This is a genomic window from Methanobacterium petrolearium (assembly GCF_017873625.1).
GTDB lineage: Archaea > Methanobacteriota > Methanobacteria > Methanobacteriales > Methanobacteriaceae > Methanobacterium > Methanobacterium petrolearium.
The window spans coordinates 173,014-225,785 of sequence record NZ_JAGGKL010000004.1 but is presented as its reverse complement, the minus strand read 5'-3'; the positions used below and the strand labels follow the sequence as shown (position 1 = coordinate 225,785).

The window sequence follows — 52,772 nt, the reverse complement described above, 5'->3', positions numbered from 1 at the left end:
TCTCAGCTAACTTATCACCAAGTTCCTTGACACGCTCATACTGCTTATTCATGAAATAGTTCTCAAAAGACTTCATAATACTCTTATAAACATAATACCATATAAATATATGTATTTGCCAAATTAAACAGTTTAAACCATGAATTCAATCCAATAAAAAATTTAAATATCCAAAGATCTAACAGATAATCGAAATTCTCTATTGTTAGAATTATATTAATCCTGGGATTATAATATTTTTCTCATTGATATCAGATTGGGATTGGAATTTATATTCATACAAAAGGAGAATGATCCTTTTAGTGATTCTTCACTTTACAACAGGATGGATAACAACCAGATCCATAACTGTTAAGAAGGGTTAATTAACTTAAAAATAATATTAAAGAAAAAAAGAAAAGATTAGGCTGCTTTAACAGCCATTTCTATATCTGATGCTTTAACAGTTTTTCGTCCTGCGTGTTTAGCTAGTTTAACAGCTTCTGAAGCGATAGATTCGCCTTTTTCTTCTAATACTTTAGCTAATGCGTCTCTTGCATCGTCACTTACTCTTGGAGCACCAGCATTTTTAATGATCCTTCCTACTGGAGCAATTGGCAATTCAGCCATGTTAATCACCTCATTGATTTATAGGGACCACATTATATTTAAGTTTGTCGATCTTTTGCTTATGGATTACCCTTAACCTTAAAGATGTTCACTTTGAAAACCATAATTGGCAATGGGTAAGTTCAACATTCAGTTACAAGTGTCTATGATCATAAGTTCCTTATACTTAAAACCAGCATCCAATGGGGTGTTGTAAAACCACTCCACATATAAATAGTTTGCCGTATAAATGTTAAACAGAAAATATAAGAAAATTAACACAAGTAGGGATGATTTTGATGGTTATGAAAGTTTCAAGCACAGCATTTGATGATGGACAGCCTATACCTCCCAAATATAGTTGTGAAGGTTCAAATATTTCCCCTCCCCTCAATTGGAATCTTTCCCGGTTATTAATACCTGATGAGGGTAGTATGGCCATTATATGTGATGATCCTGACGCACCAGGGGGCACCTGGATCCACTGGGTGATTTTTAATCTGCCCCCTGAAACCAGCAGCTTACCAGAGATGGTGATGCCCCGGGAACAACTTGAAAATGGTGCAAAGCAGGGTGCTAACAGCTGGGGAAATATCGGATACAGTGGACCCTGCCCACCAAGTGGAACTCACCGCTATTACTTCAAAGTCTATGTCTTAGATACTAAACTGGACCTTCCTGCAGGAACTACCAAAGGAGAACTTTTAAAAGCCATGGAAAACCATGTACTTGATGAAGGTCAGTTAAGGGGGACTTACACCCGGAAATGACATTGGGCATTAGTTTCATATCTTTTTTAGCATACTCTTGGTTTTTTTCACCTAATGATTTTTTTATATATAACTGGGGAACTACTCTTGAAAATTCAAAAACAGGAATTGATATCATTAATCACTAGAATAAGAAGGGATATAGGTCATAAAGATGTTGAAGTTGGTATATCTAACCTATTTTTTGAAAAAAAAACCAGAAATCTTCTAATCATAACTCCGGATCGTCCTGAAAAATCAGTGATAATCGGCAAGGGAGGTTGGGTAGTGGGCAGACTCCGTGAAGAATTGGGAGTTGATTCCATCCATGTTGAAGCCTATTCTGATTTTATAGTTCCATTGTACCGAATGAAACTTGCCCTGGTTAAATTAAAAGAGATTATTACAGAATACAACTACCCTGAGAACATGCCCCTTCTTAGTTTAGCTAATCTCCTTGAAGATCGTATAAACAATCCTTACAATGTTGAATCTCTTTTGCAGAAGTTCAATTATACTGAACTGACTACTGATGAATTTCATGGTGAAAAAGTTAATAAAAAGAGTGAAAACAATCTTGAGATAGAAGAAACAGGTTCTGAGATGGAAAGCGACATTCTTGAAATTAAACAAGATAAACTTAGAACTGTGGTGGCATTATCAGGAGGTGTGGACAGCAGCGCGTCCCTGATAATTGCCAAAATATTGGGATTCAATCCCCTGGCTGTCACTGTAAACCCGGGGGATATCATTCTTCCTAGTTATTTTCAGGAGAGTGCAGAAAAACTCGCCGGAAAACTTGGGGTAGAACACATCTATCTGGATGTGAATATGCAGGAACTCATTGATGGTTCCCTGGAGGGACGATTCCACCCCTGTGGAAGATGTTCTGGGATTATTGAACAAACCATAATGGGATTTGCTAGGGAAAACAGAATTCCTTTTATTATATATGGAGATCTTCTATCTACCGGAGCAAATTCTTTCCAGAAGGAAGGTGAAGTTTTGAGAATTAACCTCCCTGCGGTGTTATCTTTTAAAAAAGGCGATGTTAAAGACATAACTAACAAATGGGGGGTTAAAAAAAGGCATAGCTATGGATGTCCCTTGTTGGGGGTGGTACATAAAAAACAGCCTCACATGAGACGTTTTTCCATCCAGAGGGTTCTAAGAGAAACTAGGGCAGGAGTACTGGAGCCAGGTGAGGCCTTAGATCAGATTACTGGCATGCTATAATATCGTACTGATTTAGAAACTTTTTTTTAATGAGTTACTTGATAAGTTCCAGTATACCATATATTATCAGGAATAATCCTGCAAGGTATCCTACCAGTTGGGGGTAAATAAGCATTAAAACCCCTAAAATAATAGCGATTATAGAGATTATTTCACGTGTAGTGTCTTCTTTCATGCTATCCTTTTTGTAAAATAATGTATATAAACATTTTTAAATATTATCAAAAATTTGATTAATCAGGCTTAAACTTGTCAAATTTTCCCTAAACTTTTTTTAAAGAATATATAGGGATTACTTTGTAGAGATGTAATAGATTAAAAAATAAACCACAAACCATGTACAACAAATTTGATCATCTATGACGTTATTAATCCTGAGAAAATGATAGGAAAACCTTATCTTTTTTGAAAAAAGATCAGAAAATTTATATAACGTGTAAAAATGATCTTATTCATCACAAAATTAAATTTCATACAAATTTTCTTGATGGGGAGGAGAGTGTTACAATCAAACGAAACACAGCAGTTATTACAATATTGATATTTAGCTTAGTAATGGTTCTTGGCATGAGCGTAGTAAGCGCAACTGAAGAAAATAATTCAATAAACACAACTAATAACAGCCAAACTTTAATAGAAGGCACATCTGATAATCAAACACCAACTGATAACCAGACGGATCCAACAACAGACACTGAAACTAAATATGCTGCTGCTGGAAGTGTGACATTCACCCAAGATCAGATAATTGAAGCAAGCAGTTGGGTTCAGGAATACATAGAAACCAACCAAGAACTTCCTGCTTATGTGACTATAAATGGCATAGATGTGAACATGCCTTCATTCCTGGAACTTTTAACCACTGTAACTCAGAGAATCTACAACAAAGACACCAGAAATGTTGAATATATAAAATGCAACGCTCCTACATCACCCAAAGATAACCAACAAATTGGCGCCATCTCTCAGTCCACCTACATTTCAATCGCAGGGAGGGTGCAGAGATACATGGATCGTCACTTTAAAGCTCCTAACTATTCTTCTTATAGTTCTCTGGGAAGTTATTTCGGGTATCAGAATCTCATTTACACCTACAGCAAAATCTTGAACACTTATAATAGTACGGGATCATTACCTGTCAACATAAAAGTGATGCCCTGGAATCTTATTGTTAATTTTGCTGGTAGTTTCACTATTGATGAGACTGTTGAGGCTGCTGGTTGGGTTCAGGAATATGTGGAAACCAATCAAAAGCTCCCGAGTGGTGTGCTTATTAGTGGAATTAATCTTAGAGGGGAATCGTTTACCACTACCCTTAACATGCCAACGTTTCTTAAACTTTTAACTACTGTGACCCAAAAAATTTATAATAAGGACACTACAGCCACGGGTATCACTGGAGATTATAAAACTGCCAGTTCACCTAGGGACAATCAAAAAATGGGTACCTTATCTTTAGCTTCTTATGTTTCTGTTGCAGGTAAAGTGCAGAGATACATGGATCGTTACTTTAAAGCTCCTAACTATTCTTCTTACAGTTCTCTGGGAAGTTATTTCGGATATCAGAATCTCATTTACACCTACAGCAAAATCTTGAACACTTATAATAGTACGGGTTCGTTACCTGCGGATGTGAGGGTAGTGCCGTGGAGTTATGTTGTTAATTTTGCTGGTAGTTTCACTATTGATGAGACTGTTGAGGCTGCTGGTTGGGTTCAGGAATATGTGGAAACCAATCAAGATCTCCCGAGTGGTGTGCTTATTAGTGGAACTAATCTTAGAGGGGAATCGTTTACCACTACCCTTAACATGCCCACGTTTCTTAAACTTTTAACTACTGTGACCCAGAAAATTTATAATAAGGACACTACAGCTACGAGTATCACTGGTAATTATAAAACTGCCAGTTCACCTAGGGACAATCAAAAAAGGGGTACCTTATCTTTAGTTTCTTATGTTTCTGTTGCAGGTAAAGTGCAGAGATACATGGATCGCTACTTAAAAGCCCCTAACTATTCCTCTTATTCTACCCTGGGAAAATACTTCGGATATCATAATCTCATTTACACCTACAGCAAAATCCTGAACACTTATAATAGTACGGGTTCGTTGCCTGCGGGTGTGAGGGTAGTGCCGTGGAGTTATGTTGTTAATTTTGTTGGTAGTTTCACTATTGATGAGACTGTTGAGGCTGCTGGTTGGGTTCAGGAATATGTGGAAACCAATCAAGATCTCCCGAGTGGTGTGCTTATTAGTGGAACTAATCTTAGAGGGGAATCGTTTACCACTACCCTTAACATGCCAACGTTTCTTAAACTTTTAACTACTGTGACTCAGAAAATTTATAATAAGGACATTACAGCTACGAGTATCACTGGTAATTATAAAACTGCCAGTTCACCTAGGGACAATCAAAAAACTGGTACTCTATCTTTAGTTTCTTATGTTTCTGTTGCAGGTAAAGTGCAGAGATACATGGATCGTTACTTAAAAGCCCCTAACTATTCCTCTTATTCTACCCTGGGAAAATACTTCGGATATCATAATCTCATTTACACCTACAGCAAAATCCTGAACTCTTACAATAGTACGGGATCATTACCTGTCAACATAAAAGTGATGCCCTGGAATATTATTGTTAATTTTGCTGGAACTTTCACTATTGATGAGACTGTTGAGGCTGCTGGTTGGGTTCAGGAATATGTGGAAATTAATCAAGATCTCCCGAGTGGTGTGCTTATTAGTGGAACTAATCTTAGAGGGGAATCGTTTACCACTACCCTTAACATGCCAACGTTTCTTAAACTTTTAACTACTGTGACTCAGAAAATTTATAATAAGGACACTACAGCTACGAGTATCACTGGTAATTATAAAACTGCTAGCTCACCTAAAGAGTTAATTCATTGGGGTAACATGCCTCTGGCTACCTACGTTTCTGTTGCAGGTAGGGTGCAGAGATACATGGATCGCTACTTAGTAGCTCCTAACTACTCTTCTTACAGTGGTTTGGGAAGTTATTTCGGGTATCAGAATCTAATTTACACCTACAGCAAAATCCTGAACACTTACAATAGCACGGGATCATTACCTACTACTTTTGCAGTAGTTCCTTGGAATAAATTCACCATTGACCAGGTGGCTGATGCTGCAACTTACGTGAAGAACTATGTGAATAATAATCATAAACTTCCCAGTTCTGTAACGATTAACGGTGTTAAAGTGGGAATGTCTTCATTCTTACTGATATTAACTACAGCTGTGAACGATATCAATAATAACGCGGCAGGATCTGTTTATTATTACAATTACTGTTCATCTGCTTCTTCATTTGACAGTCAAAGTAGTGGGTCAATAAATTTAGATAAATATTCAGACATTGCTGGAAGGGTTCAAAGGTACATGGAACGTTACTGGAAAGCACCAAAATATTCGTCCTACAGCAACCTAGGAAAATACTTCGGATATTATAACATGGTTTACACATTCTCCAGAGTAATGGACTATTATGATCAGCACGATACTCTGCCAAGTTCGGTAGGTGTGGGACCATGGTGGGGAACTGTCACATCTTTAGGAAGCACGAGTTATGGTAAAGTTGTGAAGATAGGGCCATTTGGAAATAGAGATTCCTCAGTTAAAATAGCCTACATCATCGGGGTGCATCCATTAGAATCAACTACACACCAGGCATTTTTAAGGGCAATCAAAAAATATGATACCTCTCTGGATTACTGTTACTATGTTTACCAAGTTACAGTGACTAAATATGCGAGTAACTACGAAAGAGGACGTATGAATGGTCAATTACTTGCTAAATATCTTGTGGTGCCAAATATTAAGAAAAATAAATTTAAATTAGCTGTAGATGTTCATAACAACATAGGGAGCTGGTCTAAAAACAAATTCATATTCAGTCCAGTCTCAGGCACAACATCACAAACAATTGCCTGGAAGATCAAAAATAAGATATCATGGTTATCTTACTATACTCCACCATATTCCACCAGTCCACAGTATGTAACCATTCCATTAATCAGAGGTGGAATTCCAGCGGTAATCGTTGAACTATACTATTATTCATCCTATGGGACACAATGTAATCAGATGAATCAATTTGTGTTGGTGGTTGATTCCTTAACTTATTAACTACCATAAGGTTAATAATCATGTTTTGTAAGAGATATTGATCAAAAAAAAGTAGATGTGGTAAAATGGTAAAAACCAGAACGTGTCCTGCGTGTAATTCAAAAAAATATAAGTTGTTCATTCCAGATTCAGGGACATGGAAATGTGAAAACTGTGGTTATCAAGGTTCCATAGTAGTAGAAGATGGTAATCTGGAAAAACAGGTTAAAGAAGCAAAAAAGATGGCTAAACTCCAGAGAAAACTTATCAGAGGAAGTTAATCACAGAACATTAAAATATGGGATAATCACTGTATAATGCGAGGGTTTGGTTTTATTCATCTTTCAAATCTTTTTATAATTGAAATCAGGATTATCTTTTTCATGATTTAAAAAATATTTCAAGACATGGAAAGTTAAACTTGGATCATGCTTCTGCTTCCAACGCCTGCTCTAATACAATCCCCTGCAAATTTTTCCATCAGAATCTTTTCATCCAACTCCCCACAACAATGACAGATCATGATTTTCCTGACACCTAATCGTTCCATAGGCTTTATTATCTTTGCTGTTTCTGAGGAGTTGTGAAGGCAAAAACCACCCAAAAGAAAATTAATATCTTTATCCATCAATTTTCGAGCTTTTTTCATTATTTCAAGGGCTTTTGTAGGTATACGGGACACTGCCATGAACATTCCATTTTCACCATCTAAAACCAGTGCCTGGGTATTGTTATGGCTTATAACTGAAATCCCAGGATAAATTTCCTGGTAATTCCTGATCTGGAACACATCGTTTTTCTTATTTTCCAGTTTCCTTTTAAATCCTGTATTTGGCACATATACACTGGCACTGGAATTGATCCTTAACAGTTCCCTCAAACCACCAGTATGATCACGGTGGGTGTGAGAGATGATTATCGCATTAATATCATGGGGATCTAATCCCATTTTCTCCATATTATCCATGAGTATCTGAGAATCTGCACCAGTATCAAATAACACGGATTTATCATGTGTTTTAATAAAGGAAGAAAAGCCCCATGATGGGGTTAGATCCTCTCTTTTTTGATTGTTATCATAAACCACAGACAATTTTAACATTTTAACCCCTCCTCTCTGTTTCCTACTCCCATTTAGTTACCATAATTTTACTAAATGCTCATGAAATTTATATTTTTTCTTATTTTTGTATTACTCTGAGACTTGGATAAAATACAAGATAAGAATATAATGAAACTTTAATTGGGTATTAATGCAAAAATAAAGAAAAAGATATTCTAGGAGGGATTATCAACGAATTCCCTCAAGTTATCAATCACTTCCTGCACCATGGAGGGTGCAGGACCACCAATCACTTTTCGACTTCCAATGATTTCTTGGGGGTCAAGTGCCTTTTTCACAATTGATTCATCTATGCCTAGGGTTTTACCAGTCAATTCCTGTGAAATATCATCCAGAAACTGGGCATCAACATCTTCAGCTTTCATACCTTTATCCAGGGCAGTGCTTACAGTTCTTCCCACTATCTGGTGGGCGGTTCTGAAGGGTAATCCTCCCTCTTTAACCATAAGGTCTGCCAGTTCAGTGGCTGCTGAGAAGTTGGCTCGGGCCAGTTCTTCACCCCGCTCATCCTTAAACTCTGCCGAGGCTAACATCTCCCGGGTGATCCTCAGTGCAGAGTGCAATGTGTCAGTAGCTTTCCATAGGTGTGGTGTGACTTCCTGCAGGTCCCGGTTGTAGCTCTGGGGTAATGATTTGATGATGGTAAGAATGGTAACTAATTCACCGTTTAACACGGCAGTTTTTCCCCGAACAATCTCTGCAACATCAGGATTCTTTTTTTGGGGCATTATGGATGATGTTGATGAGAATTCATCTGCCAATTCCACCATACGGAATTCATAAGTACTCCAGATAATGAGCTCCTCTGAAATCTTGGATAGGGTGGTTCCCAGAAGAGTAAGGGCGAAAACAGTTTCAGCTATAAAATCCCGGCTGCTAACCCCGTCAATGGAGTTTTCCATGGGACCGGAAAATCCAAGTAGTTTAGCAGTTTGCTCCCTGTTAATGGGGAAACTGGTGGTGGTGAGTGCAGCTGAACCCAAAGGACATAGGTTCATCCGATGATAAGCATCATAAAGCCTTCCATAATCCCTTTTAAGTGCTTGAGCGTAAGAAATAAGGTGATGGGCAAAAGTGGTGGGCTGAGCATGTTGCAAGTGAGTGTAGCCTACCATTATGCTATCCAAATGATTCTGAGCCATCTGGATGGTAATCTTAATAAAAAGCAGTAGTTCCTTTTCTATTTCTTCAATTTCTTCTTTCAATGCTATTCTAAGGTCGGTTGCCACCTGGTCGTTACGTGACTTGGCAGTGTGCATGAAACCGGCTTCAGGTCCGATTTTACTGGTCACATAGTTTTCCACAGCCATGTGAATATCTTCAACAGCAGAATCCAGTTTCAGAGCGGTGATACCTTCCTTTTCAAGTTCATCCAGGGCTTTGAGGATCTTTTTCCCAATATCACTGGGGATGATTCCCTGCTCAATGAGCATGGTGGTGTGTGCCTGGTTGCAACGAACATCTGCCTGGAAGATACGACGGTCAAATTCCAGGGATGATGTGAAATCAGCAACTTCACCCTTCATCTGCCCTTTAAGTCTTCCAGAGCGGAGATTCAAAAAAACACACCTTTTATTTTAAATTGATCTTTTATTTATTTTACATTAACTTGCATCATTATTTTTTGTCGTTTTTATTCTTCCACTGGGTGTAACCACATTTTCCACAGGCGTAACGGTCGCCATGATCTGCCATGAAAACACCGTGGGAGCATCGCACACATTCAGGGTTTTTGCGGACGATTTTGTTATCTTTGACTTCGTATAATTCGAATTTTTTCATTATTCCATCTCTCCTAACTAATTCGGATGATTACCATTATTCTTCTGATTCTTCTTCTTTAACTGGTTCTTTATTCTTTTCCAGAACGTGCTGTTTTTCTATTTGAACCAGTTTTTCTTCAGAATCATATAACTTAGCATAACCATTGGCTTTGCCTTCACCAAAGCTGGGTTTTACATTATCAACCACTAATAAGTTTTTGTCCACATCTAACTGTGCAACGAGTCGATTTTTAATTTCCAGTACTTTTGGAGTGGATTCTCCCTGGTAAATGCAGTCAAAGTGTATTTCAGTTCGGTTTAAAACGGGATTTTCAACCTGTTCTTTAATGTCTATCTCCATGATATTCTCTCCTTATTGTTCCTCTAATTTATCTTTAAACTTTTTAACCTTATTTATAACCTTATCAACTTCACAAACCACTAAACCCTCACCAGGCTGTCCATAAAGAACAAGAGATCCGGTTGGGGCTGTTAAGATGCAGGGGATAACTGCCAGGTCTTCTTCACCGTCCACCAGGATTAAAACATGAAAACCGGATTTAACCAGTTTGAATGCTTTTTTGATAGTCTCTTGCAACTCGTCGGTTATAGCTCCCGGGGGGTTTTTCACATTTAAAGTTACATTATCATAGACCATATCATAGGATGCGGGGTTTCTTTCTACAATATTGTCAATGATTCCCAGGTGGGGGATTAATCCTGCTTTCTGCAGATTATGGGTGGTTACATCACCCACGGAAATTAACAAGTCATCAGCATATTTTGATTTTAGAAAATCCTCCACATCATCCAAAGAGGGATAGAGATCTCCTAATGGTTTTTTCAAGTCTGATCGTAATTTTTTTTTTAGTATTAGCACTAGCGAACCCTCAGTGCATATTCTCCAGGTAACGTGATCTGTAGTTCCTGGGCAATGGGTGAGTTTTCAGGATCCACAATAATTAAAAAACCACTCCAGTTTTTGGAAGTGGCCATATTACAGACAGCACATCTGTCTTCTTCCATGAGTCGGTGACACCGTGTGCATGCTTTGGTGACCATTTATTTTTTCTCCTTTTTACCTTTCTTTCCCTTTTTACTTTTTTTCTCTTTTTCTTTTTCTATCCATTCTAAACGTCCAAGGTTGGGTTGTCTCATGGTGAGGCCGATTTTGGTTTCTTTGGAAGATTTACCCTTCAGGCTAAGGGCCACGATTCTGGCACGTACTCGGTTACCTTCTTCTAATGTTTTCTTGGATTCTTTTCCAATTAACGCCCCTCTTTTTCCATCATAGTTTATGTAATCATCAGTTACCTGAGACACGTGTACTAATCCGTCCATGGGTCCGATTCGTATAAAGGCTCCGAATTCGGTTACTTCAATAACTTCTCCTTCCACGATTTCGTGTAATTCTGGTTTGAAAAACAGGGCTGTAAATACTACCTCATGGTAGGCGGCTCCGTCACCCATTATGACTTTACCCACCCCTATTTTTTCTATGTCTTTTACAGTGACCATTAATCCCATTTTTTTGTCAATTTTGCCAACGTAGGATTCATTTATTATCTCGCTGGCCACCTCTTTCAGAGGTTCATCAAACCGGTTGGGTGGGATTCTTACTGTGTCATCTATTTTGGATATTAAATACAAATAAATCCCTCAATTATAGTTTTTTTAGTATTTATCTAATGAGTTAAATCATTGAACATAACTTTTTTTATTATTTATTCCTGGTACAATTCCATGGAGTGAACTATGGCTTTTTTAGCCTTGGTAGCATTTTCCCATCCAAGAATTTCAGTTTCTTTTCCTTCCAGTCTTTTGTACTCTGCAAAGAAGTGAGCTACCTCATCCAGGAAAGCTTGAGGCACATCATTGATGTCTTGCACATCTTTATAGTGTGGATCTTCCACTGGAACAGCCAGGATCTTGTCATCCTGGTCCCCTCCATCTATCATGCGCATCATGCCTATGGGACGGGCATCAATTACGCATCCTGGGAAGGTGGCCTGGTCCATGATGACTAGAATATCCATGGGATCACCATCATCGTAAAGAGTCTGTGGTATTATACCATATTCAGCAGGGTAATGGAATGGGGAATAAAGCACCCTATCCAGGGCAAATGCTTCCATATCCTTATCATATTCATACTTGTTTCGAGATCCTTTAGGTATTTCAATAACTGCATATACCACTTCAGGAGCTGATGGCCCGGTTTTTACGTCCTTCCAGAGATTCATATTCAAGTTCCTCCACACAAGATAGATAATAATTTACGAAATTTAATGAATAGTATTATGATTTTAATGATTTATTTATTTTTCACATGCTTTGTTTGAAATTATATGATTAAAGTGATTTAATGAGGATTTAAGATAAACGTGTTTATTTGGTGATTATCAAGATTTATATTAAATCTTAAGATGTCCATCCACAGCTAAATATCGTCTTTGGCGTAAATAAACCACGGTGATTTCTTTTTCTCTTGCCCTGTTTCTTAACTGTCTATCGTTGGTGCATAAAACCTTGGATATGCGGAGCAGGGCATCATCCACACTTTCCCCCTTCATGAGATCCATTTTTTTGGTTTCGAAGGGTGGAACCTTTGCTATTTTAAGGGCTATGGAGGCCGCTGTTCTATTTTTGCCTTTACTTCTTTTTTTTATTTTTTCCAGTTCATATAGGACTGGTGAAGGCACACAAAGATGGTAAGATGGCAGGGTGCGTTCCAGTTCCTCTACCAGATCCAGTGGGAACTGGGCTGCCATCATAAAAAATTTGCGTCTATAACTGCCTGTTTAGCGTATGATTCCATAACCAATCAATCTCCACCTGGCACCCACTCTTCTGGAAAGAGCAACTCTCTGACCAGATTCAGCGCATACTGGTAGCTTAAGTTTCACTTCAGCTTCTTTTTTACGTGCGCTGGTGACCACTCCAATGGTGGTAGCGGTGCCAATGTTAATCATGAGGGGTTCAGACGATTTTATAGGATTTACTTTCTTCTCTTCTTTAGTACCCACCACTCGATCCAGTAAGTGGGTTTTCATGGTGAACTGGTGCATTATGTCGGGTAGGGATCCTGGTTTCCCGGCTACGGATCCAGAAAGAGAATCTGCTTTGGTAAGTGCAGGGTCCAGTTTGGTGGCAACTCCAATGAGTCCTCCAGGACCTACTTCATCCACAGCTTCCCCACCACCATTTAATCCAGTAACCTTTGAGTAAAGGCTCATCCATTTTAATTTACCTTTATCTTTCACCTGTATTCCTGGTTTGATTTCAATCTCATCACCCAGATGCAGTTTTCCCTGGATAAGTGATCCTCCTATAACTCCTCCCTGGATCTTTTCAGGACTGCAACCAGGTCGGTTAATGTCAAAGGAACGGGCCACGTGCATACGGGGTGCCTTCCTAAGTGAACGTCGGGGTGTTCTTATTATGTGTTGAATGCTTTCAATGAGAATATCTATGTTAGCTCCCTGTTGAGCTGATACTGGTATAATTGGAGCGTCTTCAGCACAGGTTCCCTTCACGAATTCTTTGATCTCCTGGTAACTTTCCAGGGCCCTCTCCTTGGATACAATGTCGATCTTGTTTTGAACCACAATAACTTCCTTAACACCTATAACATCCAGTGCCATTAAATGTTCTTTGGTTTGTGGTTGGGGGCAGGATTCATTGGCCGCTATAACCAACACTGCACCGTCCATAATGGCTGCTCCAGAGAGCATGGTTGCCATGAGGGTTTCGTGTCCTGGTGAGTCCACAAAAGAAACTTTACGGAGAGTCTGTGTTTCACTACCACAGTGTTCACACACCAAGGCAGTGGTGTAGCACTGGGGTTCGGGACATTGCATACATCTCCTGAAGGTTATATCAGCATAACCTAAACGGATAGAAATACCTCTCTTTGTTTCCTCACTATGGGTGTCGGTCCATATACCTGACAAGGCCTTGGTGAGGGTGGTTTTACCATGGTCAACATGCCCCACTAGCCCAATGTTTACTTCAGACTGTACTTTCACTGGTCACACCTATCATCTTTACTCATCGCTGTTTAGAAGATCTTCTACGGATTTGGAACCTTTCTTTACTACTACTGTGTTAATCTGGACTATATCATCAGATATTGTGTTTCCACGGACGGTTTTTCTCCTTCTTTCTCCTTTTCGTTTTGGTTGGAATCCAACTCCCTTCGAAAGGAGGCTTTTTATCCTTCTGGATCCTTCAACGTCTTTTTTCATGGGAAAACCGTTTTTATCGCTTCCTCCAGTAATGCAAAGGGTGTATCCTGCAAGACCCACTGGTGAAGCATCGAATTCGTCGCCGATTTTTAGTCCGATTAATTTTTTAGACTCAGCAGCTTCCACTTCCAGCTGATGGCTGTTTTCATCTTGGGAAATAATTAATTTAAATGCCAATCTATCTCCTCCATCTTATTTTTGGTGTTTTATTTTCATATTATTTATCGTTTTCCATCTAATTAATGATGATTCAATATATTATAGCTGTATTCTGGATTTATTAGTAAATTCCCCAGTTCGATTCATCTTTCCTTTTGATATCCACAGTTTCCAACAGTATTTCTGTTTCATCATCACTGAGATCAGTTTTCATCTCGTTTTCAAGGACTTTATAATGGTTTTCGGGAATGTCCACGTATAACACATCACCCTCATCTAAATTGCGGCCGAAAACTCCATCTTTTATGGCCATGGCCACTTTTTGTCCCTTGGATATTGAGGGTAGGTTATCTCCTTTATCCTGCATACTTTCAACCACACCTACTCGTAGGCCATCCTGGTTCATGAGACTGTAACCCTTTTTGATACTACCACCCAGGACTTCAATCCCAGCTATGGCAGGTTTACTCTGTCTGAAAACCAGTTTTGGTATGATACGTATTTTACCAGGTTTTATTATTGCAGCAAACCATTCCTTTTTCCTGCGTTTTTGAGCAGCCTGAACCCATTCTTGGTAATCTTCGGTTAACTGATAAATTACATCAGCAGAGAATATTTTAAGTTCAGTGTTTTGGATTTCCTTGTCTGCCGAAGGCAGTATCTTAACATTAAAGGCGATAATAACCCCTGAAAGTTCATCTTCCTGTCTAACTATGGATGCATTTATTACATCTCTCCGGGAAACATCACCAATGTCTGCGGCACGAATGGGCACTTCCATCTCCTGAAGCATGTTCACCAGTGCTTCCAAGGATCCTAAAGTGTCTGCTTTAACTATGACTCCTAATTCATCAGCATCGACTTTTATATCCTCAATTTCGTGCAGTATGTCTTCTTTAACTTCTGCCAGATCTTCCCTTGCCACTCTAAGTGGAGAGCCAGACATGACATTATCAATGTTAGGGGCCACGATCTTAATACCAGCAGCTGCCACCACCTCATCCACCTTTTTGAAACGTTTTTTAGCTTCTCTAATCTCTTCTAAAGCTTTTGGCTTTAAAAGTGACCGTATTTTGGTGGTAATTACGTCATCAGGGGTTGTAAGGACAATAGTATCCTTGTGGCCTATAATACCATCATATATGACTGCGTCGATGGTAGTTCCCAGTCCAACTTCTTCTTTAACTTCCAAAATTGTTCCTTTAGCTGGGGCGTCGGTTTCTATCTGCAACTGTTCTTTAAGGTACTGTTGAGCCAGTCCAAGTAGCATGGTTAACAGTTCTGCTATACCCTCTCCGCTTTTGGCACTGATGGGGATGATACTTACCTGTCTGGCAAAGTTTTCCACCCGGTCAAAGCGTTCAGACTCGAAACCTTCCTGGTGCAGTATTCCCACTAACTCATAGACCTGGGTATCCAGGGCACTCTGCACATTAGGAGGTTGTTGTTGGTAAGTCTGGGAAAATGATGATCCCTCGTGTGTCTGCCAACCGTATATTCTATCAATCTTATTGGCAGCCACTACAAATGGAGTTTTATACATTTTAAGGATGTTAAGTGCTTCGTAAGTTTGGGGTTTAAATCCCTCATTAACATCCACAATAAGGATTGCCAGATCTGCCAGGGCACCTCCCCTCTTACGAAGGGTGGTGAATGCCTCATGACCAGGGGTGTCTATGAAGAACAAGCCGGGAAGGGTTTCTTTAATCTCTAATTTGTCCAGGAAAGCCCCACAAATGTTTTCAATGACTTCCATGGGGATTTCAGTGGCACCTATATGTTGAGTTATTCCACCAGCTTCCTTCTGGGCTATGGCACTGCCTCTGATGAAGTCTAGGAGTGTTGTTTTCCCATGGTCCACATGACCCAGAACAGATACGATAGGTGATCTAATTTTCAAGGTTATCCTCCGGCCTTAAAAAGTGTAAGGGAATAAAATTTGGAATTCCCTATTTGTTTAATGAAATTTCTTCTTTTCTTCCCTGAATTTATCTTATAAGATTTCCAGGGAGTTATGGTTCTTCATATACCAGTTCCCGGTCTGGAAGTTGGTACTGGCAGATTTCTTCGTCCTGGAAAAATAGTGCAATTTCCCTTTCTGCAGAGGCAGGTGAATCTGAGGCATGTACAATGTTTCGTCCTGTTTGCAGGGCAAAATCACCACGAATAGTGCCTAAATCTGCTTCCTGGGGGTTGGTAGCTCCCACCATTTTTCTGATGAGACTGATGCATTCATCCCCTTCAATTACCATGGCCAAAACTGGTCCAGAGGTAATGTATTCTACTAGATCACCGAAGAAAGGTTTTTCTTGATGTTCTGCGTAGTGTTCCTCTGCCTGCTGGCGGGGAATTACCATCATTTTTGCTGCCAGGATCTGAAGTCCTCTTTCTTCAAAGCGGGTTAAAATCTTCCCGGTTAGTTTTCTCAGGACTGCATCAGGTTTTAACATCACAAAACTTTTTTGCATCATTTTTTAACCCACTTAACCTTCCTGGGAACTCTGCCGAGTTTAATACGATTTTTTTCACATTTACTGCTGCAGAAATGATACACCGTGCCGTCTTTTTTGACGTACATCTTGCCGGTGCCATCCTCTATTTTTTCTCCGCAGAATGAACATGTTCTCATGGTTTGTCACCTTCAATTTAGGGTGTACGGATTTCTTTGGCTTCCCTGATGGTGTCCAACAACATCAGAATGTCGCCTTCCCTTATGGCGCCCATAACATTACGGGTTAATATCCTACCCTTATCTCTTCCTTCTAATATCCTGCATTTAACTTGCATGACCTCTCCGGTCATACCGGTTCTTTTCAGAACCTCGATAACTTCTGCAGGAGTTGCTTCTGCCATTTAATCACCTTTAAAAGTGAGAAGGATGTTTCCTTCTGTAAGTGTTAATTATTTCTTGAGCTCTTCTACTTTCTCTACCACGTCTTTGATGAGATCTTCTGCTTCACCAGCATCAATTATGCAGGCAGACGCGGTTCCCACGTTTAGACCGGCTGCTTCTCCCAGTTCATCTTTAGTGGGTATGTAAACGTAGGGTATTTCCTTTTCTTCAGCAAGAACAGGCATATGAGCGATAATTTCAGCAGGGTCAACATCCTCAGCCAGCAATACCAGTATTGCTTCTCCTCTTTCCACGGCTTTGGTTACCTCGTTGGAACCTTTTCCTACTTTACCTGTGTCTCTTGCGATTTCTAGGGCCTCGTAAGCTTTGTCAGCTAACTCTTTAGGCACATCAAATTTAACATACATTGCTTTTGCCATTTATTTACCTCCTTTTTCATCTGGTTTTTAACCATCCATCGGCAAATCCTAATTTTAGACTCCACTATTCACTTATGCGTACGTGAAGTTCTGATCCCGATGATAGACCAAAAATTCTAATTTTAAACTTAAAAAAATATTTTAGAATTCTAAAATTAGATGTAACAAAATTAGTTAATTACAGTATATATACTTAACTTCCTTAAATTGGTGTACGTAAACTTAAAAAAATAATTTTTAGCTGCTCTCTCATTTTCATTTGTTAACCACCACTATAAATGATCTGGTATGGACATCACTCAGGACCGCAAATTCAATATTTCATTAAAAACAAACCACGCAAAGAGATGACTAAGGTAAAGTATACAAGAGATCTGAAACTTTACATTAGAATGCATAAACAAAACACCAACACAGTTAATCGAAGAAGCAAAACAAATATTTGATGCTCTGATTGAAGCAGATGATCAAGATGAAGATATTATTACATTAACAGGGGTTATGGGGGCATTAGATTTTGTTGTTAAACGACCTAATTTTAAAATTGTGAATGAAGAAAATAAGAAACTTATTACGGTTTATTTTGATAGGCAATTCATAGATGATGTAGTTAACCATGTTAAAAAGCTTTCAAATGTAAACGTAACTCAAGTTTCTCAAGATAGAGGAATAGGACAAACTGAAGTTATAGAATATCATTTAATAAGCTTTGTTGATGATTAAAATCATTTTAACTCTTTAATTTTAAATTAGTTGCTTAAATAGCTTTTAATTTTCATATTTGAGTAATTTTTTTGTTCTCTAGATAGTATGATCAAAGTTCTTTCAGGCCGTATTCTGCACTTTTCATTAAAAAACTCACTAGGATACATGTTTAATATCTACGAATTAATGTTAACTCAACTAATTGAATCTATGAAATATTAGGGAATAGTTTTTTATCTCCCTTAAAAACTTTTATCTCATTATAAAGAGGTGGATCTTTATTTTTTAATGCATTTTCTAAATTTTCAAAACTTAATAATTCGAAAATTTTAACTGAAAATTTTATTAGAGTGATAATAATTGAACTTCCAAAATAGGATGGATCTAAAAAATACGATGAATCTTTCTTCCAAATTCCCCACGATCCTAAAACCTCAGATTTCTGAGTGGTAAAATATTTACAAGCGCGTAATTTACTGAGAAAATTGTCATTTAACCTTACAGCACTTATCTGAAGATTTTCATCATAACTTAAATATTTCATCCCTAACATTTTATCATGGATAATAATATTTCTCATATCATGAATTAACAGAATAAAATCTTTATAATAATCTATCAAATTATAAAGTTCCTGGTTTTCCTTTTTAAGTGCCTTTAAAAAACTATTAATTTCTTCATTGTTTTTTTTCTTCGGCTTCAAGTTAACACTATTAGGATGTTCCATTCCCTGAAAGGTTAAATTGTACTTTTCTTGAATAATCAAGGCTAGATTGTCAAATAATCCATTTACAAGAGAGATAAAGTAATTAAAATGATAATAAATGTTATATAATGAAATATTATCAAGTTCTAAATATTTTTGAATGCTTATTTCATCTAAACTCATCATAACAAATAAAAAACGATCAAAAAATGCAATAAAAAGCTCTTGATTATTCAATGGAAAATATGAAAACTTTGATATAAACCTGTTCCTGTAATAACTCAGTTTATCCCACTCAATTCCCTTGACAATATATTTACCCATGTATTGAAAAAATAAATCAATTATTCGTATTGTTTCTTCAGGATCCACAATTGTTACAGGTTCATGGATAATGTCCAGCAAAAATCTATTTTTTAGAAGGAATTTATTAGTAGTGACAAAAACCGTATTGGGACCAGTAGCATAACTATGCAATACTACAGAAAAGATATCATCCATTTTTGTTAAATCCCCAAAAAGATCTTTTACAACATATTCAAGATCTTTTCTTTTCAAGCCCACCATCCAATGTGAAATGACATTTTCTTCATTATTTATTATATCTAATACTGAAATATCGTGATAAAATCCTGGACCAATCATCTCATCATAATTTTCCTGCAATCTAAAAAAAGGTATATCATCAAGTAGCTCATGTTCAGTTTTGAATGGAGTTCTAATGAACTTAAAATATTTTGAATTACTATCAAGCTTCATTGAATAATTTAAAATCTGAATAGCGTTGTCATTCTCGGTTGATAGAAGTTCATCAAAACTTTCAGAATCAATTGTAATTTCTAATTTTTTACCATTAAACAATGGACGATTAACCATTATTCCACCTTATTTTCGGTCATCTATTGATATTCATCTCATCTGAAATTAAGTATTCTCAGTTACCCCTTCCTGTACTCCCCTTCATGTTATCTGCTTGTTTGAATTATTCAGTTTTTGATTCGATAAACCTTTCGCTTAATTTGCTTGTTCAGCCCCCATAAAAACCCCTTTTCCTCGTGTTATGACACTGTAAGGGGGCAGAATAATACCGTCGATTACTTTTCACACACCCTACCATCCTAAACGTGATAATAAGGGAGTGTGGACATTAGAATATTAGTTAAAAAGATTTGATGGGTTGGATAAGGTAAAGATGAGGGAATAAAGCAGTTGCGCGTAGGTGTTGACCGAGCATTATAGCTATAAGATCAAAATTTAGATGACGATATTGACTTGAAAAAGTTTAGGATTATATGGGACTGGCTGGTGTGGGTTTGACTGGTGTGGGTTTGACTGGTGTGGGTTTGACTGGTGTGGGTTTGACTGGTGTGGGTTTGACTGGTGTGGGTGTGTCTGGTGTGGAACCATTACTTGCTGTACTATTGTTATCGGTTAAATTGGATCTTACAGAGTTGGTGTCATTGTTAGCGTTGAGTGAAGTGTTGCCGTCGAAGTATGTTTTATATATGATTAGTGCTGTCACGGCAATGACGATCACACCACCAAATAATAGTATGTATTCGGCTGCCCCTTGTCCATTTTCATCTTTCAAAAAATTCATGATATTGTTAACCTCTTTAGTGACTATATTATTATTTGATATTGTGCGCATATAAATGTTTTGCTTTCAGACAACAATATTTTTATCATCATAGTACTATAATTTCTAAAACTTCGGGAAGTTTTCTTTTGTTTTTGATTTAACTTTCTCAAGTTTCCCATTCATGAAAAAGCATTACCATTATTTTAAAATAAAGATGGGGAGCATTCTGTTTATTCCATGTACAGGGGGTTAAATTTAGTATAAGGATGTTAAAAGTATTACTTATAAAGGTAGATTACCTCACACGCTCTTGGATATTCACTTTTATTACTTAAAAATCAATGTTAAGTTGGAATATTGAACATGCTATAAAAAGTAAGTTTCAATGTGAGAATTCACAGAGGGTATGGTTGCCAAATGTTCCCCTCTGGAACCTCACAGCAGACTTACACCATACCAGCCAAGGTGATATGGATGTTACGATGTAAAAGCTTAGTTAGAAAAGTTAAAATATTATCTGTTCTGAAAAGGCGACCCGACACAACTGTGTTGGGGCCACCCTGTGAAGTCCGAGTTAAACCTTTTAAGGGAAAAATTCGATGAGAATTATTCAGTTTGGAGCTTATTAAGTGTTATTTCACGTTAAAGCGATTAGTTTAAGTTTATCACGAAATCCGTATCCATTCCTGCTGATACTTGTGTTATTGTTGCCATTGTATCCATTTCCCCTTGAACTTGTTTAATATCATTTGTTTTAATTGTTTAAAACTAGGGGGTTTTTTGGCAATAAAACTGTTTAATGAGGTTCTCTAATTCACAGGAGAAAAAGGACAACTGGTGAAATAAAATAAAAGAATTAAGAAAAATAGTGATATTTACTCATCTAGATCTATTTTACTAAGAATATACTCTATTTTAGCAATTAAATTCTGTGCGAAGATATATGAATCGGGATTTTTAACAGGATGAAATTTTTCTAAAGATTCTTTATCAATTCTTAAAGTTTCATGACGTTTTTGAGCGTATTCTGAATTTTTAATAGAATTTTTAACTCTTTCATTAACCTCTAACAAGAACACCTGGTTTGGTTTGTCAAATTTAAATTCATATGTCATTTTCATACAAATCACCCTAATTTCTATAAAGTAGAATATTATTTTACCATCATATAAACTTATGAAAAACTAATGATCTCTGAAATTGGCCTTTATTTGACTTCCAATTTCCTGACATAAAATGGCCACATAAAAGATTAGGGTGGAATGATCCATTTTAGATTAATTTTGTTGAAGATTTAGTCCTTCTGTTATTATTAATTTTTACTAAAAATTCAAAAGATCTTCACAAGTATAACGAAGTCTATCATGGAAAAAACAGTTATAATAAGGGCTGAAAATGCTCTAAAAAAAAAGAAAAAAAAGGAAGGTTAACTTATAACCTTTTGACGGCTAATTCGACGTCAGAAGCTTTAACAGTTTTTCTTCCTGCGTGTTTTGCCAGTTTAACAGCTTCAGTAGCGATAGATTCGCCTTTTTCTTCTAAAGCTTTTGCTAGAGCTTCTCTAGCGTCGTCACTGACTCTTTCTGCACCGGCGTTCTTTATTATTCTTCCAATTGGAGCTATTGGTAATTCCATATTAATCACCTCATTTTTGTATATTTGTTAATATACACTGTTGCCGTACTCCTATATATATGTATCGTTAAAATCAGTGATTATTTGGTGATCTATATGGTATTTGGTCATGTCAAGATGATCCCTATGATCTTGGGACACCACATGACAATTCATATGATCTTGGGTCATGAAGAAAAAATTAAGAAATAGAAATAGTCCAGTTTTTCCCCCAAAAAAAGTGGGAAAAAATCAATCAGTTTCCCTTTATAATCTTCAAAAGCGCATCAATATCAGCATCTACTTCAACAGGCTCTTCACACGCATTTATAGCTATATTAGGGTCTTTAAGAACATGGCCAGTGACTACACACACAATTTGTTCACCTTTGTCTATTTTCCCTGAATTAACTAACTTTTTAAGTCCTGCAATGGATGCTGCTGACGCTGGTTCCACTCCAATTCCTTCAGTTTGGGCCAGGAGTTTCTGGGCACTTAAGATCTCCTCATCAGTAACGGTTTCTGCCAAACCATCCGATTCATAAATGGCCCGAATAGCTTTCTTAGCACTTACCGGGGCCCCAATACGAATAGCAGTAGCTACAGTCTCCGGATTTTCCACAGGAACAATGTCATCCTGATTTTCCCGAACTGCATTGGCTATTGGGGCTGCGCCTTCAGCCTGTATTCCAGTCATGCAGGGAAGATCATCTATGAAACCAGCTTTTTGGAATTCAGTTATGCCCTTCCAAATTGCAGAGATATTTCCTGCATTTCCTACAGGTAATATGATCCGGTCTGGTGATTTCCATCCCAGATCATCCACAATTTCAAATCCAATGGATTTTTGACCCTCCAATCGGTAAGGATTGATTGAGTTTAAAAGGTAAAGCTGACCTTGCAGAGCCAGCTGGGTGATTGCCTCCAGTGCCTGGTCAAAGTTGCCCCTTACTGATAGAACCTGAGCTCCATGGAACATGGCCTGAGCCAGTTTACCCAGGGCAACTTTACCTGCCGGGAGCAGGACAACACACTTCAAACCTGCCCTAGCAGCATATGCAGCCAGAGAAGCGGATGTGTTCCCTGTAGAAGCACAACCCACAGTATCCACACCTAATTCAATGGCTTTGGTAATACCCACACTCATACCTCTGTCCTTGAAGCTGCCGGTGGGATTGGAGCCTTCTACTTTAACGTAAAGTTCAACTCCTAACTCTTTACCCAATTTATCACATTTGCAGAAGGGGGTGCCTCCCTCATCCAAACTAACTATACGGGATGGATCAACAGGCATAAACTCCTTGTACTTCCACATTGTTGATTTACGGCACCTGAAAACATCTTTTGATACATCTGGTTGGCAGATGACTTCCAGAATGGAACCACACTGATTGCAGGTGTAGATTATCTCATCGTCAGGATATTCTGCTCCACAAGATATGCATCTCATCATAATATCACCTTTACTATCTTAACATTTTGAATAAACATTTTATTTAATATAGATCTCATACTATTGGGAATTATTTTTTTTGAATACTTACAACTGATCCTGGATTAAAATTGGGATACCTCTAATTTTATTCTTGGATTAAAAAAAAATTTTGTTGAAATTTTCCTCAAAACAGATGGGATTCATCCCTTCATTATGTGTCAACTAAAATTTGGTTATACAACACTATTCATATACTGTATCCAGCCAGGAGTGAAGTTTGCTTCGATTACAGCAGCTATGAGAAGCAAGACTATGGCAATGCCCATCATAATCAACGTATCCTTGAAATCATCATAGTTAACTTCTAACAAGAATTTCAGCTGGTTTGCAATGCTGAAATCTGATTGTATTTTAAGTGTGCTCTTTAGAATGTTGATAACAATTTTTGCCAAACTAAATCCAGCTGCACCTGCAATTATGATCCCAAAAACCTCAAACACACCATGGGGAATGGTGGCTATGATGAAATCTCCGATTTGGTAGTGTGCTCCAGCATAACCAAGGAAAATTCCATTGTATATAAGGAAATAGGCAGTAGCCAGTCCAAAGATTATGCCTCCTGCATAGAGCACCAGTGCAACTTTGAGATTATTTAAGAATATAGATACAGTGTCAAGCTTTAACTCACCTTCCACAATACGTCTTTTAAATTCTCCCAACATACTTGCCATTATTGGTTCTAACATCCCTGCAAAGGCATATCCGATGAAAACAGAACATATGAACATCATAGCGGATAAAGCGAGAAAAGTTTCGTTCCGACGATATATTCCCCCAAACACACCTTCAAATCTTTCCCTGGCCATGTTTTACTCCTGAACTTTATGATACTTTATTGTGTATGATTTTATTATAGACATTATTTTTAAGTTTTTTTCTAGTTTAATATATCTTTAGCTTTATTCTTAGCATTGTTTCGTTTTGTTTCCAGATCTTTGAAGAAGTTCCTCATCAGCTCTGCAGCTCTGGCTTTACATTCTCCACACATAACATTGCCTTTTTTACATTGCTGGTAAATTTCCTTTAACTCAGCATCTGATTGGAGGAGATGGTAAAGTAACATTTCATACACAACACAGTCTTCAGGAACACCACCTTTTTCCTTTTGCTCGGTGAGACTTTCTCTCCCACCAGTTTTAGCAGATTTCAACTTCTTTTCGGCCAATTCTGGGGGGTCACTGAGGAATATGGCAGTTTTAGGTTTGCTACTTGACATTTTACCTCCGGTGAGTCCGGTGATGAAGCGGTGGTAAGTTGAAGATGGGCTTATGAAGTTGAACTGAGATTTGAATCGTTCAGATATATCCCGGGTGAGGCGTATGTGAGGATCCTGATCCGGGCCCACTGGAACCACTGTGGGTTTAGGACCACCCAATTCCTCCAATTGTGGGTGTAATATATCTGCAACCTGAATCATGGGTGTGTAAAGATGTGCTATGTTGGTAGAACCTGAAAATCCATATATGGATTTCATCTCATTCATGTTAACTTTTTTAGCAAGTTTATATGCTAAATCCTGCACAATCTTGTTTTCAGATTGCAGGTAGATGTGCAGGTTCTTATCATCAGGATCTAACCCTAAAGCTATGTAGTTGGTGATGTATTCATCTATTGCAATCTGTTTAGCTTCTGGGAAGCTGATTCCTCTTGCAGAATATGATTCCATATCAGCAATGGGGATGTAGATCTCGGCACCATGGTCCTGGTACCATACTAACTGGTCTACAATCATTTTGTGACCGATGTGCATTTTACCGCTGGGCATCATACCGGTTACCACTGCGAAGTTGTTTTTTTCCCGGATGGCCTTTACTATTCTTCCATAATCTCGATGTCCGAATATGACACCTCTGCGCATGAGAATATGGGGATTTTCAATATCCCCCAAAAGGTCATGGAATGGTTTTATTCCAAATTCTTCTATGAGTTTTTCATAGTTTACTATGGCTGAACTCCATGGGTCAATCAATAAATCACCTTTAATAATGTTTTTTTGGATATTTGATGATGTTAATCGTTCTTTAATCAGTTAATAAATTCATTTTCTATTACTAGCATTACGGTCTGGTCCACTCAACATTGTAGTAAGTTATATCCTGTTCATCGTCCACCACTGCCAAGAGAAGTTTTTTCTTAACTCCATGTGCCACACGAACGTAACTGGAGAAGTTGGAGATAGATATATCCTGACCTTCACATACCACCTTTACCACAAAGTCAGAGTGACCATCACCAGGGGATTTGCCCCTTTCATACAGTCTAAACTCAGAACCATACTTGAAACCAGTTTTAACAATATATCCCCGGTTGCGCAGATCCCTGAAGACAATGTATTTATACAGGAGACCCTTTTCCTGGATGAGCTCCCACATTTCATCCACGGATAGAACTTTACCCTTAACTTTGTCTGTAATTTTTATTTTACCCTTTTCCTGGAGGTAAAGAGCTTCCATAGGTGACAGTTGCAGTTCATCCTGGTTAAATTTACCATAGTGGCTTTTTTCATGAAGTGCGACAGCTTTGGGGTCATTGATTGTTATTAATTCTCCTCTTAACACGGCATCCATATTGTTTTCACCTTTTAATCAGCTGTCTTTTTTTGTTAATCTGTCAATTTCTGTAAATCTGTCAATTAATTTCTGTAAATCTGTCAATTAATTTCTGTAAATCTGTCAATTTCTGTAAATCTGTCAATTAACTTTATAATTGGAAAGGTTTTTTTAGGGAAATGATTGAGGTTTTTAGGATTACATCTGATCTGAATATTTCACACCGGATTTATCGATCCAAAGAGTGTAATTTTTCCATATCAGCTTCTTTTTTATCCAAACGGACCATGAAGGATGCTATAAGGCCATCTAGAAATAGATGGGTGCTGTCCTCGAAAAGAGTGCCCATGGGGGTCAAGTCATCGTAGTTACCCTTAAGAACATGTGAGGTATAATATTTCCAGGGTACTTTACTTTTACTTTCGATATTAACCACTACATCTGCATTTTTTCCCAGAGTAGAGTCAGGATCGGTTGTTATTCCCACCACTCGGGTTCCCACCTCTTTAGCAGTTTCAGCAGCCAGGGTCACGGTTTTGGTTTCCCCAGATCCAGAAATGGCTATCAAACAGTCTTTATCAGTGAGGGCAGGGGTGGTTACATCTCCCACTACGTATACTCTGAATCCCAGATGCATCAGGCGCATGGCGAATGATTTACCAACCAGTTCAGACCTTCCACTGCCCACAATAAAGGTGGACTCTGAATCAGTGATGCATCCAATCATCAGTTCAACTTGCTCGGGGTTGATACGATCGATAACTTCCAGGGCGTGTTTGGCTATTCCTTCTGCGGTTTTTTTTACGTATTCCATAATTAAGTACCTTACTACATTTTTTTTTAAGTTTTTTTTTAGTTTATAATCTTTTTAAATGAACTTCAGTTAATCCTTTAAGTGAACTTCCGTTAATTTAAAGTCCAGTTATCCTTATACCGGCCAGTTTTATTTTATTGCGGATGTTAAGGTTTATTAAAAGTGGAGTTATTTTTTCCACAATCCTGGCATTTTCCAGGGGACCACAATCAATTGCCCTTACTCCTGGAATTTTCTCGGCAAGTTCCATGGCCACTTTCTTGGATTCTGCATCATCTCCTGAGATCAGACAATCGCAATCTATGTCCTGCTCTATATTGGTCAGGCTGGCAGCACTAATATTGTTAAAGGCAGAGACCACCCTCACATTTTTATCCTTAAGGAAGATGGCAGTTCTTTCAGCGGCAGAACCATCCCACATATTCACATATTTCACTGGACTACCACCCAGGCAACTTTCCATGGGGACGGTGGCGTCAATGAATATTTTACCCTCCACATGGTCTGCAATGCTTTTTAAAGTTATCATTTGGGCCTGGAGGGGCACAGTCAAAATTAAAATATCTGCTTTGCTGGCAGCTTCTGCATTGATCAATCCCCTTACATTGGGACATTCATCTGATTTTAACATGTTTTCAATGAGGTTAACAGCATTTTCGGCTTTTTTTACATCTCTTGAACCTACAATTACCTGTTCACCTGCTTTTGTAAATCTCAGGGCCAGTCCAAGTCCCTGATCACCGGTTCCACCTATTATCCCTATTTTCAAAGAAAACATCCCCTTCAAATTTTTATAATCTATTACTCATTTTTTTCTATTCTTCCTTTTTATAGTTATGATAAAAAATATCATCGAATAATCATGTATAGGCACAAAGTATATAAGTAACTTCGACCCTAAACTGCCAGAATAGAGGTTTAATGAAGAAAAAACTTTTTTGATTTATAAAATTGAAGTTAAGTTTTTTTTATAACAATTAAATTTTCACATAGTAAGATAGATTTTGTAATATCATTAGATCTATTTTTATAGGTTTTATAATTGTTCAATGAGAATCATCCCACTTATTATTTATTAAAATTCATAATAAGTCGGTTTAAATTGTTTGAGGTGTTTAAATGTATGTTATGTGGTTCAAAGAACCCAATAGTCTTTAGTGGCGATTGTGGCAAACCGACAAACCAACTGGTACCACTAGGTGGCATGTCATAAAATAGGCATGATTTTGCCGGAATGAACCAAAGGAGGAATTATATTAAGCAAAATTTGTATAAAGCGGCAATTGCCCTTTTTTTATTAGTAGCATTGCCAGTAAGCAGTGCTTCATCAATTGGAGGATACTTTATACCAGGGGGAATGTATGGGGGTGAATCTGGATATCACTACTGGGAAAACTACTGTCCACTCTGCCATCACTATGGCTGTCTGTTAGTAAACCCTAAAGGAACCTACGAAGGTGAAATAACCTGTTTTAGATGTGATGCTGATTACGATGGATGTTCTGGATACGATAAATCTGCTTATGGTGCAAGAGCAAGATTAACTCCTGCACAACTGGAAGAAAAACCAGAAACAAATGAAATCAAAAAAACCAATACACAAAATGATACATCTACCATCGAAAAAGCAGCCAATTCAACACAAAACTCCACAAATAATGGAGAATCAACAAATTTAACATTAAAATCGTTGATTAAGACTAAAAATCCTGAAAAAACTGTTAATATGGGGTGGAGTGTTGGTAATGTGACAGTAAATAAAACTGTTCTCCAATACCACCTGGATAAAATAGGTGAACACTGGTTGTTCTAGAAACAACCACTCCAATTTTTTTGGTATGATTTTAATTTTTCATTTTTTTAAAAAAATTTAACCTACTAAATTCTGTTTTAGGTTTAATATAATGTTAAAATTCTATTTAGTTTAAAAAAATGTTAAAATAGTGTTATACTTTATTTTCAATGTATTTTAGACTTTCAACAACATCCTGGGGGTTTTTCACTTCCACCACCAGAACACCATCATAGTTAACATCATTCAAAGCTTCAAACAATGAATCAAAGTCTATACTCCCAGTGCCCAGTGCGTTATGATGGTCCCATGTTCCATCGTTATCACTAAGGTGAATGTGTTTTATCAGGGGGTATTGAACCATATCTTGAGGGGAAAAACCTGAATTATGGGCATGGCCTACATCTAAAGTCATATATGTACCTATATCTTCTAACAGTGAATTCAATTCCTTTAAATCCTGGAATAGGAGGCCTTCTATCACTGGCATGTTCTCCACACACATGTAAACTCCACAATCATCTGCATAGCTAGACAGTTCCTGCAGGGACTCGTAATTGTACTGGAAGATTTTTTCCTCAATTTTCCTACCTAAAACAGGCATACTCCCTGGATGAACTACTACCAACTCAGAATCCCATCTCACAGCCCTGTCCATAGATTTTTTAACCTCACCAATAGAGGATGTGCGTATGGCTTGGTTATGGGATGCCAAGTTAATATCAGAAAGAGGAGCATGCACAGTCAGTTTAACATTATATGATTCCAGTATGTCTTCATCAATTTCATTATAGGGATATTCATTGATGATCTCACAAAAACCAACACCCTTTGCTTCAAGATATTCCAATATCCTAGTAAAGGTTTCCGGGTAAAATGCCAGGTTCGAAACACCGATTTTCATAGTTATGCTCCTATAAATTCATTTAATAGTCTACAGGTACTGATGTTAAATATGCCAATCCAGATCTATGATCTTAAATTTTAAACCCATCTTAAAAAAAAAGTAAAAAATGGCTGATTAGCTTTTTTTATTCTTCCCTGATCCTGGCCTGAATATTAAGATTGTTCTTTTCAGCTTTTAGGATTATTTCAGCCAACTCAATATCCTTTTTTATTTTGATGGTGCCTTTTTTACCTACAGTGGCGGTGAAAAGATAATCTCCATCCACTAATATGTCGAAAGGAGTTCCCACCACATCTTTACCAAAATTCAAGACCACATAGTTACCTGAAAGTTCCACTTTAACTGGCATGTAATCAGGGTATAACACTTCTGGGACGCGACTACCTTTTTGGCGGGGCTTTGCCTGTCCTTTTTTAGCCTCCAGGGATTCCACACCAATACTTATGCCAACTTTACCCTCTAACTCTTCAATAGTTTTACCTCTTTTACCAATCAGTTGGGGGATTGAATCTTCATTCACCCAGACAGTGGCCCGACGGTCTGATTTCATGTCAGCTTCCACACGACCCGGTACCACCTTTTTAACTTCTTTTATGATCTCTTTTTCAGCCATTTTCTGGATGGGTGTCTTTTTTAATGGTGTTTTGCCCACATCCATAACAATGGTCTGTTCCCCATAGGTGTAGATCTCATGTACCAAGTCTTCGGTTTCAAAATCCCTGATTTCAATGACTGGTCTGGAAAGATCTGCCTCTAACATTCCAGTGGGGACTTTAACTGTGAGTTTAACATCATAGATTGCTGCCACTTTTCCTTCATCAATGTAGATGGTGGTGTCCACAATGGATGGAATCATACCCAACTCTACCCTGCCAATTATTCGTTGTATGGCGTCAATGGGACGTGTAGCATGTACCACTCCAATCATACCCACTCCAGCCAGGCGCATGTCTGCGAAGATCCGGAAATCTTTGGTTTTACGGAGTTCATCATATATGGTATAATCAGGCCTTACCAGGAGCAATATATCAGCAGTTTTACTCATATCCTTCTCCAGAGGTGCGTACTGGGTGATTTCATCTCCTACCTGCAGGTCACGGGGTGATTCCATGGTCTTAACAATGGCGCCCATGTTCTGGTACAACTCAGCAATCGCCTGGGCAAAAGTGGTTTTACCAGCTCCAGGAGGTCCTGCTATGAGTATACCTTTGGCACTGGTTTTTAATCGGTCTATAAGTTTTCCTGGTAACCGATAATTTTCAATTGAAACCTTGGCCACTGGTCTGACAATGGTGATTTCCAGACCATCAGAGAATGGTGGGCGGGCAATGGAGATACGGTACTCCCTAAACTGCACTACAGTGGCCCCTTCCCTTTCTATTTCAATAAAACTTTTAAAATCACTTTTGGCTCTTTCCACGATCTCACGTGACATGAATTCCATCTGTCCATGTGTAAGGGGTTTGGATCTTATGCGGACCAGTTTTATATTCCCTGGTTTCCCTTTTTTCGCCAGGGGAACTACGTTCTCTTTAAGATGGACAGACATGGTGTTATCATCAAAATATTTGGTTACTTGGATGTCACCATAATCTAACATCTCTGGTTTAAGGTAAATAGCGTTAAGACCCTGAGCTTCAGCCACTTCCCTTTGAACTCGGTCACTGGTTATCAGGGTTGCTTTATTTTCTCCGGCGGTGTCTCGTATCATGGCGTCGATCTCCCCGCCCCTTGCCAGTGATATCTCTTCAAGGGTGGGACGGCGCCCAACAAAGCTTAAATGGATTTTACCTTGACCATGCAGTTTTTGCAAATTTTTAAGTTCTTCTAAGCCATTGTATCCGCTGTCTCTTCCTTTGTTGGCTTGGTTTTCCAATTCAGATACAACTGCTTCGGGAACTATCACCTCACATCCCTGGTAGTCTTCTTCCTGGACTATGCGGGTGATTCTACCATCCACTATAACACTTGTATCTGGAACAATTCTCATCCTACTTATCTCCATAAACGTTTTCCGGTTCGAAAACTTTTTCTTTAACTATTTTAAGTTTAAATCCATCTTCATCTGATATTTCCCTGAAGAAACAGGAGTAATATCCTTCATGACATGCTGCACCATTCTGTTTCACCTTCAGGAGAACGGCATCCTGGTCACAGTCAGTGAAGATTTCTCTCACTTCCTGGGTGTGACCAGAGCTTTCACCCTTCAACCACAGCTGGTTGCGGCTGGTACTCCAGTAATGAGCTTTACCAGTTTCAATGGTTTTATTAAAGGCATCCTGGTTCATGTAGGCAACCATGAGCACTTCTCCGGTTTGATAATCCTGGGCTATGGCTATAACCAGTTTTTCTCCGTTAACCACATGACGGTAATTGAGTTGAGGTATATCCATGTAATCAATCCTTACAAATTTAATCAATTCTTAAAACATTCCATTCAATTAATCCTTTAAAAATCATTCGCTGGTTTTAATTCTGTCCAACAGAACACTTGTAATGTTTTTTATAGGTATTTGTTCCTGGTCTCCTGATTCCATATCCTTCAGGGTGATTTTGCCTTCTTCCAGATCACGAGCACCTACCAGGACCACAAATTTTGCCCCGGAGTTATCTGCAAAGGAAAGAATCTTTTTAAGTTTCCGGCCCACCAGTTCCACATCAGTAGTGATGTTGTTTTTCCTTAACTTTTGTGCTATTTCAAAGGCCTTGAGTTTTGTTTCTGTGGATATTGGTGCTACAAAGACTTCCACCCTACTTTTCAGTGCAGGTTGTGTTTTTTGAATCTTGAGGGATTCCATCACACGGTCAAAGCCAAAGGCGAATCCAGTGGATTCAACCTTTTCGCCACCGAAAATCTCTATTAAATTATAGGTTCCCCCACCACTTATTTGTTTCTGGGCCCCCAGACCCTCCACATAGATCTCAAAAACTGTTCCGGTGTAGTAGTCTAGTCCACGTGCAATCCCTAAATTTACAGTGTAACCGGTAAAACCAAAGGCTTCCAGCATTACTAGGAGTTCTTCCAATTCTTCCATGGATTTGGTAGCATCAGGATAATTTTTTACCAGTTCCTGGACAACTGGAATGACCTCTCGGTGTCCCTGCAATCCAATCAATTCCAGGAGAATGTTTTTTGATTCTTCATTGAGTTTTAACTCTTCCAACAATTTTTCCAGTTCTTTTACTTCTCCTTTGTCGATAATTGCCATTACCTGATCCTGTTGGTCTGCTGAAACACCATCCTGAGTCAGTATTCCCCTTAAAATTCCCAGGTTACCCAGGTGTATCTGGTAATCTTCCAGTTTCAGTTCCTCTAAACAGTGGGCTGCCAGGGCAATGATCTCTGCCTCGCAGTCGGGAGATTTTCCACCAATGAGTTCACATCCAAACTGCCAGAATTGACGGAAACGTCCGGCTTGTGGTCGTTCATAACGGAAACAACTCCCAAAATAATACATTTTTATGGGTCGGGGTGCTTTTTGTAATTGGTTTAAATATATCCTGGCTACAGGTGCTGTTAATTCTGGTCGGAGTGCCAGATCTCTTCCTCCCTTATCCTGGAAGTGATATATTTCTTCTATTATTCCTTCACCAGATTTAAGGGTGAAAAGGGCAAGATCCTCAAAAATTGGAGTTTTAATCTCCTGATAACCATAAGTTTCAAACACCTTCCTCATGGTGTTTTCAACAAATTTCCGTTCTTTCATCTCATCAAAGAGGAAGTCACGTGTTCCTCTTGGTTTTTGTAGTTCCATTCTAATTCTCCTATTGGTTAAACGTGAATTGCATTTTCATTTTTTAAAGTTTTAGCGAATTTTTATACATTTTTTGGTTAATGGGCAATGTTCTGATCAGGTGGGTAGTGGTGCTGGAAACTTAAGAATCATAACTAATGGTGTTGTTACTTACTATTTCAAGTTTAAAAAGATGTTAATGGATAAGCAGAATCAACGAAAGATTGGACTTTATCATCCTATTAAATGAATTTCCACTTATTCGTAATATTTTAAGTACTCTCTTAACATTTTAGGGAACGATTTAGCGCTTAAAAACCTGAGTCCCAGTCTTTCTGCCCAGACTTTGATTCCTTCGTCTGCTGCTACCACTCCGGCTCCCAGTTCCTTAGCAAGTAAAAGCACATCCAGATCAGGGGCACTGTCCAGGGTTCCTTTACGAAGTGCTGCACGGTAACGTTTCCTGAAATCTTTAATGGCTTTTCCAATAACTTCCATCTCGATCTGGGTCTTTTTCTCACCACGGGACATCATGACCATGGATTCCACTGCTGCCTCCCAGACCGCACTTTCTGAGATGCGCATGCCCTTGTTCATCCGTTCACGCATATCCTGCACATATTCATAGAATATTTCAGATGGTATTTTGGTGTCGTAACGGTTGGGTGATTTTTTCACGATCCAGGTTTCAGCCTTGATCATGGTTTCCTGGGGGCATTCATAGCGGCTTATGTAGTCAGTGAATTCTTTATAAGTGATGGGGGGCATGTGGCAACTGATATTGAGTTTTATCCTGGAACGGGCTATCAGGTCCAGCAGAGTATCTACAGTCTTATCCAATTCCCCGTCCCCATAAGCATCCCTTAACTTGTTATCTGTAAAGGCAGTTGTATCTAAAACAAACCTCTGTTTGGCGATCACGATTAAACCCCCATAAAATCATTTTTTCGTTATCTTTATCCATAGGAAGACAACAATCCCTTGATCCTGAAACTTGGAACATAGAATCTTCACTTTAAGATAACTCTTAATATTAACCTCTTTACTTTAACTAAGATAACTCTTAACATAATTTAATTTCTAATGTGATTAAAATAAAAGTTTCCATTAACATTTATAATAATAAAAATAGTTAGCTAATCAAACTTAAAAAAAAATAGTTATCAAAGAAAAATATCCAGAAAAAGATAAAAATAAGTAAAATATAAATTCTTTTCACGGTTTGATGGAACTTTTTATCTTGTGGGAATAAACGTTTTTTAAAATCTGGTTAAGTGGTATATCCACAAGCAGTACAGTATCCTTTCCTCCAACTGTCACCATGGAAGGCGTATGCTCCACAACTAGGACAGTAGAGTATTCCATCATTGTCTCCCCAACCGCAGGTAGGACACCTGGAACCCTGATACCAGGGGTAATGTCCACAATTAGGGCAATTTTGTGCGTTTACGGTTGATCCACTACTGGATGAACCACTAGAGCTACCTGATCCACTGGAAGAATCGCCATCTTCATGGATCACGATGGTTGTGTTCTTCTCATTATCATCCTCATTTTGAAAGGGATTAGTACAACCAGCTACTACTACAATTGAACAAACAACAAGCATTACAATAATTTCTTTCTTCATAACAGTATGCCCCCCCCATCTAAGTATTTAGGTATAAAATGTATTTTTTTATTGTATACACTTATACTTTGCTATTTGTCTAAAATGCCATAATGATACAGGACAACCTATTTTTTCCCTTTAACTTCCTTTATCACACTTTTTAATCTATTCAGCATCATCCCATTGTTATTTTTTTCCCGTAGATTCTCCCTATAGTTAATTTAAGAGCATTTTATAATATCTGTTGGTCTTTTATTTAGTGATTTTTTCATGTTGTTGATTTTTTTCCTCTTCCCATGTGGGTGTTTCTATTCTTCCAGTGTGGATGTATCACCCAGATTTTCACCCATTTCCTGGGCTCGTAGAATTCTGTGCATGATCTTACCACTCCTTGTTTTAGGTAGTTTATCCACCTGCACGATTTCACCCAGTACAGCTACCGGTCCCAGTTCATGACGTACATGTTTTTTAAGTTCCCCAATGAGTTTTGTTTTAAGTTCATATCCTCCACGTAGGATGATGAAGGCCTTGATAATTTCCCCCTTAATGGGGTCAGACCTTCCGATAACAGCTGCTTCAACAACAGCAGGGTGTGATACAAAGGCAGATTCCACTTCTGCAGTTCCTATACGGTGTCCGGCAATTTTCAGGACATCATCGCTACGTCCCTGGATCCAGAAGTATCCATCTTCGTCTTTACGAACCATGTCCCCAGCGTTATAAATGCATCCTGGAAATTCACTCCATATCTCTTTAAACCGTTCTTTATTTTTATGTAGGTTACGGAACATGGCGGGCCAGGGTTTTTTGATAACCAGATATCCTCCTTTTCCTACAGGCACCGGGTTTCCTTTTCCATCTACCACGTCAGCATCAACTCCTGGTAAAGGTAGGGCGGTTGCTCCTGGTTTTAAGTCGGATACAGGTAGAGGTGATATCATGTGCATACCAGTTTCTGTTTGCCACCAGGTGTCCATGAGAGGGCATCTTTCTTTACCCACATTTTTATAGAGCCAGATCCAGGCTTCTGGGTTGATGGGTTCTCCCACCGTCCCTAAAATACGGAGGGATTCCAGGTTGTAAAGATCAGTGTATCGTATTCCAAATCTCATAAGGTGTCTGATGGCAGTGGGTGCTGTGTAGAACTTGGTAACACCATATTTTTCCACGATCTTCCACCATACTCCAGGGTCAGGGTAGTCGGGTGCTCCTTCATAGACTACAGTGGTGGTTCCCAAAAGTAAGGGTCCGTAGATAACGTAACTGTGTCCAGTGATCCATCCAATGTCTCCAGTGCACCAGAACAGATCATCTTCATGGATGTCAAATACATAACGGAGAGTGGTAGCTGTTCCTAACATGTAACCTGCAGTGGTGTGTATGACTCCTTTGGGTTTCCCAGTACTTCCTGAAGTATAAAGTATGAAGAGAGGATCTTCAGAGTCCATGGGTTCTGGTTCACAGTAAGATGCTTCACCTTCCACCAGCCTTTCATAGAAGATTTCTCTTCCTGATAATTTGGATAGTTCAATGGGAGTTCCGGTGTGGTTAACCACCACAATAGTTTCAACGGATGGACACTGCAGGACTGCTTCATCAGCAATGCTTTTGAGATCTATTACTTTACCCCTCCTGTATGTTCCATCAGCTGTGAAGAGTACTTTAACCTGGGTCTCGTTAATACGTTCCACCAATGAACCTACACTAAGTCCAGAGTAGATCACACTGTGTATTGCCCCGATTTTAGTGCAGGCAAGTAGTGCGATTAAGAGTTCAGGACACATGGGCATGTAAGTAGAGACTATGTCCCCTTTTTTCACACCTAAGTTTTTAAGGGCATTGGCCAGTTTGTTCACTGCTAAGTAGAGTTCATAGAAGGTGATTTTTTTTTCTTCTCCACGTTCGTTTATGTAGATTATTGCAACTTGGTTTCTTTTTTCAGATTTAATCCATCGGTCAACAGCATTGTAGGCCAGATTGATTTTTCCACCTAAAAACCATTTATAAAAGGGTTTGTTTGACTCATCAAGAACTTTATCCCATTTTTTGAACCATTCAAACTGTTCTGCTTTCTCTGACCAATATTTTTCCAAGTTTTTACCTTTTTCAATTTCTGCTTCCCAATTTTTAACCAGGGCATTTTCCTTTATTTCTTCACTTGGTTTGAATACCCTTTTCTCATTCATAAGGACGGTGGTATCTCTTATCATTCTTATCCCACTGTTATTAACTATTTAAAGCTGTTTGATTGTTCTGCTGGTTAATAAGTTCTGTTTAGTATATATATCTATATTATTAATCATTATAAATATTTTTTTTTAAAATCTCTGATTAAAATTAAAAATAGAAAAAAAGTTTTAGGTTTTTTATTAATTAAACTCAAAATCTTAGCTTAAATCTCATTAATCATCTACTATTCCTTACCTTACCATTCCCGCCTCTTTTTAATGTTTATTTTAATATTTCAATTCCTATCCGGCACCAGGGTAAGTCCCTCCAATATTTTAAATAACCAATTATTACCCATCAACCCTTGAAAAAATAAAACAAAATCATTTCCTTAATACAGAAAAATCCAAGGGGCCAGAATAATTTTATAGATTGCAAACATAACTAAACAATATATAATACATTACTGGATGAATAAATAATTCAAAACTAAAAACTTTTCCTTCCACGGAGGGTTTAAAAATTGAATATTCCCTAAAAAAATAGTATTTTGGTGATTTGAATTGATAACTGGTAAAACTGCAGTGGTGGGTATAATGGGAGATCCAGTCCAGCACAGTCTATCCCCTCCCATGCACAACGCTGCCTTCAAACATCTTAAGATGGATTATATTTACGTTCCATTTCAGGTTAGGCCTGAAAATCTGGCCTCTGCAATTGCTGGTGCAAGATCTATGGGAATTAAGGGGCTGAACATAACCATTCCTCATAAAAGGGAGGTAATAAAATACCTTGATGAGATAGGTCAGGCAGCACAGCTTATAGGTGCAGTTAACACCCTTAAGTTTAGAAAAAACACACTCACCGGTTTTAACACTGATGGACTGGGGGCTGTTAAGGCAATTGAAGAAGTCACACCAGTTAAGGGTAAAAAAATAATCATTATTGGTGCTGGTGGTGCTGCACGGGCAGTATCATTCCAATCACTCCTTGCTGGTGCCGGAGAGGTTTTAATAGCCAACCGCACCCTGGAAAATGCCTGTAAACTCACAGATGATCTTGGTCAGAATTTTGCCACCTCAGTGGGCTGTTTAGGTCTTGATGATAAGTTGGTTGAAGAGTTAAAGGACACAGATGTTCTGATAAATACCACGCCTGTTGGTATGCATCCCCATGAGGATCAAAAGCCCATTGTAACGAGCAGTATGATGCACCGAGATTTGGTGGTTAACGACATAGTCTACAATCCACTGAAAACAGGCCTGATACGTGAAGCAGAAAAGGCAGGCGCAAAAACCATTAACGGTACCAGAATGTTAATTTATCAGGGAATGGAATCATTCCGCATCTGGACCGGGATCAATCCACCCTTTAAAGTGTTTGAAGAAGCAATAATGAAAGGATTGGGTTATGTAAGTTGAACAGATTATACTGATAATCACAGTAGATTAGGCTGATAACCAGAGTAGATTAGGCTGATAACCAGAGTAGATTGGGCTGATAACCAGAGTAGATTAGGTCGATAACCAGAGTAGATTAAATTGGCAACATGAGGTTAGTATCACATGGACAACATACCATCCACTGACAATCACATACACGTAGATCCTATAAACGGTGAAGGACCTTTAGAGGTAGCCTCTAAATTTCATAGATCAGGGGGAACAGCCATGATCATCCCCAACAAGCCCACATGGACCGTAAATCCGGAATGTAATTTTGTTGAGGCCATGGAACTGGTTGTAAAGTATGCAGATGAGATCAACCAGGAAACTGAGGTTAAAGCCTTTGCAGTGGTGGGAGCCCATCCTGCAGAGCTCAGCCGACGTGTTGAGGCAGGTATGGATCTGGCCCAGGCTGAAGAGTTAATGAGGGGTGCTCTGGAGGCAGCCAAAAACATGGTGATGGAGGGAAGGGCAGTGGGCATAGGTGAAATTGGCAGACCACACTACCCAGTCCCAGAAGAGGAAATGGAAGTCCATAACCGTCTCATAATATATGCCATGGAACTGGCACGTGAAGCAGACTGCCCGGTGCAACTGCACACCGAGAGTGCTTCAGAAGAACAGTACCATGAATTTGCCGAGATGGCCAAGAAAGCCCATTTAAAAGAGGAAAAAGTCATCAAACATTTCTCAGGACCATTTATCCTCCCAGAGGAAAACTATGGTATTACACCTTCGCTTATTGCCAGTGGGGATGTGATGCGTGAGGCTGTAAAGAAGGGTAAAAACTTCCTCATGGAAACCGATTACCTGGATGATAAAACAAGACCAGGGGCAGTTATGGGTCCCAGAACCGTTCCCAGAAGAACCAGGAAACTGATCAATGCGGGTTTACTCACAGAAGAAGATGCCTACCGGATCCATGTGGAAATCCCTGAAAGGATTTACAATGTAGAGATGGATTTATAAATGGGTTATTTTATTATAAAATTTTCCACTATTCTTTCTATTAAACTATTCAACATCTTCATAACAAATAATTGAAAATAAAAGGAATGTTGGGAAGCGCTGCCTTAATGCAGCATTTTTTTATTTTTATTTTTAATTTAGGATAAAATTTTAGGTATGTGTCATGGTTAACCATGCCCTCCACCAATTAAGAAACTGACCACACCAATTAATACACCGATGAGCACGATTTCAAGGCTGGTTTTAAGTAAACTTTCACGGGATACACGGCCTAAATACACACCCAGTATGATCAATGCAATGAAACAGAGCACGATGGTGCATATGGTGGCAGTCATCTTATCAGAAATAAGCAGGAAAGGTAGTACTGGTACGAATGAGCCAATGAAGCTGCTGAATCCGTGGGTGAACATGCTCATGAAGATTCGCCTCTTAGCCTGCTGGTGAATATGAGTGTCATCCAGTTTACCCTCATCCAGCATCATCTTATGCTCCAGATCTCGGATGGTACGCACTTCTTCGGCCCGTTCACCAATAAAAGAACCGAATGCATTGGACATTGCCAGGGCTATGCCTCCTGCCAGACCAGTTAATCCAACAGAGAAATTGGAAATTTCCAGACCAGCTGCACCAGCCACACCACTGGCAGTTAAGGTAACTCCCATCACAGCCAGTATTCCATCCATGGTTCCCAGAGCCACGTAACGACTCATTTTAAAGTATTCATTTATAAATTCGCGGATGTTCATTCAATTTGCTCCGATGTGTAATAAATTTAAAATTAGTCTAATTCTTCTTTTATCTTGAGAATTTTTCTCTTCAAATATGGAATATCACTCTGAACAACTTTCCAGGTCAGATCAAGATCTATTCCAAAGTATTCATGAACTACAACATCTCTCATTCCTGCAATATTCCTCCAAGGAACTTCAGGATACTTATTTTTCAGATCTTCAGGAAGATTTTTAATTGCTTCTCCAATAATTTCAATTCTTCTTATGATTGCATCTTGTAACAACACGGAGTTAAGAAAATCTTCTTTGGCCAATTCACTGGTATAATCTTCAATAAGTTCAATAGATTCCAGAATATGTTCTAAGAATACCTTAGGATCTTTACTCATATTATTGCTTCCTGTTCCTTCAAAATCCGTTCTTTAAGAAGGGGATGCAATGAATTGTATGTGATAACATCTACTTTTCTATTTAAACATTTTTCAAGTTCTAATTTTAAGTCAACTAGATTTAAGAGGCTTTTATCACCTTCAAATTCAATCAGTAGATCAAGATCACTGGTCTCGGTTAGTTCATCTCGAACTATTGATCCGAAAAAAGCTGCTTTTTTGACGTTATGTTTGAGCAAAACATTAACAACTTTTTCCTTTATTTTAAGTATTTCTTTGTTCATAATAATCCCTTAACATGGGTTAACATTACAATTAACCTCTTCCCAAATCCTTATGAGCCCTTGCCAGATGACCAGCAGCCAGTGCACCCATAAGGGATAGTTCACCTGCCAGGACAGTTGCACCAACGATTTCTGCAAATTTAGCCACATTACCTTCTCCATGAACTCCCATGATCTGCAGGCACTCGGTGGCTGTTTCCAAGCTGGTTCCTCCCCCAACTGTTGCCAGTGGAACATCAGGCAGGGTCACAGAAAAGTACAGATCTCCCTTCTGTTCTTCGGCAGTGGTTATTCCCAGACTACCCTCCACAATATGGGCCTCATCCTGTCCAGTGGCCAGGAATATGGCACCGATCATGTTGGCGTACTGGGCATTGAAACCCATGTTACCGGCAATAGCAGATCCAATGAGATTTTTCGCCTGATTAACCTCTACAATTGCCTCAGATGTAGTTTTAAGTTTTTCTTCCACAATGTCTTTGGGAATGATTATTTCGGCAACAATACTCTTCCCACGGCCTTCAATAAGATTCAGAGCAGAGGGTTTCTTATCCGTACACAGGTTACCACTGAGTGCCACTACATGGGCTCCGGTTTCCCGGGTTAATATTTCCAGGGCCTTTTCTGTGGCTATGGTGACCATGTTCATGCCCATACTGTCACCAGTGGTGAAGGTGAAACGGGGATAAACATAGCGACCAACCACCACAACTGGGTCAACCTTCAACAACTTCCCATGACGTGTGGTACTTTCTGAAGCCTCTTTAAGTTCGATGAAATGCCTTTCAATCCATTCTTTTACTTCAAGAGCTTTCTGGATCGAATCTGCCCGGATAACTGGGGCACGAGTCATTTTATCATCTATTATGCGCACGGTGATGCCACCAACTGCTTTGCTAACCGAACATCCTCGGTTAACCGAAGCCAGCAGAGCCCCTTCAGAGGTGGCCAGGGGAACATAATAATCTCCCTGGGCATGTTCACCGTTGATCTGGAGTGGTCCGACCAGTCCCACCGGGATCTGCACAACTCCAATGGGGTTCTCAATATTCTTTTTCAAGGCCCTGGCCATATCCAGCGAATAATTGGAAACATGCTTGAGGCTGGCTCCAGATATTTGTTCTGCAAACTCTCTCCTCACCTCAACTGCTTCCTGGATGCTATCAGTGTAATCTTCAACCTGGTAAAGTTTTAACTCTCCTTTAGTTAGTTTTTCAACAATTTCTTCTTTTTTTGCCATAAAACCACCCTGAACTATTTATTTTTTTAGGCCATTTTTCTTAAAGTTGTCTTTTTCATTAACTTAATAAAATGAATTCCATTTATTACTCGATACACCTTAGAGTATATCTTTCATTACCGATGCAATCTGTGATGGTTGTTCTGCTACTTCAACTCCTGCAGCTTTAAGGGCTTTCATCTTAGTTTCAGCAGTTCCAGCATTACTCTCAATTATTGCTCCAGCATGCCCCATCCTTTTACCTGGTGGAGCGGTTCTACCTGCAATGTAGGCCACTACTGGTTTGGTAATGTTCTCAGCAATATATTCTGCAGCTTTTTCCTCAGCATTACCTCCAATCTCTCCAATCATAGCCATAGCCTTAGTACCAGGGTCTTCTTCGAATTTCTGCAATATTTCTGCAAAATCCATTCCTACCACAGGGTCGCCTCCAATCCCGAGACAGGTGCTCTGCCCTAAACCAGCCTGAGTTATCTGACTGGCCACCTCATAGGTAAGGGTTCCACTACGTGAAACTATCCCTATATCTCCAGGATTAAAGATATGTGTGGGCATGATCCCAAGTTTACCAACTCCTGGTGTTATGATACCGGGAGTGTTGGGCCCGATTACTTTACAACCCATTCTTCGAGCATACTGAGCTATTTCCATGGAATCATGTACTGGTATGTGTTCAGTGATGATCACCACCAGTTCCAACTGGGATATGGCTTCGAAGGCAGCGTCCTTGGCGAATGGGGCTGGGATAAATATTATAGATGCATTAACATCCATCTGTTCTGTTATTTCTCCAATAGAATTGTAGACAGGAATTCCCTCAAACTCCTGACCCCCTTTACCTGGTGATGTGCCTGCCAGGATATTGGTATCATATTCCAACATGCTCCTGGTGTGAAAAGAGCCCTGTTTACCGGTAATGCCCTGCACAACACATTTAGTATCTTCGTTGAGAAATATCACTGTAACCACTTCCTTTTATAAAAATTTACATAATATACTTCTTTGAAACCATTCAAACCTTTAATATCTTCATCTTTTCTGAAAGGGGAACCGCCAGATCCATTACATTACCATTCATATAGGCGGTGATGGACATGATAACACTTCCCGGGATAACATAGGAGGGGGATCCTCTACGCACCAGATAAACATTTTTATTGCCAAGTGCAGCTCCCATCATAGCCCCACCTACCACTGCCATGCTTTCAATATCTTCCACTGTTGTTACCACCACAGGATCATCTGTTTCGGCAGAAACATATCCCACACCAGGTATTTCCTTGTTGTGGTTTAAACTGCTCCCACCTATATCTGTCACATTGTCCATACTTTGGGCAGCTTTCATTACAGAATCAGCAACTTTATGGACAAATGATTCCCCACCATAAGTGTCAAATGCAATGATAATAGCATCGGGATATCTGTCCTGCCTTATATTTGCTTCAGCATAGGAAACTCCTTCACCAGCCTCTTCCCTGGTAGGTGATATTCCTTCGATATCTCCCAAGTCTTCGGCGTTACTGCGGAGAATGTCCACAATACCTCTGTTAACATCTACCAGTTTTTCATCTTCTACAAAGGCGCTGATTACCACATCATCGCCAGTGATATTGGTGAGGGCTGCTTTGTATGCTCCAATTTTCAGTAAATCAGGAATATCCTTTTTGACATTTTCAATTAAAGTTTTGCTACAGGAAACATCGTTTCCTGATATATCCGCACCTATGGATGTAATCTTCAAATAATCACCTGAACTAATTTGGAATTAGATTGATTATGTTTTAATTAATTGTATAAAATCCATGGATTATTAATTATAGGCAATGATATGGGGGATACTTGTTCTTATAGATTTTTATCTGTCTTCTTTTTTTGCTGGTTTCTGTTGACTTAAAACACGGCGATGTAATTTGCATCTGCAGTCAAAACATCATTGTCCATATATTTAGTAATGTGGGGAAATAAATAAATAGAATGTTAATGAACTTAATTCCCCTGATATAATCTAATAATAATATTACCATAGATGTTTTCGGTGAAGTTGAGATGTGCATATCATGATTCCAAAACCATTGATCTGCGTTCCCATATTCCAGAAAGACAGGCGAAATGTCCTAAAAATAGCTGAAAAAGCTATTAAAATGGATGTGGATATATTGGAGCTGAGAATAGATGCCCTTCTGGACCCGGATCCGCAAAAGATCGTTCATCTTATGGAAGAAATAAACTTCCCCCTGATTGCCACCAACCGGATGAGGGAGGAAGGAGGACATTTCAGAGGATCTGAAGATGAAAGAACCAGGATCCTTATTGAAACAGCCGAACATGTTGATTATGTTGACATAGAACTTCAAACTGATGAAAAACTCCGTTCGAAGGTTATCAATGCTTCTAAGTCAACTATAATATCCTTCCATGATTTCCAGAGAACTCCTCCTTTAAAAGAACTTCTCAAGATCGTTGAAAATGAAAAAAAGCTGGGGACCATAGCGAAATTTGCGGTCATGCCTCAGGATATGCAGGATACACTTAACGTGCTCCAGGTGGTTAACCAGTTTGACAACACCATTGGTATTGCCATGGGTAAAATTGGAAGATACACCAGGGTCTTGGCACCACTTTTCGGATCACCCCTGACTTATGCAGCTTTAAATGGAGGATCTGCCCCTGGACAGTTGAATTTAGCTGAAACCAAACAAATCATTGACAAATTAATGGTGGAGAGAGATTAATTTGAAACTAAAACTAGGCTTAACTGTTGTATTACTGGTGTTGATTGCATTAATCGGATCTGCTGGATACGTGTTATCCAACCAGAATAGCACTGGGATTACAGTTGAGACCAATGGTACAGCGGTTACTATTCAATCGTCATCATGGTGGGAGGTGCCTTCAGCCATGCTTAATGAGATGAAGGTTAAGGCATTGGCTGATGTGGAGGATCCAGATAGTAGTGTGGAATCCATCAAAACGGATATGGAGAACATAGCCAGCAAATACAATTATACAGTTCAGGTCAAGGTTGTATCCCAGTTTGGTGAAGATCAGCTACCCATGCCTGCCACGGTTAAGGGAACATCCATGGTTCCCACCTTAGAAGATGGTCAAAGTATTGTAGTGTTGAAAACATCTGATTTCAAGGTGGGAGATATAGTGGTTGCACATCACCCTGATTACAACTTGATTGTGAAACGGGTTGGACAGATAAATGGTGACCAGGTTTATCTGGAAAGTGACAACAAAAATGTTGAAGTAGAAAGCCAGACACGATATGTTAACGGAGTAAAACAAGTAATTACCATTACCAAGACACCTCTAAATACATGGGTTCCCAAAAGCTATGTGATCGGCGTGGTTAAGGAGTATTAACCGGTGTAGTCAAGGTTCAACTACCTTTTTTTTAGTTTTTTAATATTAAACCAATTTTTAAATTTAGTTTTAATGACACTGACTATTTATGTAGTGTTTTTTTGTGGTATAGAAATGTTAGTGGTTCTAAATTAGATAACCATTGCTGCAGAACAATTCAGGTATTTCATCATTAATGATGCGTTCTCCTATACCAGAGTTACTGAAGCAATGTCTCCATCTAGATTCCCTATTTCATTTTCTATTGGTGAAAAGGATGAAGAACAGACAAATCTAAAGGCCCAAACATTACCCACTGTGCCCTTTACATCCATACCCATACGATGATCCATCTCACCAATTATATATGAGGATACTGCATCATCACAGCAAAAAACCACCCCCGGTGTGGTACGACTCCAAGTAACATTGTAAGCAGCGGCACCCTGATCCACCACCATGTCATGGCATTTGATTACTAGGAGAGATGTGAGGAAAGTTCCATAAGCTGCTTTCATTGCACCGGGAGCATATAATGATTGTTTATCCCACCAGTACTACACCACCTCATTGGTTACATTGGTGGTGGCAATGGCGAAACTCTTAACACCTTCATATTTCAATACTCAAGGTTTATTGAATTTTTTTTCTAACTTCTGCATTTTTATGTATGCTATCCAAATACAGATTACAAACAATCCAATTATTAGACCGTATTTTAATAAGAGATTCTCAATTGGTGGTGGCACTAAGATTAAAGTAAATGGTATAAAAATTGTGAAAAGTATAATTAAAACCAGAATCCAATAAATAGATCTGTTCATATATTGCCTATAATTAAAGATGGCAACTATTAAACATACTAACCCCACACTAATAAATGCTGCTGCAGCTCCTAAACTCTGGGGAATCCATAGAATGCCCGTAAAAAAAAACAATGCCATAAGTGCATAATCTCCACTCTTCATTACTTTATTTTCCATTAGGTACCACCTTTCTTTATAGAAATATTAAAATACTTGTACAATTTATTCAAACAAGCTATGACGCCTCACAAATACTGTTTTCCCGTAAATTCTTACTTCCAACCAAGGAGTATCCCAAAACTCCATTGAAGGAAGTAACTGATCATAAAAAGCATTATAACCTTGATTAATAACTAATTCAAATGCAATTGCGGCAATTATGTATTCTGTACTTCCTGTTAACAAACCAAAGCCAAAAAATGCTATTGCACCATAAGTTTTCGCCAAATACCAATATTTCTGTCCATTAAAATCAATATCAACTATACGATTAAAAATTTCTATGTTTTCATGCACCCAATCCATATAATCAGATGTGCTGTTTTTAACTCCTGCAAAAAGATCATAAGATGAATCAGTGATCTGGTTATGGAAACAATACGCTCCACAAAAACCATTCACAGTGTTAATATCCCGTATAATACCAGTCTCAGGATCATACAACAATATCAGATCATCACGACCCACCAGTTTTATTACCGTGTAACCATTCTCTGTGAATAACCTCATATCTGTCCCAGTCCAGAAGGCATAGAACATGTCCCGTGTCACAGATCCCATTACATCTAGGGAAACAGTTTCATACTGGGAAAGGAAATCCAAGTTTCGCATGATTCCGTATTCAATAGTGGAAATCTGTGAAGAACATGCTGAGTTGAAGAGTATAATGTTTTTAAGTGATCCTATAACTATCATTCCCATACTATGATCACATTCAAGTGTTAAATAAGTCTGGTAGGCATCATCACCCACAAAAACAGCTACAGGATGTGTTCTACTCCATGTAACATTAAATTCCTCTGCTGCTGCATCTGCCAGGATGTCATGACAGTAAATTGTCATTAAAGAGGTGAAGAACGTCCCATAGGCTGCTTTCATCGCACCTACAGGGTAGAGGAGGTTTCCATAGGCATCCGTGGCATTTTCCTGATCAGCCCAATACTGAGCAATCTCATCAGTGACCTTGGTGGTGGCAATAGCGAAACTCTTAACACCCTCATAACCCGCCAAAAGACCATCCATGTACATGATGGGGCTAGTTCTGAGGACAGTATCTCCAGTGAAGTTAAGATCGATTGTGCTGTTGGTCGCAGGATCAGTGACTGTTATTTCAGGTGCGTCTGCTCCAGGATATGTTAATTGGACTGTTAGACTGTCCATAAATTCCAGCCGATGATTCTGGATAAATTGCAATTCTGCACTAGTTAGACTATACGATGATGTTAAATCCGTCCAGAAGCTTGCGGATATCTCCCCTGGATCCATTCCATCCTGTAATATATAATTATTTGCATATATAATTGCCCTGAAAACATCACCATGGTATGTTCCCCATATTACAGCCATACCTTTTTTGACTATTACTTATTTTATCCATTTTTTTGACAACCCCCTTTGATTCCACATATTTACCAAGGAATTTTTCTATATTTATATCTACGAGGGTAATAGTAAGCGAAGTAAAGAATGTAAATTATGAAAATCCCAAACATACCATAAAATAGAAGGTTGGTTCTATAAAATGGAAGAAAAAGATAAATATATGTTAATATTAGTCCCTGAAATATAATTATACCTAGAAAACCCAAATAATATAATGAGATACTATAATCCTTGTTCATAAAGATCGTTACTAACATAATAGTAATTCCAAATGAAATAGCAAATAAAAATAATAGTTTTCCTGAAATTAAAAAAATTCCTAAGAATATGATTGAATATAAAAATGTTAAGAACAAGGATAATTTAAATCTCATTATTTGCCTCCTTTCTAAAGTAAATTTATTCCTTAAATGTTGGTTCATCCACCCAATCGATCATGTCATTTCCACTCATATATATTGTAACAATTGTAGGGCCCATTAAGAGAATTGAACCTCCCACAGTTTCGGGAATTGCTATTATTTCACCAGTTAAAGCTAGACCCGCTGCTATAAGAAGAAAACCATTCCCCCCAATATGATAAAATTTTTCCCAGTTGAAGTGATTCATGAACCAGTTATAATCTTCTACACTATCATTTGCCCATTCCCTGAAATCTGATGTACTATTATAAACATCATCAAAGAAATTATAAGACTGTTCTGTTATTTGGTCATGGAAGCAGTACGCACCGCAAAACCCATTAACTGTATTTATATCTCTCATAATGCCTGTTTCAGGATCATACAACAATATCAGATCATCACGACCCACCAATTTCTTGATAGTGTAACCATTCTGTGTGAATAACTCCAGGTCTGTCCCAGTCCAGAAGGCATAAAACATATCTCGAGTCACAGATCCCATTACATCCAGGGAAACAGTTTCATACTGGGAGGTGAAATCCAGGTTTCGCATGATTCCGTATTCAATGGTGGAAATCTGTGAAGAACATGCTGAATTGAATAGTATAGTGTTTTTAAGTGATCCGATGACTGTCATGCCCATACTATGGTCACATTCCAGTGTCAGGTAGGTTTGATAGGCATCATCACCCACAGAAACAGCTACAGGATGTGTTCTACTCCATGTAACATTAAATTCCTCTGCTGCTGTATCTGCCAGAATATCATGGCAATAAATCATCATCAAAGATGTGAAAAACGTTCCATAGGCTGCTTTCATCGCACCTGGAGGGTAGAGAAGGTTTCCATAAGCATTAGTGGCGTTTTTTTGGTCAGCCCAGTACTGAGCAATCTCATCAGTGACCTTGGTGGTGGCAATGGCAAAACTCTTAACACCCTCATAACCCGCCCCGAATAAACCATCCATGTACATGATGGGGCTAGTTCTGAGGACAGTGCCTCCAGTGAAGTTAAGATCGATTGTGCTGTTGGTCGCAGGATCAGTAACCGTCATCACTGGTGCATCTGCTCCAGGATATGTTAATTGGACTGTTAGACTGTCCATAAATTCCAGCCGATGATTCTGGACAAACTGCAGTTCAGTGCTATTTAAACTATACAGTGATGTTAGATCCGTCCAGAAGCTTGCTGGTATCTCCTCTGGATCCATTCCATCCTGTAATATATAGTTGTTTGCATATATGATTGCTCTGAAAACATCATCACGATAACCACTGTTCTTCCAGGTATTGTAACCGGGGTTAACATACTCTGTACTGCTCACTATTGTGCCATTTACTATTACTTGCAGTTCACCATAGAATAGATCTGTATTTTTCCAGAGCACACTGAGCCAGGTCACAGAACTATTCAAAGGCACATCACAGATTAAACTTATGGGTTGAAGGGTGGTACTATTCAGTGCAGAGCTGGTAATGTTCAATACTGCTGATCCCGGAGCAATAACCATCTGCTGGGACACGGTCTGATTATCCAATGAAGTATTAACCGTAACCGTCCTAGATGATGTTGTGCCCAGATTCAAGATAGCCACAGCCTTTCCATTAAAAGTGAGGGCTGGTGTGAGAATCGTCCCATAACTTGTGGTGAAAGTGATAGGTAAACCTTTTATAACATGCCCCAAAAATGAAGTATCCTGTCCCAAGTTATTGTGGGTTAGATCCGCAGTTATGCTGGCATTTCCACCAGAATTAACAGTTGAATCATTAATGCTCAGAATGAGCCAGGAGGTAGTGTTTATAGTTCCAACTACATTGTGGATATTAGTTGAATTTATAGGATTATTTGAACCCCACCAGTTGTTGTTCGCATTAACATTTCCATACTCATTATAAAGCCCATATCCTGTGTTTGCAGCAATTCTGTTAAAACTAATATTTGGTGATGAATAATAATTCCATATTCCTATGATACCTTCAGTTATTGAATTCTCATAAACTGTACAATTTTCACAACCTTCAATATATAATCCATACATATTTCCGGGGATCAGATTATTTTGAATTAAGATGTTGTTTGAATCTGAAATACTAATTCCAAAACCAGCATGACCCATTATTAGGTTAGTATAAATAGTACAATTATTTGATTCTATAATAATCACCCCACCAAAACCAAAGTCAACATTCCCCTCAAGGTTATTGTCTGTTATTGTATTCCCATAAATTACACAATTATCACTGTTTCTGATGGCTAATCCATTCCCTTGGTTCAGGGTTATAGTATTATACATTATAATGTTATTTTCAGTTTTAGTGTTTTGAGTAGTTATTCCAAAATAATTGTTGGTTATGTTGTTTCCACTAATTGTGCAGTTTGAAGTTCCATTTAAAAATAATCCGATTGAATAATTAACAGATCCAGAGATAATAAAGCCCTGAATCAAAGATCCACTACCTCCACTATTAATAGTGAAAACAGGATGCGAAGAATCCAATGCTTGCACAGTAACATTACCGCTAGAAAGTATGGTCAAATTTTTATTAACCACTACATTTTCTGTATAAGTACCGTTTGAGACTTCAATAACATGTCCATTTAGTGTTAATGGGTCATCGATGGCTGCTTGAATACTGGAATAACTTATTCCTGTATTAATATTTCCTATTAATCCAAAAATATATTGTTTGGTGTTAACAGGCCCTTGGTTACCTGCATTATCTACTGCTATGAATTTTAAGGTGGTGGTATTGGCTATGGTGATGGGGTTGGTATATATTGTGCTTGCGGTTGTGGGTGTACTGCCATTGGTTGTGTAATAGATGGTTGGATTAGGGTCGAGGTTATCTGTGGCGGTTAGGGTTACTATTTTTGTTGTGTTGTAAACTCCACCTACTGGATTAGCAGCTACTGCTGGTGCGATAAGATCAATGGTATAAGTTATAGTTTGGTTAGTGCCACTGTTACCAGCTGCATCACAAGCATAAAATTTAAGATTTGTTACTCCTTGAACAAGGTTCAATGTAACAGTTTTAACGTGACTATTCCATGTTGTGCCGTTATTGATGCTGTAATAAATCACAGGATTTGCATCAATATTGTCACTGGCAGTTAATGTCACTGTTTTTGTAGAGTTGTATATTCCACCTGTAAGACTGGCATTTACAACAGGCGGGTTTAAATCTATAGTGATATTATTTTCTACAAATGCAGAATCAAGCCAAGTTTCAATGAAAAAAATTCCAGAAGTGGTTAATTCAGGGCCAAAATTAACAACAGCCCTCCCATTATACACATATGCCGTTTTATAAACGCCGAAATAACTTCCATTAATATCAACGATATCAATTTCTACAAGCGTTCCATCAGGAATATATCCTATCGAAGATATATCCTCACCATTATTATTATGAGTTAAATCCACATTAACTGTGAAATTACCATTAGTAACCAAAGGAGTTACCGTTACATTTAAAACCAACCAAGAACCTGCAAAACCAGGAACACCAGAACCCCACCAGTTATTAGTTGCATTCACAGCACCAAAATCACCGTATATATTACCTACTATCCAGTTAAAATTGATAGTACCGAATGAATTATATAATATTAAACATAGATCACCAATTATTGTATTACTCGTTACTGTAATATTGGAATTGGTTGAATAGATTCCATATCCTCCCATATACTGACTAGCGCTTATTATGTTATTTTTTGTAATGCAAACACTGGAAGAGTAAACACCAATACCGCAACTTTGACTATATTGAATGGTGATATTGTTATGGGATATGCTGTTATTATATGAGTTTTCAATACAGATTGACATATAACATGGTTTAAGGAAAACGTTTCCAGTTATATTATTGTTATCCCCAGAAGTAACTAGAATATCATGATCCGCACTATAATTAATTATATTTCCCGAAATTAAGCAATTGTCAGCATCATTTAACCAAATACGACCATTTATTATTAAACCTTGAATAGATGAACCACTGCCTTCATTGTTAATTGTGAAAACAGGATTCGATGAACTTAAAGCTTGAACTGTCACTAAATTACTAGCAGCTTGTAAATTTACCTTTTTATTGATCACCACATTTTCAGTATAGGTGTAATTAGTTCCATTATCATCATTCACTATAATGGTGTCATTTTCAGAAGCACTATTCACTGCTGATTGGATACTATCACCCGCACTCACAGTCAAATTAGCAGCAGAAACCACACCCATAGTCAAAAAACAAGAAAACAAAACCATTAATATTAACCATTTAACTTTAATAATCATAATTCTTCCCCCACTTATTAATATAAACTAGTATTAAGTTAGTATATTTATATTTTTCTATTTTAATTGAATAATTATAAAGTAAATTTTAAATATGATGTTTAACCCCATTCAAACTAAAACTAGGTTTAAAGAATATGAGTACTATAAAGAGTTCCAAGAACTCAAAAACTCTTAAAAATAAACTAAACATTTTCCACAAGACTTAAAAATGAATTAATAACCATTTATTCTTTAAAAAATAAGAAAATAGGGGGATTAAAAAGTATTTAAAGAGGAGTTAAGTATCACTTAACTCAGCCAATCTTT

56 protein-coding genes and 1 pseudogene (1 of these 57 running past the window's edge) are annotated in these 52,772 nt (G+C 38.4%); 11 read left to right on the top strand and 46 right to left on the bottom strand.

Annotated elements, in window-relative coordinates; all coding sequences use genetic code 11:
- Window positions 1-402 precede the first annotated feature (402 nt).
- Window positions 403-609 carry a histone HfoA1 gene (hfoA1, locus tag J2743_RS05475; RefSeq protein WP_209625554.1) on the bottom strand — a complete coding sequence of 69 codons (207 nt, stop codon included), beginning with the start codon at window positions 607-609 and terminating at the stop codon, window positions 403-405.
- Between the two features lie 278 nt (window positions 610-887).
- On the opposite strand from hfoA1, the gene J2743_RS05470 reads away from it, so the two are divergent.
- Together J2743_RS05470 and J2743_RS05465 are read left to right on the top strand one after the other, a co-directional pair.
- Window positions 888-1,358: a YbhB/YbcL family Raf kinase inhibitor-like protein gene (locus tag J2743_RS05470; RefSeq protein WP_209625553.1), complete on the top strand. Its 471-nt coding sequence runs from the start codon at window positions 888-890 to the stop codon at window positions 1,356-1,358.
- Window positions 1,359-1,445: 87 nt separating this feature from the next.
- Window positions 1,446-2,573: a 7-cyano-7-deazaguanine synthase gene (locus tag J2743_RS05465; RefSeq protein WP_209625552.1), complete on the top strand. Its 1,128-nt coding sequence runs from the start codon at window positions 1,446-1,448 to the stop codon at window positions 2,571-2,573.
- Between the two features lie 34 nt (window positions 2,574-2,607).
- On the opposite strand, the gene J2743_RS05460 is transcribed toward J2743_RS05465, so the two are convergent.
- Window positions 2,608-2,748, bottom strand: a complete 141-nt coding sequence (locus J2743_RS05460; protein ID WP_209625551.1) for a DUF3096 domain-containing protein — start codon at window positions 2,746-2,748, stop codon at window positions 2,608-2,610.
- 392 nt (window positions 2,749-3,140) lie between these two features.
- Between J2743_RS05460 and J2743_RS05455 the strand changes: the two genes are divergently transcribed.
- Both J2743_RS05455 and J2743_RS05450 read left to right on the top strand, forming a co-directional pair.
- Complete coding sequence (locus J2743_RS05455) at window positions 3,141-6,722, top strand: pseudomurein-binding repeat-containing protein (protein WP_209625550.1); 3,582 nt, start codon at window positions 3,141-3,143, stop codon at window positions 6,720-6,722.
- Window positions 6,723-6,787: 65 nt separating this feature from the next.
- Window positions 6,788-6,982 carry a hypothetical protein gene (locus J2743_RS05450; RefSeq protein ID WP_209625549.1) on the top strand — a complete coding sequence of 65 codons (195 nt, stop codon included), beginning with the start codon at window positions 6,788-6,790 and terminating at the stop codon, window positions 6,980-6,982.
- A gap of 134 nt (window positions 6,983-7,116) precedes the next feature.
- Here J2743_RS05450 and J2743_RS05445 read toward each other — a convergent pair whose 3' ends face one another.
- The 16 genes from J2743_RS05445 to rpl7ae form a co-directional block, all read right to left on the bottom strand.
- Window positions 7,117-7,803, bottom strand: a complete 687-nt coding sequence (locus tag J2743_RS05445; RefSeq protein WP_209625548.1) for an MBL fold metallo-hydrolase — start codon at window positions 7,801-7,803, stop codon at window positions 7,117-7,119.
- 176 nt (window positions 7,804-7,979) lie between these two features.
- On the bottom strand, window positions 7,980-9,383 hold the full coding sequence (argH, locus tag J2743_RS05440; RefSeq protein WP_209625547.1) for an argininosuccinate lyase: 1,404 nt from the start codon (window positions 9,381-9,383) through the stop codon (window positions 7,980-7,982).
- A gap of 58 nt (window positions 9,384-9,441) precedes the next feature.
- Complete coding sequence (locus J2743_RS05435) at window positions 9,442-9,606, bottom strand: 30S ribosomal protein S27ae (RefSeq protein ID WP_209625546.1); 165 nt, start codon at window positions 9,604-9,606, stop codon at window positions 9,442-9,444.
- Between the two features lie 36 nt (window positions 9,607-9,642).
- A complete protein-coding gene (locus J2743_RS05430) occupies window positions 9,643-9,948 on the bottom strand; it encodes a 30S ribosomal protein S24e (RefSeq protein WP_209625545.1) in 306 nt (101 codons plus the stop codon).
- A gap of 12 nt (window positions 9,949-9,960) precedes the next feature.
- A complete protein-coding gene (locus J2743_RS05425; RefSeq protein WP_209625544.1) occupies window positions 9,961-10,467 on the bottom strand; it encodes a GTP-dependent dephospho-CoA kinase family protein in 507 nt (168 codons plus the stop codon).
- Window positions 10,467-10,649 carry a transcription elongation factor subunit Spt4 gene (gene spt4 / locus J2743_RS05420; RefSeq protein ID WP_209625543.1) on the bottom strand — a complete coding sequence of 61 codons (183 nt, stop codon included), beginning with the start codon at window positions 10,647-10,649 and terminating at the stop codon, window positions 10,467-10,469. Before spt4 ends, J2743_RS05425 begins: the two co-directional genes overlap by 1 nt.
- On the bottom strand, window positions 10,650-11,228 hold the full coding sequence (locus tag J2743_RS05415; protein WP_209625571.1) for a DNA-directed RNA polymerase: 579 nt from the start codon (window positions 11,226-11,228) through the stop codon (window positions 10,650-10,652). It lies immediately after the preceding gene.
- Between the two features lie 83 nt (window positions 11,229-11,311).
- Complete coding sequence (locus J2743_RS05410; RefSeq protein ID WP_209625542.1) at window positions 11,312-11,830, bottom strand: inorganic diphosphatase; 519 nt, start codon at window positions 11,828-11,830, stop codon at window positions 11,312-11,314.
- A gap of 171 nt (window positions 11,831-12,001) precedes the next feature.
- A complete protein-coding gene (locus J2743_RS05405) occupies window positions 12,002-12,361 on the bottom strand; it encodes a type II toxin-antitoxin system VapC family toxin (RefSeq protein ID WP_209625541.1) in 360 nt (119 codons plus the stop codon).
- A 27-nt stretch (window positions 12,362-12,388) separates the two neighbouring features.
- Window positions 12,389-13,615, bottom strand: coding sequence for a translation initiation factor IF-2 subunit gamma (locus tag J2743_RS05400; RefSeq protein ID WP_209625540.1), 1,227 nt, complete (start codon window positions 13,613-13,615; stop codon window positions 12,389-12,391).
- A gap of 18 nt (window positions 13,616-13,633) precedes the next feature.
- Window positions 13,634-14,011: a 30S ribosomal protein S6e gene (locus J2743_RS05395; RefSeq protein WP_209625539.1), complete on the bottom strand. Its 378-nt coding sequence runs from the start codon at window positions 14,009-14,011 to the stop codon at window positions 13,634-13,636.
- Between the two features lie 103 nt (window positions 14,012-14,114).
- A complete protein-coding gene (infB, locus tag J2743_RS05390; protein WP_209625538.1) occupies window positions 14,115-15,893 on the bottom strand; it encodes a translation initiation factor IF-2 in 1,779 nt (592 codons plus the stop codon).
- 112 nt (window positions 15,894-16,005) lie between these two features.
- On the bottom strand, window positions 16,006-16,464 hold the full coding sequence (gene ndk / locus J2743_RS05385; protein ID WP_209625537.1) for a nucleoside-diphosphate kinase: 459 nt from the start codon (window positions 16,462-16,464) through the stop codon (window positions 16,006-16,008).
- Window positions 16,461-16,622 carry a 50S ribosomal protein L24e gene (locus J2743_RS05380; protein ID WP_209625536.1) on the bottom strand — a complete coding sequence of 54 codons (162 nt, stop codon included), beginning with the start codon at window positions 16,620-16,622 and terminating at the stop codon, window positions 16,461-16,463. Before J2743_RS05380 ends, ndk begins: the two co-directional genes overlap by 4 nt.
- A 17-nt stretch (window positions 16,623-16,639) precedes the next feature.
- On the bottom strand, window positions 16,640-16,846 hold the full coding sequence (locus tag J2743_RS05375) for a 30S ribosomal protein S28e (RefSeq protein ID WP_004031085.1): 207 nt from the start codon (window positions 16,844-16,846) through the stop codon (window positions 16,640-16,642).
- A gap of 48 nt (window positions 16,847-16,894) precedes the next feature.
- Window positions 16,895-17,266 (bottom strand): 50S ribosomal protein L7Ae, encoded by a 372-nt coding sequence (rpl7ae, locus tag J2743_RS05370; RefSeq protein ID WP_209625535.1) that lies wholly within the window; start codon window positions 17,264-17,266, stop codon window positions 16,895-16,897.
- Window positions 17,267-17,767: 501 nt separating this feature from the next.
- On the opposite strand from rpl7ae, the gene J2743_RS05365 reads away from it, so the two are divergent.
- Window positions 17,768-17,989 (top strand): hypothetical protein, encoded by a 222-nt coding sequence (locus J2743_RS05365; RefSeq protein ID WP_209625534.1) that lies wholly within the window; start codon window positions 17,768-17,770, stop codon window positions 17,987-17,989.
- A gap of 190 nt (window positions 17,990-18,179) precedes the next feature.
- Here the strand turns inward: J2743_RS05365 and J2743_RS05360 are convergent, their stop codons facing one another.
- Both J2743_RS05360 and J2743_RS12045 read right to left on the bottom strand, forming a co-directional pair.
- Window positions 18,180-19,553 (bottom strand): hypothetical protein, encoded by a 1,374-nt coding sequence (locus J2743_RS05360; protein ID WP_209625533.1) that lies wholly within the window; start codon window positions 19,551-19,553, stop codon window positions 18,180-18,182.
- A 541-nt stretch (window positions 19,554-20,094) separates the two neighbouring features.
- A pseudogene (locus tag J2743_RS12045) lies at window positions 20,095-20,277 on the bottom strand (class III signal peptide-containing protein); the annotation flags it as partial.
- A gap of 369 nt (window positions 20,278-20,646) precedes the next feature.
- On the opposite strand from J2743_RS12045, the gene J2743_RS05350 reads away from it, so the two are divergent.
- A complete protein-coding gene (locus J2743_RS05350; protein ID WP_209625531.1) occupies window positions 20,647-20,862 on the top strand; it encodes a hypothetical protein in 216 nt (71 codons plus the stop codon).
- A 272-nt stretch (window positions 20,863-21,134) separates the two neighbouring features.
- Here J2743_RS05350 and J2743_RS05345 read toward each other — a convergent pair whose 3' ends face one another.
- The 8 genes from J2743_RS05345 to npdG all read right to left on the bottom strand — a co-directional run bounded on the left by J2743_RS05345 (window position 21,135) and on the right by npdG (window position 27,500).
- Window positions 21,135-21,380, bottom strand: coding sequence for a hypothetical protein (locus J2743_RS05345; RefSeq protein WP_209625530.1), 246 nt, complete (start codon window positions 21,378-21,380; stop codon window positions 21,135-21,137).
- 310 nt (window positions 21,381-21,690) lie between these two features.
- Entirely contained in the window at window positions 21,691-21,894 is a 204-nt protein-coding gene (gene hfoB / locus J2743_RS05340; protein WP_209625529.1) for a histone HfoB, read from the bottom strand.
- Between the two features lie 235 nt (window positions 21,895-22,129).
- Entirely contained in the window at window positions 22,130-23,326 is a 1,197-nt protein-coding gene (thrC, locus tag J2743_RS05335; protein WP_209625528.1) for a threonine synthase, read from the bottom strand.
- Between the two features lie 215 nt (window positions 23,327-23,541).
- Entirely contained in the window at window positions 23,542-24,174 is a 633-nt protein-coding gene (locus J2743_RS05330; RefSeq protein ID WP_209625527.1) for a stage II sporulation protein M, read from the bottom strand.
- 71 nt (window positions 24,175-24,245) lie between these two features.
- Window positions 24,246-25,337 carry a tryptophan--tRNA ligase gene (locus tag J2743_RS05325; protein WP_209625526.1) on the bottom strand — a complete coding sequence of 364 codons (1,092 nt, stop codon included), beginning with the start codon at window positions 25,335-25,337 and terminating at the stop codon, window positions 24,246-24,248.
- Window positions 25,338-25,425: 88 nt separating this feature from the next.
- Window positions 25,426-25,935, bottom strand: a complete 510-nt coding sequence (endA, locus tag J2743_RS05320; RefSeq protein ID WP_209625525.1) for a tRNA-intron lyase — start codon at window positions 25,933-25,935, stop codon at window positions 25,426-25,428.
- Window positions 25,936-26,146: 211 nt separating this feature from the next.
- Complete coding sequence (gene hxlB, locus J2743_RS05315) at window positions 26,147-26,731, bottom strand: 6-phospho-3-hexuloisomerase (RefSeq protein ID WP_209625524.1); 585 nt, start codon at window positions 26,729-26,731, stop codon at window positions 26,147-26,149.
- Window positions 26,732-26,828: 97 nt separating this feature from the next.
- A complete protein-coding gene (gene npdG / locus J2743_RS05310; RefSeq protein ID WP_209625523.1) occupies window positions 26,829-27,500 on the bottom strand; it encodes an NADPH-dependent F420 reductase in 672 nt (223 codons plus the stop codon).
- A 498-nt stretch (window positions 27,501-27,998) separates the two neighbouring features.
- Between npdG and J2743_RS05305 the strand changes: the two genes are divergently transcribed.
- Complete coding sequence (locus J2743_RS05305) at window positions 27,999-28,544, top strand: hypothetical protein (RefSeq protein ID WP_245248066.1); 546 nt, start codon at window positions 27,999-28,001, stop codon at window positions 28,542-28,544.
- A 133-nt stretch (window positions 28,545-28,677) separates the two neighbouring features.
- On the opposite strand, the gene J2743_RS05300 is transcribed toward J2743_RS05305, so the two are convergent.
- From J2743_RS05300 to acs, 7 genes are all read right to left on the bottom strand, one after another.
- Complete coding sequence (locus J2743_RS05300; RefSeq protein ID WP_209625521.1) at window positions 28,678-29,427, bottom strand: sugar phosphate isomerase/epimerase family protein; 750 nt, start codon at window positions 29,425-29,427, stop codon at window positions 28,678-28,680.
- Between the two features lie 127 nt (window positions 29,428-29,554).
- Complete coding sequence (locus J2743_RS05295) at window positions 29,555-31,420, bottom strand: PINc/VapC family ATPase (RefSeq protein ID WP_209625520.1); 1,866 nt, start codon at window positions 31,418-31,420, stop codon at window positions 29,555-29,557.
- A gap of 1 nt (window position 31,421) precedes the next feature.
- Window positions 31,422-31,823 (bottom strand): phosphoribosyl-AMP cyclohydrolase, encoded by a 402-nt coding sequence (gene hisI, locus J2743_RS05290; RefSeq protein WP_209625519.1) that lies wholly within the window; start codon window positions 31,821-31,823, stop codon window positions 31,422-31,424.
- A gap of 63 nt (window positions 31,824-31,886) precedes the next feature.
- Window positions 31,887-33,185 carry a histidine--tRNA ligase gene (hisS, locus tag J2743_RS05285; protein ID WP_209625518.1) on the bottom strand — a complete coding sequence of 433 codons (1,299 nt, stop codon included), beginning with the start codon at window positions 33,183-33,185 and terminating at the stop codon, window positions 31,887-31,889.
- Window positions 33,186-33,422: 237 nt separating this feature from the next.
- Window positions 33,423-34,085, bottom strand: a complete 663-nt coding sequence (locus J2743_RS05280; RefSeq protein WP_209625517.1) for an RNA ligase partner protein — start codon at window positions 34,083-34,085, stop codon at window positions 33,423-33,425.
- 349 nt (window positions 34,086-34,434) lie between these two features.
- The gene (locus J2743_RS05275) at window positions 34,435-34,794 is read right to left on the bottom strand and encodes a hypothetical protein (protein ID WP_209625516.1); all 360 of its coding nucleotides are present in this window, start codon (window positions 34,792-34,794) and stop codon (window positions 34,435-34,437) included.
- A gap of 290 nt (window positions 34,795-35,084) precedes the next feature.
- Window positions 35,085-36,986 (bottom strand): acetate--CoA ligase, encoded by a 1,902-nt coding sequence (gene acs / locus J2743_RS05270; protein ID WP_209625515.1) that lies wholly within the window; start codon window positions 36,984-36,986, stop codon window positions 35,085-35,087.
- Window positions 36,987-37,508: 522 nt separating this feature from the next.
- Here acs and aroE point away from each other — a divergent pair.
- Both aroE and J2743_RS05260 read left to right on the top strand, forming a co-directional pair.
- On the top strand, window positions 37,509-38,366 hold the full coding sequence (gene aroE, locus J2743_RS05265) for a shikimate dehydrogenase (protein WP_209625514.1): 858 nt from the start codon (window positions 37,509-37,511) through the stop codon (window positions 38,364-38,366).
- A 144-nt stretch (window positions 38,367-38,510) separates the two neighbouring features.
- Window positions 38,511-39,359 (top strand): TatD family hydrolase, encoded by an 849-nt coding sequence (locus tag J2743_RS05260; protein WP_209625513.1) that lies wholly within the window; start codon window positions 38,511-38,513, stop codon window positions 39,357-39,359.
- 167 nt (window positions 39,360-39,526) lie between these two features.
- Here J2743_RS05260 and J2743_RS05255 read toward each other — a convergent pair whose 3' ends face one another.
- The 6 genes from J2743_RS05255 to J2743_RS05230 form a co-directional block, all read right to left on the bottom strand.
- Window positions 39,527-40,108, bottom strand: a complete 582-nt coding sequence (locus J2743_RS05255) for a TIGR00267 family protein (RefSeq protein ID WP_209625512.1) — start codon at window positions 40,106-40,108, stop codon at window positions 39,527-39,529.
- Between the two features lie 32 nt (window positions 40,109-40,140).
- Entirely contained in the window at window positions 40,141-40,482 is a 342-nt protein-coding gene (locus tag J2743_RS05250) for a HepT-like ribonuclease domain-containing protein (protein WP_209625511.1), read from the bottom strand.
- A complete protein-coding gene (locus J2743_RS05245) occupies window positions 40,479-40,766 on the bottom strand; it encodes a nucleotidyltransferase family protein (protein WP_209625510.1) in 288 nt (95 codons plus the stop codon). The genes J2743_RS05250 and J2743_RS05245 overlap by 4 nt, the downstream gene beginning before the upstream one ends.
- 31 nt (window positions 40,767-40,797) lie before the next feature.
- Window positions 40,798-42,006, bottom strand: coding sequence for a hydroxymethylglutaryl-CoA reductase (NADPH) (gene hmgA, locus J2743_RS05240; protein ID WP_209625509.1), 1,209 nt, complete (start codon window positions 42,004-42,006; stop codon window positions 40,798-40,800).
- Between the two features lie 99 nt (window positions 42,007-42,105).
- Window positions 42,106-42,966, bottom strand: coding sequence for a succinate--CoA ligase subunit alpha (gene sucD, locus J2743_RS05235; protein WP_209625508.1), 861 nt, complete (start codon window positions 42,964-42,966; stop codon window positions 42,106-42,108).
- 52 nt (window positions 42,967-43,018) lie between these two features.
- Entirely contained in the window at window positions 43,019-43,747 is a 729-nt protein-coding gene (locus J2743_RS05230) for a hypothetical protein (RefSeq protein WP_209625507.1), read from the bottom strand.
- A gap of 316 nt (window positions 43,748-44,063) precedes the next feature.
- On the opposite strand from J2743_RS05230, the gene aroD reads away from it, so the two are divergent.
- Window positions 44,064-44,738: a type I 3-dehydroquinate dehydratase gene (gene aroD, locus J2743_RS05225; RefSeq protein ID WP_209625570.1), complete on the top strand. Its 675-nt coding sequence runs from the start codon at window positions 44,064-44,066 to the stop codon at window positions 44,736-44,738.
- A 1-nt stretch (window position 44,739) separates the two neighbouring features.
- Entirely contained in the window at window positions 44,740-45,375 is a 636-nt protein-coding gene (locus J2743_RS05220) for a S24/S26 family peptidase (protein WP_209625506.1), read from the top strand.
- 188 nt (window positions 45,376-45,563) lie between these two features.
- Here the strand turns inward: J2743_RS05220 and J2743_RS05215 are convergent, their stop codons facing one another.
- From J2743_RS05215 to J2743_RS05195, 5 genes are all read right to left on the bottom strand, one after another.
- Window positions 45,564-45,872, bottom strand: coding sequence for a hypothetical protein (locus tag J2743_RS05215; RefSeq protein WP_209625505.1), 309 nt, complete (start codon window positions 45,870-45,872; stop codon window positions 45,564-45,566).
- Between the two features lie 108 nt (window positions 45,873-45,980).
- Entirely contained in the window at window positions 45,981-46,337 is a 357-nt protein-coding gene (locus tag J2743_RS05210; protein WP_209625504.1) for a hypothetical protein, read from the bottom strand.
- A gap of 45 nt (window positions 46,338-46,382) precedes the next feature.
- The gene (locus J2743_RS05205; protein ID WP_209625503.1) at window positions 46,383-47,726 is read right to left on the bottom strand and encodes a hypothetical protein; all 1,344 of its coding nucleotides are present in this window, start codon (window positions 47,724-47,726) and stop codon (window positions 46,383-46,385) included.
- 435 nt (window positions 47,727-48,161) lie between these two features.
- Window positions 48,162-52,463: a chitobiase/beta-hexosaminidase C-terminal domain-containing protein gene (locus tag J2743_RS05200; protein ID WP_209625502.1), complete on the bottom strand. Its 4,302-nt coding sequence runs from the start codon at window positions 52,461-52,463 to the stop codon at window positions 48,162-48,164.
- Between the two features lie 280 nt (window positions 52,464-52,743).
- Window positions 52,744-52,772: the end of a zinc metalloprotease HtpX gene (locus tag J2743_RS05195; protein WP_209625501.1), read on the bottom strand. It continues 928 nt past the right edge of the window; the window shows 29 of its 957 coding nt (coding positions 929-957); the start codon falls outside the window, past its right edge; the stop codon is at window positions 52,744-52,746.

Bases quoted from the DNA above. Each gene is read 5' to 3' on its own strand.
- hfoA1 (WP_209625554.1), bottom strand. From the start codon at position 609: ATGGCTGAATTGCCAATTGCTCCAGTAGGAAGGATCATTAAAAATGCT.
- J2743_RS05470 (WP_209625553.1), top strand. From the start codon at position 888: ATGGTTATGAAAGTTTCAAGCACAGCATTTGATGATGGACAGCCTATA.
- J2743_RS05460 (WP_209625551.1), bottom strand. From the start codon at position 2,748: ATGAAAGAAGACACTACACGTGAAATAATCTCTATAATCGCTATTATT.
- J2743_RS05455 (WP_209625550.1), top strand. From the start codon at position 3,141: ATGAGCGTAGTAAGCGCAACTGAAGAAAATAATTCAATAAACACAACT.
- J2743_RS05450 (WP_209625549.1), top strand. From the start codon at position 6,788: ATGGTAAAAACCAGAACGTGTCCTGCGTGTAATTCAAAAAAATATAAG.
- J2743_RS05445 (WP_209625548.1), bottom strand. From the start codon at position 7,803: ATGTTAAAATTGTCTGTGGTTTATGATAACAATCAAAAAAGAGAGGAT.
- J2743_RS05435 (WP_209625546.1), bottom strand. From the start codon at position 9,606: ATGAAAAAATTCGAATTATACGAAGTCAAAGATAACAAAATCGTCCGC.
- J2743_RS05430 (WP_209625545.1), bottom strand. From the start codon at position 9,948: ATGGAGATAGACATTAAAGAACAGGTTGAAAATCCCGTTTTAAACCGA.
- spt4 (WP_209625543.1), bottom strand. From the start codon at position 10,649: ATGGTCACCAAAGCATGCACACGGTGTCACCGACTCATGGAAGAAGAC.
- J2743_RS05410 (WP_209625542.1), bottom strand. From the start codon at position 11,830: ATGAATCTCTGGAAGGACGTAAAAACCGGGCCATCAGCTCCTGAAGTG.
- J2743_RS05405 (WP_209625541.1), bottom strand. From the start codon at position 12,361: ATGATGGCAGCCCAGTTCCCACTGGATCTGGTAGAGGAACTGGAACGC.
- ndk (WP_209625537.1), bottom strand. From the start codon at position 16,464: ATGATGCAAAAAAGTTTTGTGATGTTAAAACCTGATGCAGTCCTGAGA.
- J2743_RS05380 (WP_209625536.1), bottom strand. From the start codon at position 16,622: ATGAGAACATGTTCATTCTGCGGAGAAAAAATAGAGGATGGCACCGGC.
- J2743_RS05375 (WP_004031085.1), bottom strand. From the start codon at position 16,846: ATGGCAGAAGCAACTCCTGCAGAAGTTATCGAGGTTCTGAAAAGAACC.
- rpl7ae (WP_209625535.1), bottom strand. From the start codon at position 17,266: ATGGCAAAAGCAATGTATGTTAAATTTGATGTGCCTAAAGAGTTAGCT.
- J2743_RS05365 (WP_209625534.1), top strand. From the start codon at position 17,768: ATGGGGGCATTAGATTTTGTTGTTAAACGACCTAATTTTAAAATTGTG.
- J2743_RS05360 (WP_209625533.1), bottom strand. From the start codon at position 19,553: ATGGTTAATCGTCCATTGTTTAATGGTAAAAAATTAGAAATTACAATT.
- J2743_RS05345 (WP_209625530.1), bottom strand. From the start codon at position 21,380: ATGAAAATGACATATGAATTTAAATTTGACAAACCAAACCAGGTGTTC.
- hfoB (WP_209625529.1), bottom strand. From the start codon at position 21,894: ATGGAATTACCAATAGCTCCAATTGGAAGAATAATAAAGAACGCCGGT.
- thrC (WP_209625528.1), bottom strand. From the start codon at position 23,326: ATGATGAGATGCATATCTTGTGGAGCAGAATATCCTGACGATGAGATA.
- J2743_RS05330 (WP_209625527.1), bottom strand. From the start codon at position 24,174: ATGGCCAGGGAAAGATTTGAAGGTGTGTTTGGGGGAATATATCGTCGG.
- endA (WP_209625525.1), bottom strand. From the start codon at position 25,935: ATGGATGCCGTGTTAAGAGGAGAATTAATAACAATCAATGACCCCAAA.
- hxlB (WP_209625524.1), bottom strand. From the start codon at position 26,731: ATGGAATACGTAAAAAAAACCGCAGAAGGAATAGCCAAACACGCCCTG.
- J2743_RS05300 (WP_209625521.1), bottom strand. From the start codon at position 29,427: ATGAAAATCGGTGTTTCGAACCTGGCATTTTACCCGGAAACCTTTACT.
- J2743_RS05295 (WP_209625520.1), bottom strand. From the start codon at position 31,420: ATGAGAATTGTTCCAGATACAAGTGTTATAGTGGATGGTAGAATCACC.
- hisI (WP_209625519.1), bottom strand. From the start codon at position 31,823: ATGGATATACCTCAACTCAATTACCGTCATGTGGTTAACGGAGAAAAA.
- hisS (WP_209625518.1), bottom strand. From the start codon at position 33,185: ATGGAACTACAAAAACCAAGAGGAACACGTGACTTCCTCTTTGATGAG.
- J2743_RS05275 (WP_209625516.1), bottom strand. From the start codon at position 34,794: ATGAAGAAAGAAATTATTGTAATGCTTGTTGTTTGTTCAATTGTAGTA.
- acs (WP_209625515.1), bottom strand. From the start codon at position 36,986: ATGATAAGAGATACCACCGTCCTTATGAATGAGAAAAGGGTATTCAAA.
- J2743_RS05260 (WP_209625513.1), top strand. From the start codon at position 38,511: ATGGACAACATACCATCCACTGACAATCACATACACGTAGATCCTATA.
- J2743_RS05255 (WP_209625512.1), bottom strand. From the start codon at position 40,108: ATGAACATCCGCGAATTTATAAATGAATACTTTAAAATGAGTCGTTAC.
- J2743_RS05250 (WP_209625511.1), bottom strand. From the start codon at position 40,482: ATGAGTAAAGATCCTAAGGTATTCTTAGAACATATTCTGGAATCTATT.
- J2743_RS05245 (WP_209625510.1), bottom strand. From the start codon at position 40,766: ATGAACAAAGAAATACTTAAAATAAAGGAAAAAGTTGTTAATGTTTTG.
- hmgA (WP_209625509.1), bottom strand. From the start codon at position 42,006: ATGGCAAAAAAAGAAGAAATTGTTGAAAAACTAACTAAAGGAGAGTTA.
- aroD (WP_209625570.1), top strand. From the start codon at position 44,064: ATGATTCCAAAACCATTGATCTGCGTTCCCATATTCCAGAAAGACAGG.
- J2743_RS05215 (WP_209625505.1), bottom strand. From the start codon at position 45,872: ATGAAAGCAGCTTATGGAACTTTCCTCACATCTCTCCTAGTAATCAAA.
- J2743_RS05210 (WP_209625504.1), bottom strand. From the start codon at position 46,337: ATGGAAAATAAAGTAATGAAGAGTGGAGATTATGCACTTATGGCATTG.
- J2743_RS05205 (WP_209625503.1), bottom strand. From the start codon at position 47,726: ATGGCTGTAATATGGGGAACATACCATGGTGATGTTTTCAGGGCAATT.
- J2743_RS05200 (WP_209625502.1), bottom strand. From the start codon at position 52,463: ATGATTATTAAAGTTAAATGGTTAATATTAATGGTTTTGTTTTCTTGT.